The sequence below is a fragment of the Flavobacterium sp. ACN2 genome, from assembly GCF_002303885.1.
Lineage (GTDB): Bacteria > Bacteroidota > Bacteroidia > Flavobacteriales > Flavobacteriaceae > Flavobacterium.
The window spans coordinates 115,343-173,013 of record NZ_MRCM01000010.1; the positions used below are offsets into that span (position 1 = coordinate 115,343).

Here is a 57,671-nt window from a genome sequence, read left to right on the forward strand (position 1 = left end):
AAAAACGCATTTTCTTTTGCAAAACGAGCATTGACTTCGGCAATTTCTCCTTTGTAGATGACAATCTTCACATCCCATGTTGAATCAATAGGAATTCCTGAATAGTTGAATTGATTTTTTATTTTATTAATTTCATGGTAGTTGGTTATTATTTCTCCATTATCTATTGTTACAAGTGTATTTTTTCCATCTGTAGTTTTCCATTCATAATGGCCTTTAAGAGTATTGTGTTCAAGATTTTTATTGCTTTCTAAATCATATTGATCAGCTTTGTTTCCTAATTCAACTGTTGATAAATCCAGTGTGTTATTACAGCTATATAATATAATAAGTGCTAAAAAAAGAATTGTTTTTTTCATAATGTGATTTTAAATAATGCTTAATCCTTTTTCAGCATTTCGGACGTGTAATTTAATTTCTAATTCTATGTTGCTCTGTTCTTTAGGATTTGGACTTTTAAATTGAAGAGGTTGAGAGCCGTCTAGTTTCATTAATCTCACTAGTTTTCCATATCCTAAAAACTCTAATTTTAGTTCGTTTTCATTCAAAGGCTCCAATTCAAGGTTTTGATTAAATAATGCTGTAAGCCCTTCTTTAAAACTTTGTCTTCTTTCTTCATTAAAGTAAAAAGCTTGTTCCTGTAATTTCTGTTTTTCTCTTGATAATTCTAAAAACTTACCAGCATTATGCTCTTTAAGCACAGCATGAATTTGTCTGTAGTATTCCAGAACTTTTTCTTTTAAAACATTTTTGTCCAATTTAGATAAATCGACAGAATTTTGCCATCCATCTAAAACAAAAGGTAATTCAACTTCTATTTCTGTAGCTATTTCAAAGTAAGGATAATTAATGTTTTCACTTAAGCCACTCCATGGAGATTCTATTTTAGGATGGAATTTGTATATAGAGGATTTCCATATTTTTGGATCTGCATCAGCGCAATAAAAATCTATAAGCATTGCCTCTTCTTCTGTCAATGTTTTTTGCCCTTTTCTTGGAAACATTTTGCCAACGACTCTGCATTGGCCACTTTGTAATAGAACATGATTTATATCTAATGCACCAAGATAACCTCCATCTTCTGTTTGATTTCCATACCAGTCTATAACTGGAATGTCGTTTACCAAAATTGTACCTGAACAATATATATGAGGGTCAATGGTATATAAGGGTCTTTCTAATTTATTCATTATCTCTTAGTTTATATATTTTTTATCTAATTTTTTGGTTTCGTCAGAAATTATTTTTTCTTCAACTTTGAAACTACTTTTCCACCATGCTACTTCTCCTTCAATTTCAGCAATGAACATGATACCTGAAAATTTTACTACCGGTTCTATGAAAACTCCCTTTTCATCACTATCTATAACAACGTCTCCTCCAAAGTATCCATCTAATTTAGCTTCTGCTTTGAATTTGGCAATTGGTTTTGATTTTTTCCCTTTTATTTTTCCAATTTCAAGTTTCATTTCAAATTTAATTGTTACACCAAATTTGCCTCCAATAACTAACTTTCCAGGACTTCCAATTCCATAAAGGGCACTAATTTTTAAATCTTCAACCATTACAGATAATTCTCCATAAAAAGTTGCTGTAAGAGTGACTTTGCCTCCAAGTTCTTCTATTCGATCTCTAAAACGTTCTATTATTTTTGCGGCTGCAGGATTTCCTGTTCCAACATTTGACGCAAGTGCAATTGCCGAACCTATAATATCAATGATAACTTCTGCACCGATTAAAGGACTGAAACCAAAACCAACTTCCCCTTTTACATCAACAATTGTTGAGTTTTCAGGTCTTTCGAGATACCATTTGGCTACGATAGCAAATTTTGGGTATCTTACATCGAAGGCTACGGGTATTCCAGTTCCTTTAGCTGCGCTTTGTGCAAAATTGACGGCGTTTTGCAACAGATCTGTTGATTTCGCAATAACTTTTGCAATATCTTCTACTTTTTTTTCAAATAATTGAGTGTAGCTTCTTTTATGACGACTATCATCCCATTCGGCAGATAAGCCAACTCCAATTTCAATTGGAATCTCGCCCTGCTTATTCATTAGCCATCTTTTATAGCCTGCCTCTCTTGCTTTTTCTTGATGTTTTGCAAAAATATTACCAGCGGGCATATTTGCGGCTTTATAATTTGAAACATTTACTAAAAACTCTAAAGCTAATTCCCATTTAATATCAGGATAGGCCATAATCTTAACCGTAGAATTTGTATCATTAGAAAAATAACGGCAAGAGTGTACATCAATATTATATTCATTGGCAAAAACTTTCGGCCAAATATATTTTAAAGGAAAAAGATTGAATTGGCTTAAATTGGACTTTATAGGAAAGTCTAATTTATTGGTAACCTGATCGATTGCTTTGTTGTATTCAGGAGAGCTAACTTTAATGTTCTTTGTGTGTTTTCCTTTTTCTCTAAAACAGGCTTTGTTTTGATATTCGGTAATATCAATGGTAATGTTTTTGTCTTGGCTTGGCGCAATAGTTTCATAAACTATCGTTTGGGCATCATGTCCATAATAATCAAACGAAATATCTACACGTCGGTTTTCTTTGTATTCTTTTTCGTCTCTATATTTTAAATTGTCACGGCCTTGTTTATCGTCTGTTGGGTTTACTTCGCCGTGACCAATAGAGGTGATGCGTTTAGCATCTAAACCGCCATCGACAAATAATTTTTTAACAGCATCGCTTCGTTGCTGTGATAATTTTTGGTTATAATTTTCTTTTCCTATTACACAGGCGTGCCCATCGATTTTTATGCTTGAAAATTGGTGTTCCAGTAAAAATTGTAGTGTGTTGTTAAGTACTGTTTTTGCTTCTGCTGTAATGTCATATTTATCGAATTCAAAGAGAATTGACTTTTTGATGGGTTCTCTTTTAGGAACTTTATTTATTAGGTTTTTACCATTGTCGAAGACTAAGGCTTTGACTTTTGTCGTTTTTCCATCTTCTTTTTTGTCTTCAATAATAGTAATGGTTTCAAACTTGCAAGGTTCAAATCGTGTGGCATTTTTATCTGGTTCTCCAGTTTTTAAAGGAGATAAGTTTGTTGGTGGTTTTGCAGTTTGCGAAACAATTTTTTTATTGATTTTTAAAAAACTGGCATGTTTGGTCTCGTTTTGACCATTTGGAATATAATGCTTGATAGCTGGATCAAATATTTTTACATAAAATTCCTCTGTTTCTTTTATACCTTTTATAAGCGGAAACCAAGAAAAAGTATTTTTAATTTCGAGATTTATTTCGCCATCAATTACATCGACACTTGTATATCTGAATAAAGCTGTTTTGCCATCGCCAGAATTTCTAAAAACGTCAACACTTAAATTTAAATTACCATTGAGCCCTTCAGTTTTTAGATTTAAATAAACCGTTTCGCCATAGCTAAATACGTGTTCTTTTCGAACATCTTTTCCATCGTTTGTAGTGCACCATTTGCTGCTTACTATTTTTGCTGGGCAAGAGCCGCTAATCAATAAACCAGTTTGGTTAATCACATCTCTTTTACCAGAAAGACTAGCTTCAAGATAATATTCAAACGGACCGCATAAAGCTTTTGGAAGCTTTATGCCATATCGATTATTGGAAGGTAAAGTTTTTTGCAAAACAATAGTTTTTACTTTACGATCCTGAAAAATCCAAGTTATACTCTTTTTTTTTATCTGTTTCAGGAGTTCCATCGTACCATTGATCAACTTCAAAAAACACATGCTGATCTGGCGCAATAACTACTTTTTTATTCGGAATTGATGAATCTTTTTTTACAATTCCCTGCCCTGTCCACTTTATTCTTTTTATACCCTTTGCCATTATAAAAATATTTTTAATCAATTATGCATCGCTTATTCCTTCATGCTTCGCTTCCTTTGTATACATTTCTCTCACATCCACCATTGGGTTTATAAGATTGTGTACCATAGGATCTGCATTTTTAAAATTCTGTTCGCCAGGTTCTGCAGTTTGTCCGTGATCTGTAATTTCGATACAATCGGGCGCTCCCATCGGGCAGGTTGCTTTGCTGTCTTCCAATAATATTTTGCCTTCATTGCTAAGGGTCACTTTTTCATAAAAACCACTCCATTTGGTGATTGTGGCTTGGCAGACCATAAAACTGTTTCCTACAGGTTGTTTTTTGCATTTGCCAAAGGTATTTTTTTCTAAAGTCTGACCAATTTCTTTCGAGGTAGCCAAAAGCTTTTCTGAACCTTCTTTATCATTTCCAAAATGTTTATTTTGCGATTTGACTTTAATTTTATCTGTTTTAGAAGGATCTTCGCTAAACTTGCATTTGCAAGTGGCGCCTTGTACTACAAAATGTTTTTCGCTCATAGTTTGATTTTTAAAATTGCCACCACTTCTTTTTAGGTTCGACTTCTTCAACAAATAATTGTGGTTCAGGTTTTGCGCTCATTTCTTTTTGATCGTCTTTGTTGGATATGGTGACCGAAAATTTTTGAGGTGTTTCGAATGCTAGATCACAGCTTATAAAAATCACTTCGGGCATATGCTTTTGTGGATTTAGAAAATATTTTGCTCTATAATTTCCTGTAGCTTTTTCTTCGGAATATTCTTTTACGGGCAGGCCTAATTCTTTTTCAAGATCAGTCTTAGTACGCTGGTCATTTAATTGTCCATTAATGTCAATCACTAAAAAATTATCTATGTCTAAGTATTCATCTACTTTTTGCTCAACCTTAAAATTAAGATTGTCGCTTTTAGCCATGAATGGAAATTCTTGCTCTTTTTGAATGCTCAAAGAGGCAGGATATTCAATATGAATTTCGTTGAAAAAGGCATTAAGAAACCAGTCTTTTGAAAGTGAAATATACAAGGAATCGCTGTCTTCTAAATTTCGGTCATAAATAGAGATATATTTTTCGACCAGCTCGCCTTTGTAATATTTTTTGATCTGTTTTTTGGCTTCAATCCAACGTTCTTCAATTTGATTAAAGTTATTAATGTAAACCCATTTTCCAGATTGATCAACGACCACCAATAGTGGATATAAGGCCGCAGAAGCTTTTTCTGCAATTTCATCGGCCATTGTTGAAGTTTGTGTGTCATTTATATAAAGATCTCCAATTCGATCTACTTCAAAAAAAGAATAGCCATCTTCATTTCTAGCTCTCCATCTTACATTGAATTCTTGTTTTATATGATATACATTTGGTCCCTTTTCAATAGAGTAAAGAACGGAGTATGAATTGTTGATGTGCGAATTGTCAAGAGAAAGTTTAAAGGAACCTGAAGTATTGGTTTTTGTTCGGTTTTGTTCTTTTTCTTCATCACTAAATGCAACCTTTTGAGGTTCCAGAATAAGATATTCTAGATGATGAGGAAAATCTGCTTCGATTAAGTCTTTTGTAGATGGAACATATCGGTTATGATAACTTCTGAGAAGATAAGGTTCAACGCCCAAATCTTGAGCGACACTAAGTAGAGTATCTCCTTTTTTAATCTTGTAGGTTAAATAATCTTCATACGAAGATTCTGGAATATAAAGCATTAGGCTGGTAAAATAGTTGGATTCAAATATATGTTTTTTCCTGCAAAATAAATATACTAATAAGAAAAAGTATGAAAATTCCCAATGCCTTGGCATAGAATATATTATAGGAAAAAACCGATTTATTTTTTAATTTAAATATATTTTGAAGACAGGAAAGAGGCAGAAGAATAGTCTTTTCAATATCAATATTAGAAAAAAAAAGCTGTCAATTTTGACAGCCCTTTTATTTTAAAACATAGTATTATCCCGATTTGGATCAAAACTTCCTTTATCTGGATATTTAATGCTATCCTTTAATTCTTCTACTCGTTTTGGATCAAACTTAGGCAATTGCAGTTCGTTATTTTCTTTCCACTTTTTAACGGTTTCGGAAATTTCATCTGCCTTTTCTTTAGAAAAAGGAGTATCACGCGCCATGTATAATGTTTGTGACGGATAAGCTAGAGAAGTACCGCTTTTTTCTATAATATCCATCATTCGCAATAAAAGATCTTCTTGAACTTCTTGTGATGTCTCCACATTTATAGCTTCAATATAAGCTGTAATTTCAACTTTTAAAGCATCGGCTGTAATTCCAGTAAAACGAACTATTGGCGGCGTATTTAAAACCGCTGGATGTGCGTAAAGCAAAGATCTTAATTCAACAAGCAGATATCGCATCTGGTCTGGAGTAGTTTCCATCCTAAAGCCAAAAATCGGATTAAATATAAAACGGTCACGATGGGCATAATTTTCTATTTTACTAGCCGACAACTGCCCATTTGGGATTGTAACAATAGTGCGAGCTGCGGTACGAAGTGTAGTAGAACGCATTCCGATTGCTTCTACAGTTCCTTTTATATCATCAACTCGACAATAATCACCAACACGTAATGGCTGATCGGCAATAAGGCTAACACTACCTACAAAATTTTCTATTGTTTTTTGCGCTCCTAAAGCTAATGCGATCCCTCCGATACCCAGTGCAGCAAGTCCAGCTGTAACATCAACTCCAATAATTCCTAAGATTGCAATAATTCCAATGACCACAATTGCAGCTTTCATGGTACGGCTTAAAAACAATACCGCAGATACCGCAGAAGCTCTACCACTACTGTTCATTCTGCTTCTCGTATACATACTCACGAAGTCGGTCATTCTCCAAAGCAGGATTAGAAAAGCTAAAATCCCGATTGTGATTATGATAATGCTAAATCGCTGGCGAACTATTATCGAAATTCCCATTCGTTGTGTTGATGCGATGAATAAAATCACCGTAAGATACATTTGAACTGGAAGCGTAAAGGCATCTATAATCGCAGTTCCTTTTTCACTATCTGCTTTTTTCCATATCTTTTGAATCAGAAAAATGAGTACGAAAATAAGAAGTCTCGACAATAAATAAGTAACCACTGCCATCACCACTACTACTCCCCAATGACCAATTGGAACATTTCCTAATTTTCTTTCTTTCAGAAACTTGGGTAAAACCCTATCTAAAAAAGTTTTTTCTCCACTAATATCCGCTGCAAGAATTGCTTCTATGGTCTCAGCAGAAAAAAGCCATAAAGCGGGCTCGCTATCATCTGCCTGATTTTCTAAGTAAAGCGGTATATTTATTTTATCTGTAGAAATATTTCCAACCAAATCTATGCCCGTTGTCAAATTATCGTCTAGACGTCCTAATTCTTTATTGCTTAGAATTGATGACGGAGAGAAATTACCTCCCTGATCCAACAGCTGCTGAAAAGTTTTTGCTATTCGTATTCTTTCGGCCGTTTTACGATAAGAACGTTTACTTAACACAAGATACTGGCTCGCACGCAGATAATTCTGATCGCCGATTGCTTTTATGAATCCGTTGACCGTTCCTTGAGGGGTTCTTCTTCCTAAAGAATCGTCAGGAGTTTTTACAGGTTCTTCAGTCGTAGTTTTTGCTCCGCCTAAAAGCTGTGCTTCTAGTTTACAAGGAGTTATAATTAATACTGAAATCACCAGTAAAAAATGAAATAAACGTTTAGTACCTAAAATCATATTTTTTAGCTTTAGTAACTTAGACTATTAAAAATAAGAAATATAGCAGAATAACAACTTGTTTATGTTGCTTTTTTTAAATTTCCACACAAAAACCTTCACTAGATTTCAAAAGGGCTATTCTAGAACTCATTACAAATTCAATTAATCCAAATCCTTTTAATTTTTCAGTCAATTGCTTCATTTCTTCATCTCTTCCAACAGTTTGAAGTATAACATACTCTCTTTCAATTTCAGAAACTTTGAGATCGTTTTCACGAAGCAAACTTTCCATATTCGCGTTAGTAAGAAATACTTCTGTTGCCATTTTAAACAATACCATCTGTTTAGAAACAATTTCATCATTTGAAGAATAATAACATTTAAAAACTTCTATAATCTTCTCTATCTGTGCCGCTAAATTTATAACTGTATCTAAACTTTCATTTACTACAATGGTGTGTCTGTAGATATTCTCTATTTCGCAAATAGATATATTAAGACTCAAAATCTGTATTTGCTTTCTTAAAAACATGCTAGATAATTTAGTGATTAATCGTATCTGATCTTCAGAGTAGATGGTTAGAGTAAATTCGTTTTTCATTTTTAAATTTTTATTTGTACTTCTTTTTTGAATGGGTTACTGAGAAATAAAAAAGCCTTTCACATTTGACTGAGAAAGGCTTTATGAATAGACAATAGAATCCTAACTCGTCATGGAATACGAATAATGATAATTGAAATACTAATGCTATTCTGAATTGAATTTTTCATAATTGCTGTAAACAAAAAAACCTCCCGTTGCGGGGAGGTTTTCTAAATTGTATCTTTTACTTATTTATATAACATCCCTGCACCACTATCTAATGATAATCGCGATAATTGCAGTAATGTTAATTGTGTTTTTCATTTGTTTGATTTGATGAGCAAATATATCGATATTTTTTAATCTGCAAACATTATTATCACAAACAAAAAATCCGTCTCTATTGTGACGGATTTCTCTATTTTGATTTTTAAGGTATTAAAACGGCTCTACCTTTTATTTTTCCTTGTCTCATTCTTTCGTATACTTCGTTGGCATCGTCTAGTTTATGCTTTTCGATTTCTATATGAATTTTCTTTTGCCTTGCCAAACCTACAACTTCCATCAGTTCTGTTCTTGATCCCCAATACGGATTGGTCATACTCACCCCAAAAGGCAATCCGTTCATGCTGTACTGATAATGTCCGCCTCCAAGTCCGACAATGGTAAGATCTCCATCAAGGCTCACTATTTTTGTTCCTAAATCTATTGTAGAAGTTGCTCCAACAAAATCAAGCACTACTTTTGCTTTCTTGATTCCTGTAATTTTCTGAATCTGTTCTGCGGCATCAGCATCTTTAGAATTAATTGTAAAAGCTGCACCTAATTCTTTTGCAAAAGCCAATTTATCTTCGGTAACATCGCAAGCAATAATTTCGGCTCCGCTTATTTCTCTTAATATCTGTAACGCAACGTGGCCTAATCCTCCAACTCCAATTACCACTACATATTCGTCGGCCATTAATTTAGGAAGCGAACGTTTTATAGCAGAATAAGGTGTAAGTGCTGCATCTGTCAATGGAGCAGCAATAACAGGATCTAAGTCAAATATTGGCACTAAAAGTCTAGATGATGGCACCAGCATGTATTCGGACATTCCGCCGTCTAATCCTAATCCGCCGCCATACGCTTGCTCAGATTGATGATCACAATAATTTTCTTTCGATTGCTGACAGGGTTTGCAATGACCGCAACCCCACGGACCATAAACTAAAACGGCATCACCTTTTTTATATCCTTCTACATTTTCGCCAATTTCTTCGATCCATCCAGCATTTTCGTGTCCTAGAGTAAAAACTGTTCCCACAACAGTTCCCTCGTCTATAATATGCAGGTCTGAGTGACAAACACCAGCACCGCCAATTTTTAATAAAACTTCATCACCTTTAGGAACCGGTTTTTCAAGATCATTAACAACACGGACATCTTTGTGTCCAAAAAAACGTACTGCTTTCATAAAATAAACTTTTGATTACTATTTTACTAATTTACGACTTGTATTTCCTATCTACTTTATTAAACGAGTTAAGTTTATCCTAATTTATTGCTAATAATGGGGATTTAAGAGAAAATGCTTCTAATTTGGAAAAGGTGATAATTGATTTAATTTTTAGATTGACGGCATAAAAAAAGAGAGCGTAGGCTCTCTTTTTAATTTATATTTTAATCTCATTTATTTAGTAATAAACAGACAATAAGATTTTAGAATTTGTAGTTTCTATATATTTTGAAAGTCTTGTTAAGAATTCTTGACTAACCATTGGACAGCCGTGGCTATTGATGATATAATATTCTTTTTCATCACATGGTACTTCTTTGTAAGAATGCAATACAATAGCACGTTTCATAGCATTATTATTGGTTTCGTCTAATCCAGCAAGTCTGAAAGCTTTACCAAATATACCTTTATATGGTTTTTCTACTGAGTATCTTCCTAGCGAAGTGCAGTTAGATTCTGGAGAATTGCTAAATTGTAAAATATCTCCTTTTATTCCAGTTTCAGAACCTTTTCCATGGGCTACTAAACCTTGATCCAAAATTTGATTGTTTTCTAGATCGTAAACAAAGAAACGATTTCTTCCTGATTTGATTTTCATATCAACAAGGAAAGCGATTTTATTGCTATACTTGCGATTTGACGCTGTAAAAGACTTAATCTCATTTACATGCTCATTGAGCCTTGCAAATTCGACTTCGTTTAAAATTTCATCTTCGTCCCACATACTTAATGAGGTAAACGAGCTTAAGGAAAATAGCAGTGCCAATAAAAATACTCTCATATCCGGCAAATGTTAAGTTAATAGTTATGACTTGGGGTCAATTGTTAATTTTCAGTTGCAAAATTATACACAAATCTTATACAATTCCCATATCATAAGTTAAAGATATTATAAATATCTGAAAACAACAACATTATATGTTAATTTTCGATTAAAATACCTGATTTAATGTTGAAACGCTACATCTAGTGTTAATATTATTTCTTTTCTGACTTTTATTTTTTTTTTTATTAATAATAGTCCAATAAAATAATTGCTGCCAAGTGAAAAAACTCACTTGACAAAAATTATAGGAAACCGAAAAGCAATAATAAATTAAACTTATTTGCCCGCTTTTAATTAAGCCATTTTGTTAAGGTATCCATAATCAATTTCTGGTCATTTTCGGCAAAATCCTTAACTCTCGTGGAATGGCTTCCTTGTGGAAGTACCATTTTAAGAGCATCAACACCAGGATTAGGAGTTGGTGAACAAGAGAACCAAGTATCATAACCTCCGTAGATATATAAAATATGATCTCCCCTATTTTCCACATATTTGCGTACTTTTTTTATGTATTTTGGATTGTATTTAATGACCACATCTTTCGGTGCAAATCGTGCATTAGAACTACTTTTTACTATTGTCAGCAAATCAGCAACAGGCTCAAGATCAAATCCGTAATAACCTAACTCGCTTAAATGCTGATAATAAGAAGGCAAATAGACAAAAAACATTTTATCATTATAAGTTCTTACTCCAACAATCTTATTCAAATAATCGAATAGATCTTTTGCAGAGGCATTTAAAGATGGTATTTCTTCGCATTTTCCTCCCCACTGCCAAAATGAAAACGGAAATTCCAAAACGGCATATTCTAAGGCTTCGTTCAAAGGAACTTCTGTAAATTGCATTTTTTTCTCTGTAGCATATTCTTGAAAAACAGCTAAAACTGCTTCTCTATTTTTTAAAACAGCTCTCTGAAATGCCGTTATCTTTTCTCTGCATTCTAATGTTCCAACTGTTCTAGTATGATATATTGTTCTTGGATCTTCGCAAGTATTAATTAAAGGAGCGACATAAGGCATGGCAACATCTACATCATTTGGATATTTAGATTTATAAATCAGAGCTGTTTCTCCGCCTTTACTTATTCCGGTTGAAATCCATTTTCCCGAATATATCTTTTTTAATTTCATTACAATATTATGATAATCTTCAATCGCTTGATCGTTAGTTAAATATTTCCATTGAATCGGATTTGGTCTTGATTTTCCATAAAAACGATACTCAACTGCAACTTGATTTGCTTGCAACAAACTACTTACTTCGCTTTTTACATTTTCAGTATTATAACCATGCGTTTCTATTACAGTTGGCCTGTCAAAACCGAGATGAGAAAGATAAATATAATGCTGAAACGTGCCCTCTTCTGGGTGTTTGTGATCTAAAGGCTCATCTAAAATAAGCTGATAGGTTTCGGTATAGTGCTCTAAATTTTCAATTCGAGTTATAATGGCTTTTGGGAATAATTCATTCAGTCTTTGTTGCAGATTTGATGATGTTTCTTGAAGTTCTTGTGCAGCTACTGCAAAATAATTCAAACAAAAAAAGAGCAACGCAGTAAAAAAGGTTTTTGAATTCATTTTAATCTTGTTATTTTGAGTTTCTAAAAGTAAGTGCCCTATTAAGTATAAACCGATACTATATTACCTCGAAAATATAATATTTTATCTAGTTTGCATCAACATAGGATAAAATCGAAATAATACTTTTAATTTTATTGAAAAATTGAACTTTGCTAGAGTTTAACCCATTTAAATAATAACTAAAAAATAAAAAAATGACAATTGGAGTTGGCGGATCAACTATAGATATTGAATTAGGCAAAATACAAAATATGACACTAGATGTCGTACCAATCGCTTTATCGGAGTACCAACAGCGTGTAAAAAAAGCAGCTGTTTTAATGAAAGAGCATAATTGTAAAGCATTATATGTGAATGCTGGAACTAATCTGTATTATTTTACAGGAACAAAATGGAATGCTTCTGAACGTATGGTTGGCGCAATCATTTTTGAAGACGAAACTATTGAATATATTGTTCCGAAATTTGAAGAAGGCACTTTCAAGACTTTTATGAAAGTTGAAGGAAATCTAAAATTCTGGGAAGAACATGAAAGTCCGTATGAGTTATTTGGAAATATCCTAAAAAGTAAAAACATCATTGATGGCATTATTTCGCTAGATGAATCAGCTTCTTTTTTTCTTATTGATGGCGTTTCAAAAGCAAATTCGAACTTTAGTTTTGTAAATGCACAGCCCATAACAGCAGGTTGTAGAATGCATAAATCGGCTAATGAAATTGCTATTATTCAAAAAGCAAAAAATATTACAATGACTGTTCAAAAAGCAGCAGCGAGTATTTTATATCCCGGAATTGAAGTAAGCACTGTTGTTGATTTTATACACAAAGCGCACATTAAGGCAGGTATTGCATCTGGCTCTTATTTCTGTATTGTTCTATTTGGAGAAGATTCGCAATATCCGCATGGTGTTACTGCCCCTCAAAATTTAGTGGACAATGATGTTGTGTTGATTGATACTGGATGCCGATTGGAAGGTTATTTGTCTGACATTACTAGAACCTATGTTTACGGAACTCCAAATGAGGAACACATAAAAATCTGGAACCTTGAAAAAGCAACTCAAAAAGCAGCCTTTGATGCGGCACAAATTGGAGCTACATGTGGTTCTGTTGATGATGCCGCGCGAAAAGTCTTAGCGCAAGCGGGATTAAGCGGTGATTATGAAATTCCAGGCTTGCCACATCGCGTTGGACACGGCACAGGATTAGACATTCATGAATATCCTTATTTGGTTAGAGGCAATCAAACCGTTTTAAAAGAAGGAATGGTAGTGAGTAACGAACCTATGATTTGTATGCCTGGACAATTTGGTATTCGTCATGAAGATCATTTTTATATGACTGCAGATGGGCCTAAATGGTTTACTGAACCAATGCAGAGTATTGATAATCCTTTTGGGTTATAGGTTTAAAATACTATGGAATTTAAATTTAGAAAAGAGCTGTCTATTTTGAAGATGGCTCTTTTTTTATAGATATGTTGCTCCGCTTGAGCTTTTTTAATCTTTGAGAATTGAATTTTCTATAAATATTCAGCTCTCCGGAGCTTTTTGATCTTTGGTAAACTGGATTTCCTATACATACAAAGCTCTTCCAAAGCTTTAATACCATTTTGAAAAATCCCGGAGGGATGAAATATTTATAGCAATATAGTATGTCCCCAAAAGAAAAAGCTCCGCAGGAGCCAAATAGTACATCAAGTAATAAACAGTAAAAAAATAGGGCTGTCTCTTTGTAGACAGCCCTATTCATTTAACTAAATCAACTTATTATTCAACCAATAATTTTTTCTTCTCTGTAAAATTTCCATCTGTTGCCACCACGATGTAAATTCCTTTATTTAAATATGTAAGAGCATACACAGTGGTACCCTGTAACGTATCTACTAGCATACCCACGCTGTTGTAAATCGATATTTTGACTTTGCTTGCATCTAAATTTTCAAAATTAAAATTCACGACATCTGTAGCGGGATTTGGATACATGGTAAAAGATTTCGCGTTATCAGATCCTGACAAACCTAAATTTCCAGATTGTAGGTTTATTGTATGAGAAACGCTCCATTCGCTAGAAGCAGTTCCGTTTTTTGCTCTGACTCTAAATTCATATATGGTTTGAGTTCCTTGTTTCGGAATCCATAAATAATAAGTGGTAGAAGTTCCAGCAGTTACCCATCCAGATGAAGAATTTAATTGCACTTCATAAGATGTTGCCTCAGGAAATGTTGCCCACGAAGCATAAAATCCAGATGCATAAACTCCTGCATTTGAAATATTTGTTGGTGCTGGCAAAGTTGTTGGATTTGTTGTTTGTGCTCCAGCTAGAATTGGCTCATTGGGTTTGGTATTATAAGCAAAATCCAAAACGGTATAACCTACTCCACCCGCTTCTACTTTTATCTGCATCCATCCGTAACAAGTACGTCCTCTACTAGTATATTCAAAACCAACATATCCTGTTTTATTATCCCATGTTGTATACGTAGCTGTTCGTAAATCTAGCTGATTAGGATAGTTTCCTGGAGTCGCAAAATTACTTGAAGCTCCAATAGAAGTGCCTTGCGATAAAAAGGATATATTTCTGGTTCCAGATTGGGCCACTAGTCTTTTTCCATACGTTTCCATTTTTAAAGCTGCGGCTGCATATTGCCATGCGCCATACTCTGTATTGTCTCCAATACCTAAATTGAAATATTGCCAAGTCGATGCCGCATTGGCTGTATAATCTGGATTATTTACATAAACGATTCCATAAGGCGAGTCGAACTTCAAATTAATGGTTTTCGAAGCCATATCTAATGTGCCAACACCTCCTGTAATGGCTGCATCTTTAAAAGTAATTACAACAGTAGCATCATCTGCCACATTATGTGCGGTAGCTTTTCCTGTAAAAGTTACGACCGTTTTTTTATTGCTTTCTAATGTCAAAATCGCCGTTAAACCAGTTGGAACGCCTGTAATTGTATAATCCGTTCCTGCTGTAAAAGTTCCGCTGCTTTTTGTAAATGTTCCATTATTGGTAGATAATGAAATTACGGTATTTGTTGTAATACTTCCATCATTTACTTCAGCTTCATATAAAGTATCGGCAGATAAAACCATAGCGGTTTTATCGCTCATTCCAGTATAAATTGGAGTATTGGGTTTGGTATTATAAGCATATTCCAAAATAGTGTAACCATCTCCATCTGCATTCACTTTCACTTTAAACCATCCATAACAGGTAAGACCGTCTATTAAATAATCAAATCCTACATAAGCTGTTTTTCCATCCCATGCTGTGTAACTGGACGTTCGCAAATCAAGCTGATTTGGATAGGCGCTTGGAGCGGTCAAATTGCTAGATGGCCCAATGGCTGTATTTGCATTTAAGAGCAAAATATTTCTAGTGCCTGCTTCGCAAACCAATCTTTTAGAATAAGTCTCGATTTTTAAAGCATTTGCAGCATAACGCCAACCTCCAAAAGCAGGATCATCTCCTTTAGCAATTTCAAAATATTTCCAAGTTAATGCCGACGAAACTGTTACATCTGGCATATCTACAAAAAAGATTCCGTACGGATCTGAAAATTTAAAATTGAAAAATAAAGAAGTACAAGACAAATCAGCTGTTCCTCCTGTAAAAGCTGCGGATAAAAAATTAATGCCGCCTGATGCATTATTACTTAATGCATGATTCGTTGCTTTTCCAGTTAACGTAATCGTGATTTGATTGTTGGAGTTTACAGTAAGTACTGGCGTAATTCCAGCTGGGAAAGTATGCGTGAAATGGGTTCCTGCTACTAAAGTTCCAGAAGACAAAGCAAAGGTTTTACCTCCGTTTAATTTTATGATGGAAGAAGTATCAAAAGAACCATCGTTGATAACCGCTTCTTTGAAAGTTACTGCTGAAGCAACCAGAGCACTTCCTGTAGCATTAACGCCTGTATCAATTAAGTTTTGCGGTTGCCATAAAGATTTTCGGGCTGGATGCTCCAAGGCAGCCAACATTCTATCAATCTGACCCTGTGTGTACATTTTATAACAGCCTTGCGCGCCATTATAGCCCATGTAGTTTTCAAAATTTACCTTGTCTCCACTACAATTTGTTCCCGGGGTGCAACCTAAGGTATGATTTCCGTCTTCTGCTGGTGTATCAGCAACTTCATCAGTTCCTGTGCATCCTCCTTCAAAAGTATGAATCAAGTTAAGGAAGTGGCCAAATTCATGCGTTAAGGTGGCAGAGAATTCTTTACTATAGGAGTTGTCATATAAATAAGCTCCATTAAAAACAACACGAGCAGTATTATTTGCCGTCATATCTGAATTGGGATACCAAGCAACTCCAGAATTATTGGTAGCTCCGTCGTTGTACAAATCATTCTGAATATAAACATTCATATATTTGGTATTATCCCAAGCGTCGGCAGCAATTTGATCATCATATCCTCCACCATTTCCAAATCCGTTTTTGGTTGGATGGAATATAACTCCCGTTGTACAACCGCCATTTGGATCTTTTTTTGCTAACTTAAATTCAATATTCATCGTTCCGCGTCGAGGCTGAAAAAAGGGCTCAACCGTTAGGTAGTCTGCATTACGTCCATTAAAATCATCATTGAGCTGCGCGAGATGGTTTACAATTTTTTCGTAAGTAACCGTTTTTCCTCCCTGTACATCTCCATAAATATGAAACACTACTGGAATTGTATAGGTAACAACTGCCGTTTTTGAAGTTTTAGATTTACGTTGTGCTGCAAAATTTTTACTAAAAACATCAAAGTTCTTTTTCTCTTCTAGTGCATTTGGATTATTCCGATACACTTTAGCATTTTCTTCGCTTGTTCTACAGGGTAAAACTTGAGCACTAACTTTCAATCCACTGAAAATCAGAAAGCAGATTAGTAATTTTAATTTCATCTATTTAGGTTTTTTAATTAGTATATATCAAAATTACCTTACATACTTTTACCTTTCTGATAGTATTTTACTCAGAATTAATACATAATTATCATATTTTAACTTAAAAAAATCAAATTTTAAAATTCCAAATCCCAATATTTTTTAACGCAAAAAAAAGGAGAATTTCAAATGAATGAAATTCTCCTTTTTCTATAAATGCACTATTTTCTATTTTGCTCCTGGCGGACAATTTTTTTCTATGTATCGAATAAAAGTATCCGTTAAATGTTTCACTGTTCCTTCCCCTTCAGAAATATCATGAGAACGATTTGGATAAATCATTAAATCGAACATTTTATCATACTTAACTAATTCATTTATTAAAACCTCAGCATTTTTATAATGCACATTATCATCGCCTGTTCCATGAATATACAATAAATTTCCTTTTAGATTTTTTGCATGAGTAACCGGCGAAGCTTTACTGTAATTCGCTTCATTTCCTTCTGGCAATCCCATGTAACGTTCTGTGTAGATGTTGTCATAAAAATGTTGGTCTGTTACCGCTGCAATCGCGATTCCGGTTTTGTATATATCTGGATATTGAAACATTAAATTTAAAGTTACAGCACCACCACCACTCCATCCATGAATGGCTACACGATCAGAATCAATAAAATTCCATTTTAAAACTTCTTTGGCAGCCATTGCCTGATCGCGAGTATTGATAATTCCGATGTTTTTATAAATAGATTTTCTCCATTCTGTTCCCTTCATTACAGGAGTTCCTCTATTATCCATCGCAATTCCGATGTATCCTTTTGGAATTAATTTTGCAATAAAATAATTAAAATAAGGCTCATCGTTTGCTACTGAAGCCATCGGCTCTCCATATACATAAAAGAACACAGGGTATTTTTTTGAAGGATCAAAATCTAATGGTTTTGCCATAATTCCATCAATATCAATACCGTCGCTAGTTTTTACTTTAAATTTTTCTAACGAATAATTAAGTTTCGGATTATCAAAAACATCTGCTTCTTTCGGCAATATTTTTTTATGTCCCGAAAGCGCCACTAATCTTGTATTGTAGTCTCTTTTAATGTTTGAATTAGTATGTTTGGCATATGATGCATCTGTCGAAAAAACGTAAGCATTTGTACCTTCAAAAGCTTCTGGAGTTACTCTTTTTGTTTTCTTTGAACTTAAATTCGTTTCATATAAATAGCGCTGTGTAGCATCTGTAGGACTTGCAATAAAATATATTGTTTTTGTCTTTTCATTGTAGGCTTTAAAATAAGCATCAAAATTAGTTTTGGTCACCAATTCTTTTGATTTTCCGTCAAGGCTTATTTTATAAATATGCATCCATCCGTCTGCATCAGAACTCCATAAAAAGGCTTTTCCATTATCAACAAACTGGCAAGGAAAAGTATCATATTCTCCTGCAGAAATATCAAAAACATCGATCCACGAAGTCGATTCTTCTTTGTAAATAACTCTAGCAGATCCCGATTTTGCATTGCAATCATACATAGTAACTTGGTTCTGATTTCGGTTCAACTGAATCACCATAACAGACTCGTTGTTAAGCCATTTCATACGAACTAAGTAATTATTATCAGGCTCTCCTGGAATATTTAGCCAATTGGTTTGCACCGAATCAATATTTACAATTCCGATTTTTACCGAAGAAGGTTTTTCTCCTGCCTTTGGATACTCAACTGGAACAATAACTGGATAAAGCGAATCGGTATTATTGATCATGAAATGAAATTTAGTAGAAGTGGCATCTACTCTCCAAAAAGCAATACTTTTTCCGTCTGGGCTCCATCTGAATCCGTCACGGGCAGCCAACTCTTCTTCATAAACCCAATCAAAAGTTCCGTTGATGATTTTATCTGTACCGTCTGTGGTTAAAGGAGTAATTTTTCCTGTATTTAGATTTTCCACATAAATATTATGTTTGGAAACATAGGCAACATTTTCATTATCGCTCGAAAATTTAGCAAACATTAATGATGATGCATCAAGGTTTTTACCTAATTTTTTTCCTTTTCCTGTAGTCAAATCAAAAAACCAATAATCGCCTTTGGTATTTTCTCTCCATACTTTTTTTGAATTGGTATAGACCAAAACTTTTGTTTTTGAGTCATTCCACACCAACTTCTCGATTTCTCCCGTAAATCCCGCTGTTGCTAATTGCGATTTAGACAAAATTGTACTTTGCTTATCTAGTTTATCAACATCATAAACCACCACGCTATTGTCTTTGTTTACCCAAAACGAATGAGAATTTGGCAGCCAATTTAGATCGTTAATATCAATATCCTGCTGTGCGAAAACAGATGTACATACAAACAGAAAAAACAACAAACACTTTTTCATCTTATTTTTTATTTTTAATTAAATTTTCAATTTCTGCAATTTCGATTGGCATGGCTTCACTCAAATTAATGTTTCCATTTTCTGTTATCAGATAATCATTTTCTAAACGACAGCCTATTCCTTCTTCTCTAATGTAAATTCCAGGTTCGCAAGTCAGCACCATTCCTTTTTCAAAAGGTCTAGAATACAATCCCACATCATGAACATCCAATCCTAAGTGATGTGCTGTTCCATGCATAAAGTATTTCTTGTAAGCAGGTTTATCTGGATCTTGATTCTTAATTTCGTCTTCTGTAATCAAACCTACTTTGACCAATTCAGTTTCAATTAATTTTGCCATTTGAAGTTCGTAATCTTTCGATAAAACTCCTGGTTTCAATAATTTTGAACCTTCTTTCAAGCAATGTAAAACCGATTCGTAAACCTCTTTTTGTCTCGCACTAAAAGTTCCGTCAACCGGAATGCATCTTGTTGTATCTGAATTATAATTGCCATAACAGCTTCCAAAATCAAGCAACACCATGTCGTTTTCTTTACAAACATCATCATTGGAATTATAATGAAGTGAGCACGCATTTCCTCCAGATGCTATAATTGATTTAAATGCTTGTCTCGTTCCGCCATTTTTAACGGTAGCGTACAGCAATTCGGCTTCCAATTCGTATTCTTTTATATTGGGGCGAATTGCACCTAAAACTCTATGAAAACCTTCAACACTTAGTGCCGTTGCTTTTTTGATTAAATCAATTTCTTCGTCTGATTTAATTGGACGCAATTCACGCGTTATTTTTGCCACACGTTCGTATTGATGCAATGGATATTTTTCTTTGCACCATTTTATCATACGATCTTGTCGGGTTTCCATTTCAGCAGTGACTCTTTTGATATGCTCGTTATGCCCTAAATAAAAAGTATCGGCCTCAAAAGCAAAAAGCTGTAAAGTCTTTTCAAACTCATGAATCCATTTGATATTCTGTATTCCAGAAATTGCCGTAGCTTGTTCTTTAGTTAAAAAATTACCATCCCAAATTAGCGTATGTTCATTTGCTTCTTTTACAAAAAGTATGGCTTTGTTTTCCTCTTTAAAAGCATCTGGATAAAGCACTAGAATGGTTTCGTCCTGATCAATTCCAGACAGATAAAACAAATCATTGTTTTGTGAAAAGCCCATAACATCATCTGCGTTATTTGGCATTACGTCGTTTGAAGTTAAAATAGCCAAACTATTCGGCTTCATTTTTTCGGTAAATCTTTTTCGGTTTTCTACAAACAAAGAAACCGGAATCGCATTGTATCTCATAATTTATATTTGGAATCGGTCAATAGCCACAGAAGCAGGTTTGCCAGAAATAATCTCTGTCACGATTTTTCCTGTCGCCGGTGCCAGACTTAATCCCATCATGGCATGTCCTGTTGCTAAGGTCAAATTTACGATTTTTTTGTCTCTGGCAATAATCGGCATACCGCTTGGCGTACAGGGTCTAAACCCAAACCAAGTATCTTCATTCTTTGGCATTTCGACTTTCAAATCGGGATAAAAACCATTAATGCTATTTATAATTCCCTGAAGCCTGTTTGCATTTATTTTATTGTCTTTTGTATGTGTAATTTCCATAGTGCCTCCAAATCTTATATCATTGGCCATTGGAGTTACGGCTACTTTTCCTTCGCATAAAATAGAAGGAATACTAGGCTTTTGGTTTTTATCCTTTAAAGTAAAACTGTATCCTTTTCCAGGTAAAATAGAAATAGAAATGTTTAATTTTTTAGCCAAAGAAGGACTCCAAGATCCTGATGCCAAAACTACTTCGTCAGCTTTAAAAAGCCCTTTATTGGTTACAATTTTTTCTATTTTATTTCTTTCTAAAACAAAATCTTTAACGCTAGTTTGCGAATAAATTTCGACTTTTAAACGAGACAATTCTTCTTTTATAAAGGCCATAAATTTTTGCGGATACAAATGCGCATCACTCTTATAATGAACTCCACCAATAACATTTGTAGTGATTCCTTTTTCTAAAAGCGCTACTTCTGCTTTTGAGAGATAATCTACTTCAAGTCCCAAACGTTCTGCTTCTTTACCTTCATGATGCATTTCTTCTGCCACTTTATCACTTTTATAAAGCATCAAAAGTCCTTTTTCTTCATAAAAAAAAGAATTATTCTCCTTGGCAAAATCCTGATACAATTCTTTACTTAACAAAGAAAGATCTCGTAAAGCGGGCATTGCTTTTTCAACATGATTCAAATTGGCATGTTTATAGAACTGCATTCCCCATTTTATTAAATCTCTGTTTAAGCGCGGTTTTACATAAAATGGACTACGGCTGTCAAACATCCATTTTATTCCTTGTGCAATCATACCAGGCTGCGCGAGCGGAATAATATGCGATGGCACAATCATACCTGCATTTCCGTATGAACAGCCATTGTTCATATCAGATTCATCAAATACGTTCACCTCGTACCCTTCCTTTGCGAGATAATAAGCAGAACATAGGCCGATGATTCCACCGCCAATAACAGCAACTTTTTTCATAAATTTTAATTCGTTTTTTTTGAGACTACTACTAATTGATTTTCTTAAATAACCTGAAATCCAAAAGCATAAGGATCGTCACTTTCGTCAATTATAATAGTATTGTATCCATATACTTTTGCCCAGCCTTGTATACTTGGAACAATAGCGGGAATATCTCCTATAGAAGTTTCTTCTACCACTTTTCCAATAAACTTACTTCCGATATAACTTTCGTGAATAAACTCCTCTCCTTTTTTCAGTTTTCCTTTAGCATGCAATTGTGCCATTCGGGCTGATGTTCCTGTTCCGCATGGTGAACGGTCAATTGCTTTATCGCCATAAAAAACAGCATTTCTTCCAGACGAAGTCGAATCTATAGGTGTTCCTGTCCATAACAGATGTGACACATCTCGAATAGTATCATTTTCTGGATGAATGAAACGATCTGGATATTTTTCATTAATCTTTTTGCGAAGTTCCTGACTATACTGAATAATTTTGCTTGCTGTAAAATTCTGAACACCAGAAAAATTCTTTTGCGGATCTACAATAGCATAATAATTTCCTCCATAAGCCACATCAAAAACAATCTCACCCAATTCTTCACAATCAATTGTAAGACCTTCCGCTGCCAGATACGATTTTACGTTGGTCAGACGTACCAAATCTACCTTTTTGCCCGTTTGCTGATATTCGATATGCACTAAACCTGCAGGAGCTTCCATTTTGATAATTCCGGGAACTTTTGGAGTGACCAAACCTTCTTCGACAGCAATTGTAATAGTTCCTATTGTTCCGTGTCCACACATTGGCAAACAGCCCGAAGTTTCTATAAATAAGATACCAACATCGTTTTTAGAATCGCTTGGCGGATACAAAATACTGCCACTCATCATATCATGTCCTCTTGGTTCAAACATTAAGCCTTTACGAATCCAGTCGTATTCTTTTAAAAAATGCTGCCGTTTTTCACTCATTGAATCACCTTGCAGATTTGGTCCGCCCCCAGCAACAACCCGAACTGGATTCCCGCAGGTGTGAGCATCTACGCAAAAAAAAGTTTTCTTTACCATTTTATATTTGAGATAGTGTTAGTTTATTATTTACTGTACGAACAATTTGCAGTGGATTCTCGTTTTGCAATTCAGCAGGCAATAATTCATTTGGCCAATTCTGATAGCTTAGGGGTCTAACCCACCTGTAAACTGCGTGTATACCAACGGCTGTAAAACGTGAATCTGACGATGCCGGATAAGGTCCGCCGTGAATCATCGAAGCGCAAACCTCAACTCCCGTAGGCACACCATTAAAAATCAAGCGCCCCACACGATTTTGTAGAGCAGAAATGATCTCTTTATGCGTTTCTATTTCGTTCTCTTCGCTTATGATTGTTCCTGTTAATTGCCCTTCTAGCTTAGAGATCACTTCTATTAGTTCAGACTCCTTTTCGCATTCAATTAAAATAGAAAATGGTCCAAACACTTCGCTATGCAATATTTTATTCTCTAAGAATTCTTTTCCGTCAACCTTTAAAACTGTTGGAGTACCATGATTTGGAATTGTTTCTCCTTTAAACTGAGCAATTTTAGAGACTCCGTTCTGTGCTTCAATTTTTGCAATTCCGCTATTGAAATCAGCATAAATAGAAGGATGCAGCATACAGCTTGGCTGAATTTTTTCGATAGCCTGATTAAGCTTTTCTTCAAACGCATTTAATTCTTCGCCTTTTAAGGCTAATAATAATCCTGGATTGGTACAAAACTGTCCTGCTCCTAAAGTGATAGACCCTGCATAAGCTGTCGCCCATTTTTGACTATTTTTTTTCAACGCTTGAGGCAAAAGCACCACAGGATTAATGCTTCCCATTTCGGCAAATACCGGAATTGGTTCTGGACGTTGAGCCGCTAAATCACATAAAGCACGACCTCCTTTAATGCTTCCCGTAAAACCTACCCCTTTTACCAACGGATGCTTTACCAAACTTGTTCCAAGAGTTCTACCGTCGCCTACAAGATTAGAAAAGACACCTTCTGGCATATTAGTTTTCTCAGCTGCTTTTATAATAGCTGAAGCTACCATTTCGCCTGTTCCGATATGCATCGAATGACTTTTTACAATAACCGGACATCCCGACGCCAAAGCCGAAGCTGTGTCTCCACCGCTTGTAGAGAATGCAAAAGGAAAGTTGCTTGATCCAAAAACCACTATGGGCCCTAGAGGAACTAACATTTTGCGCAAATCTTCTTTTGGTGCAGGTTGTCTGTCGACTATTGCAGTGTCAATTGTTGCTTGAACCCAGCTACCTTCAGTTAGCATTTCGGAGAAAGCTCGCAACTGACCTATCATTCGTCCGCGTTCTCCTTCTGCTCTGCCCTTCGGATAACCCGATTCAATGCAGTACTGCTCTAAGAGCACATCTCCTAAAGCTAAAATTTCATCAGCAATTGTGTTTAAGAATTTAGCTTTTTCAAGACCTGATTTTTTTCTATAAATCGTAAATGCTTGATTGGCCAAAGTAACCGCCTCTTCAATTTCATCCTGAGTTGCCTCTATAAAATCCCAAGGATTTTCTTTGTTCAATATCGGGTTGAACGTTTTTAAAACTTTTGAACCGCTGGCTTTAAGCTGGCTTCCTATATAATTTTTTCCTGTAATCATGTTTTTATCTTATAAGTAAATATATTTCGGTCGCAGTCTCAGTAAAAATTCCCCCTAAGAATATGACTGAGACTGGCGCTGGGACCGAGATTGATAACTAAAAGCCAATCTGCAAAATGCTTTTATAAATTTTTATACTCTGGCAAAGTTGGTCTTTTACGTATTCCTTCAGCGATAATCGCTAGAACTCTTTCTTTTTCTGCTCCTTGCAATGGCAATCTCGGTGCACGAACATGTTCTGAACCAATTCCTGTTGCAACTTCAGCCAATTTGATATTCTGAACCAAGAATGAATTAATATCCAATTCTAATAAAGGCAAAAACCATCTGTAGATTTTCAAAGCTTCTTCTATTTTTCCTGCTTTGGCTAATTTGTAAATGGCTACCGTTTCAGCAGGGAAAGCACAGCCCAATCCAGAAACCCAACCGTCTGACCCCATTAATAGACTTTCTAAAGCCAATGTGTCAACTCCCGATAATATTTTTAAACGATCTCCAAAACGATTAATCATTCGGGTCACGTTCGAAATATCTCTTGTAGATTCTTTTACAGCCTGAATATTATCGAATTTCAATAACTCTTCGAACATGTCTAAAGTAACATCGATTTTATAATCAATAGGATTGTTGTAAACCATGATAGGAAGTGTTGTATTCTTAGCTACTTCGCTATAAAAAGCCACCGTTTCAAAATCTGACGCTTTGTAACGCATTGGAGGCAGCATCATTAATCCTTTTGCTCCATCTTGTTCTGCTTTATTGGCTGCCAAAATGGCTCCTTTTGTAGTTTGCTCTGCAATATTCATAATTACAGGCACTTTATTTTCTGTAAGCAAAACAGTATGTTTTACTAATTCTCTTTTTTCTTCTTCTAAAAGTGTGCTGGCTTCACCTAAAGTGCCTCCTAAAATAATTCCTGACACTCCAGCATCTAATTGCGCTTTCATATTAACTTCAAACATTTTGAAGTCTAATTTATCATCTGCAGTAAATTTTGTAGTTACCGCTGGCATAACGCCATTCCATTGAATACTCATAATTTTATTTTTTTATATAAGCCAAAATTATCTAGAAACAAGAGAGTTAGCCTTTCAAAAATTACCACAAAACAATACTATATTACCCTATATAGTTACAAAACTTAAAAAATAGAGCATTATAGCATCATTTTTTTGATCAAATGCAATATATTTGATAGTAACTAACTAACCACTATATGAAAGTTTTCCCCTTTAAAATTCCAAAATCTGGAGAGGATCCCCTTATTTATCAGGAAGATATAGAAGTATCGTTTTATGATAAATTACATCAGCACGAAGAAATTCAGATTAGTTTTATCGAAAAAGGAGAAGGTGACGTTTTTGCTGGCGATACAATCTCGCAATATCGTGAGGGCGATATACTCGTAATTGGAAGTAATTTGCCTCATGTTTTTAGAAGCGATGTTCAGGAAAATGAGGTTTCGGTAATGCGGACTTTATTCTTTACTTTCAATTCTTTTGGGAAAGATTTTTTTGAATTGTCTACTTTTCGAAATATCCAACCCATTCTAGAAAGCAGCAAGAATGGATTTATTATTCATAACGCACCAAAAAAAGTGGTCAAGTATTTTAAGAAATTGAAGAATGCTGATAACTACACGCGCTTTATACTATTTCTAGATATTCTAAAATGGCTTTCAACATCAGAAACTACTCCGCTTTCTAATTATTTGTATCAAAAGAAAATAACGGATAATGAAGGCAAAAGAATGCAGATTGTGTTTGAGTATGTAATGACGAATTTCCACAAAAATATAACACTAAATGAAATAGCTTCGATCGCCAGCATGACTAAAAATGCTTTCTGTCGGTATTTTAAAGTTCGTACCAACAAATCTTTTTTTCAATTTCTTATCGAAGTGCGTATTGAAAGAGCTGCAAAATTATTATCGAACAATCAAGAACTTTCCGTTTTGGAAATTGCAGAATTATGCGGTTTTAATAATATCTCTAATTTCAATCGAAAGTTTAAAGAACTAAAACAGATTTCTCCTTTGCAATACAGAAAGCTTAATCTGTAATATTTGTTATCGTTGTTCTTACAGTTGTTTTTATTTCCTTTTAATAATGTATCAACAATATATTTAGTTTTTATGAATAATTAAGCACTGCGATTCTAAACGCTTCGAACTTGCACTTATAAACCGGACTACTCAAAATATAAAAAGTGGTACATTTTGATGATACAGCAAAACAATACTTTTGGCTAAAAATCATAAAGCATCAAAAGAAAAAATGAACGGACAAATAAGAAACGACTGGAGCAGAGAAGAAATTCAAGCTATATACGATAAGCCTTTATTAGAATTAGTTTATGAGGCTGCAACTGTACACCGCAATTGGCATAAACCTTCAGAAATACAGGTTTGCACCTTGCTTTCTGTAAAAACAGGCGGCTGTCCTGAAGATTGTTCTTACTGCGGACAAGCAGCACGTTACCACACCGATATTAAAGTTCAAGCTTTATTGCCAACCGAGAAAGTATTGCAGCACGCAAAAAAAGCAAAAGATGGTGGTTCCTCTCGTTTTTGTATGGCTGCCGCTTGGCGTGAAGTTCGTGATAACAAAGATTTTGATCGTGTTATTGAAATGGTAAAAGGCGTTAACGACCTCGGACTCGAAGTTTGCTGTACGCTAGGAATGCTTACCGAAGAACAAGCTATACGTCTACAAGAAGCGGGTTTGTATGCTTATAATCATAATTTGGACACTTCTGAAAGTTATTATGACGAAATCATCAGTACACGTAAGTTTGATCAGCGTCTTGATACCATTAATAATGTCAGAAAAGCAGGAATCACAGTTTGTTCTGGTGGAATAATCGGTTTAGGAGAAACTCCTGCAGATCGCGTTTCTATGCTGGCAACTTTGGCTACTATGCCCGTTCATCCAGAATCTGTTCCTGTAAATGCTTTGGCAAGAGTAAAAGGAACACCTTTAGAAAACAACCCAAAAGTGCCTCTTTGGGATATGGTTCGAATGATTGCGACTGCGCGTATCATTATGCCTGCTGCTGTTGTACGCTTAAGTGCAGGACGCATCGAAATGACCGAAGAAGAACAAGCTTGGTGTTTTATGGCTGGAGCCAATTCTATTTTTACAGGAGAACGCGAAACTTTATTGGTAACACCAAACCCAGGACTTTCTGAAGACATGCAGATGTTTCAAAATCTTGGACTTAAACCTTTGGTTAAAGAGAATAAAAGTGCTTGTTCTGTGGTTTAAAAAGCTGATGTATTTCTAAGATAAAAAAAATAGCGTAAAAGTCTTAAAAGAGACATTTGCGTTATTTTTTTAAATACTTGGAGCAGTCGAGTAATCAAACTTATACTAGTTTAAAATAACAAAACCTCGAAAGTACATTCGAGGTTTGAATCTTATGAATCAATATTTATCCTATCTTTTCTTTTGCTGTTTTATAAAAATAAATAACACCTCCAATTATCAAGAGAACAAGTATTGGGTAAAAATAATTTATAACATAATAAGTGTCACCAATATTTAAATTAAAATAGTAATCAGAGAAGTAAAAAAAGATAAAGAGCATAATACCAATTATTAAAAACACTAAAAATTTATTGTTCATTTTCTGTCATTATTAAATTATTAAAAAAAGCATTGAACATAGTAAAATAGCCAAAATCGGCTTCTTGGAAACTCACATCTTCTATAACAAAATTAAATAATTCTTTAGGAAATTTACTATAGAATAGTTTACTCTCAACAACAGATTCTATTTCAGAAATAATTTCTTTTAGTTTTCGTCGCTCCAAATTAGCTTCCTGCAATTCATCAATTCTAGATTTAGAGAAAAATAGTTCTATTATATTCTTCTGACATTTAATAGCATAATATGGTGCTATAACACTAATCAACAATGATACTGTATATAGTTGTCTATCTTCAATAATACTAAAATTAAAAGTCAGACATTTATCACCATACTCAAATAATGTAAAATCTTGAAAGTTTTTTAAAGTATAATCTTTTTCAAATTCCTTAAGAATATTCTTTGAGCAAAGTTCTTTCGAATTCAATTGAAAAGTTTTTAATGTCTTATCCAATCTAAGATATTCCTGAGTTTCAAAATACTTTTCTCGTTCCTTCTCAAATGAGATGTTTTTCGGGTAAAAAATGTAAATCAAATTCTTTAAAACTTTATCAATCATAATATATTTTTTATTCACAATTATCTGGAAGCATAAAAGTTGTTTCGTAATCCGTTACAGGTAAATTTTCTGTTGCAGTCCAATTTACTCGTCCACCTGAGGTAATCAAAGGATAATTATATAGCAATCTTTCTTTAAAATACTGTTCAACAATCATTTCCGAAACTTTCACTCTTCCATATTTTGCAACTACTTCTCTAATTGTCGTCTGAAGCGCCTTTGCTGATAGCTCTGCGGCCATTCCAGCACTTATAGGAGCACCACCTACGCTGTGTTTTTTTGGCATTCCAAAAGATATCGGTTGTCTAAACTTAGCTGAATGAATAAAGGTAACACCTTTTTCACTTAGCAATATTATATTGAAACTGATATTTTTCACTAAAGCTGTCTGCCACAGAGAAGCTGTTTCTGAAAAATTAAAACTTTGGCAACTTGGTGGAGTGTAAACAACATCTGGCAATGGTGGAGTTGTACCACTTCCACCACCACTACGACCAATAATCTCATACCTGTATGCACGAGCAACTTCAGGTGGTGCCGCATCGCAAGGATATGAAGTTTCTACAACTATAGTTTCTGTAGTTACATTTGAAAGAACGTATGAAATAACTTTATTATCAACTATAACTTCAGTGTGCCAATAAATAGTAAACTGCATCGGCTGATAATATGGTGTATTACAAGGCGGGATACGATTAGTCGTATTAGAGCTAAATGAAAACAAATTTATTGCTTTTGTCAGAATATCCAACTCTTGTTTTTCTGAAATGTTTTTAGCTTCACCTTTAGTAACTGCAACTGAGCCCAAATTTTTGCCTTCAAATGAATAGACATTCAATGTCCCTGAAAAATCATTTAACTTAGTGATAGTCTCAGGGTAAACGGTACTTTTTTCAATTCCGTAAACCTCTAAAAAAATAAGAATGCGTTTTGCCATCATTTTCAATTGTAACACCTTGATATTTCAATTGATTTTGCAGCAGATCAGACTCAAAATAATTTACAACTTTTTCTTTGGCTGAAAATTCAGAAATTTTAAAATTATCTTTTTCAATTTCGTTGGCATTTTCAAAATCGGCTTCAACATTTTGGGCAATATTGGGATTTGAAAATTTTGCTAATTCTAATTTAGACTTAACATCTTTTACTGTTTCTTGATTTGTTTCTAATTCATCATTGCTACACGACAATAAAAAAAGTGCAACAAAAAAACAGACGGAATACTTACTAATTTTTCTCATAATCATTTACATTGGTTGGTTAATAATTCATTTAAATATGGTAAAAATCCTACAATTAGGATTTACGAATATAAAAGAATTATTTACAATATTGCAATATAAATACTATAAAATATGTTAAATAAACATTTTACTACAAATAGAAAGTTTGAAAAAGCTCAGAAATAATTGAATTCTTAAAGGATTTTTATCTTGTTTATACTTTATTAAATAATCGGTAATTTTGCAAAAAAACAAACAAATGCTAAAAAAAGCCCTTGATCCCTTAATTGACCATTCTACAATTATTCTAATTATGGGTACAATGGCGGGCGAGCAATCTATTGCCAAGCAAGAATACTATGCAAATCGAGGAAATCTTTTCTGGAAAATTTTGTTTGTTATTTTTGAGGAAGAATTTAGTGCCTCTTATGAAGATCGAAAAGCACTAGTAAAAAAGTACAACATTGGTCTTTGGAATGTTTTACAAAGCTGTAAAAGAGAAGGAAGTAGCGATGCTTCTATTACCGAAGAAACAATTAATGATTTTGAAGGTTTGCATATACAGTATCCTAATATAAAATATGTCTTTTTTGAAAGCAAAGCCGCTGCAAAGTATTTTGTAAAACATACAGCACCGCAAGAAGGAATCACTTATACAACCCAGCCTTCAACTAGCGGTTTAAATGCAGGTTTAACGAAAGAGGAAAAAATAGCACAATGGAAAACGGTATCTGAAATAGCGCTTTCAAAATAGACTAAAATATAGTTATCTGTTTCTCATAATGTAAAACAGTATTTCTTCTTCCAATTCCCTAGAAAGATTTTCAAACTTCATCTTACGACGGTAGTTTTTTTCACTTCTATCCTTATAAAGCTCCGTTTTAGCTGTACTTGCACAGTAAGCATCACAGATTACTTTAAATTTTTGATCGAGAATATACAATTCTTTCATCGAATCAAAATACGCTGCAAATTTAACATTGTACAATTCGTCAGGAATAGCGGCCATAGGTCTAGTTGTATTTAAATTAATACTTTATTTTACCTTATAAGTTCATTACATATTCAATCAAAATCAGCTCTTCTTCTATCATTTAAAAAACTGGATTGAAACAATACTTAAAGTTAAAATGAAAAATTTTAATCTTTCTGTTTGAACCGCTTGAAATGGTTTCAGATTATAATCTGAAACCAGAAATAGTAAAATGAACCTTGAACCGTTAAAATGCAACAATGGTAAAATCAGATGTTTTTTACATCATGCACCTCTATCCACACCTCATCATCATGGTTAGAAATTCTGCGGTTAGCGATGCATTGTTGCCAATATCAAAAAGTTGCTTGTCGCCTTATCACAAACTTCTATGATAATTTAGATAGAATAAGAATACTTCAGATACTTTTGAAAGGCCATTTTGTAGATTTTTTGAAACTTAAAGTCATAAAATTGTTAATTAACACAAATAGATACAAAAACACGTAATAGTACTTATAGTAATATTCCTATATATTAAATAAATTTACATCCCTTTAATTTACAAGCCACAAATCATCAAAATATCTATTCTATTTTATTAAATCAAGTTATTAATGTTGGTGGGAGATCTGAGTTTAGGTATTGTTTAAACTCGATCTGATGGTTAGAGCCGTTTATAACGACGAAAATGTTATTATCTATTTTTCATTTAATATACAGTATTAGCAATTAGTACTGCATACAAAAGCAATAAACTACCCCAAAAAATGCTCGAAAAAAAATCTATAGTAATTGGATGTGACGATGTCACGATACTGACTATGATATTAAATGCTATATCAATAGTATCTGCATATACATTTTCTACCGTTTCTGTATCAACAGGATTAGATTTGAAAAATGCCATAAACTCTTTAAATCCTGATTTAGTGATTTTAGGATTCAGACAAAACCAGCTCGTTTTAAATGATACCAATTTCAATTCTGATAAAAGAAATATTCCCATTTTGTACTTGACACAAAATTACGAATGCGAATCATTATGCTGGACTAAACAAAACATTGTTTTTACTTATCCGTACAATCAGATTAAGAATACCGATTTTTTAATTTATCGAATTCAATCTATCTTTCTTCTCAAAAAAACAGAACCGCAAATTAAACCGGCAGCGACGTTTGCAGAAGCCGCTTTTCAAAAAAACAACTCCGATAAACTAAGCCATTATGTAATGGAATTGGATCAAAAGGTTGAAGTGCTTTTAAAAGTAAAAGAACGTATCTCTTACCTTTATCCAAACGTAGATGATGCCACTAGAATTGAGCTAATGTCTATTGTAAATTCGATAAAGACAGTCGCAAATGATAATAAACTCTGGGACGATTTTAAAATCTATTTTGAACAATCAAATCCAAATTTTCTTCTGGCTCTTGCCAAAAAACATCCGTCTTTAAGTTCTCGAGATTTAAAATACTGCTGCTATATTAAAATGAATATGAGCAACAATGATATTACCAATCTTCTTGGCATTAATCAAGAAAGTGTTCGAACTCATAAATATCGTCTTAAAAAGAAACTAACGCTTAAAAAAGAAGATGATATCATTTCGTACCTCAGAACAGTTTCGTAAATTATCTTTTCTCTTATTTATATCTCCTGCCATTGTAATGCTTACTCTATTCTAGCAGTACAAAAGAAAGTTTTATGCTATCCATTTTATGATTTTCTTTGTTTGTATTACACTCTTTTAAATTTTCCATAAAACATTTTAATCAGTACTTTTTTTAAAGGTGCTTTTTCCATATTGCTAAAACTTTTCTCTACATTTCAACCGTTTATGCCTCTATTTGAGACAAAGCGTAGACAAAGTTTTTTCTGTCTATATTTTGTCTACAAAAATGCCAAACATCTTTTGTCCCTGTCTATGAAAAGTATATTGCAAAATTCTCGTACAAATCTAATTGTCAGTTACTTTTACAAATACAAATAGCCAATCGATGCGCTATTAGCACTGAATTAATTTAAGAGTTAAATACGATGATACATCAATCGCTTCAATTTACGAATAAATTATTGGGACAGTTTTTAAAAAATCGTTTTGCTTTAACTGAAGACAAAACCGTTGTGAACTATCTTATTGAACCAAGTGGAACTTTACCTAAAGCAAACCAGAACAAAGTCGTTTTATCTCTAATAAATATTGAAAAAGAAACCAATCAGCCTTTTTATATTAGAAACCAGAAATTAGAAAGCGGAAACTATTCTAATTTCAATCCGACAGAAAGATACAACATTGACTTATTGATTAGCAGCAACTTTGATGATTATTCCGAATCTTTAAAGTTTTTAGACGCCATAATCGCCTTCTTTCAGATTAATAATTATATCGATGCGTCGTCCTCTTCTTCTATTCCAGATGGCTTAAGCCGATTAGAATTTGAGTACGAAAAGATCTCTTACCATCAAATGCACAGTTTGTGGACAGCGATGGCAGCAAAATATCAGCCTTCTATTATTTACAAAATGAAGCTGATAAAAGTTCAGAGTCATGAAATTATGGAGATCATACCTTCTGTAAAAAACACGAATAACACCATTTCCAAATGATACAGAGCAATTACATAAAAACCTTTGGTATTGCGGCCTATCATACTTTTTTTGATAACGGAAAATGTAATTGTCTTCACTTTGTTCCCAATCATACTACAGATAAGATATTCAAAAAATTTGGCTTTAAAATAAATCATATTTCTAACGGACTCGATTTATATTCGAATACAAAATCATCATTATCAGACTTATTCAATTATATAGCACAAACCACACAGCAAAACTATTTTGAGTTTGATATAAAATGCACTAATCCTAATTTTATTCTCTTTACTACATTACCCATTAATTGGATCGGAGTGGTTACTTACTCTAGTCAAGATCCTAAAAACCTTAACAATGAGGGTAAAATAGTCCTTAACCAAACTTTAGAAAATAAACCTGTATCGACTCATTTTGGTCATTTAAAAATTTATTTTGAAGATATATTAAAAGAAAAGCCTTCTGATAATGCTGCGCTTTTTGAAATCAATTTTACTGCAAGAGCTACGCAATGGCAATACTATTTTATCAATAGAAATGCGGTGCAGTTAAACGATCCTTCGATTACAGAAAAAGAAAACATACAATTTGACGGACCTCAAAATGTAACGATCCAAACAGGAGAATCGGCATTACTGTTTACCTCAAACAAAACCTATATCACGCTCAGCGAAAAGCCTAAATATAAATTTGATTTAATAAGCAATTCATCATCTGCAAATCAAAACAATACCAAGCCCAAAGTAATTATAAAAGGACTGCCTAATCCAGATGTCTCTAGAATAGGAATAATCGAGAATAGCGACCCAAATCATGTCGCATCGCCAATGTATATCTATTTATAAAAAACTATTAAAAATGAACATTAAAAACTAAAATCAATGAATTTATCTACCATTCAAACTCCTGGTGTTTACATTCAAGAACTAAATGCTTTTCCCAATTCTGTTGTTGGAGTAGCTACAGCTATACCAGCATTTATAGGGTACACACCACAGGCCTCTTACGAAGGAAAATCGTATACGAATGTGCCAGTAAAAATCACATCTTTTGCTGATTTTCAGGCTTTTTTCTGTTTGCCAGATCCACCTGCTCCTGCAAGTCCGTCTAAACAGTACAAACCTGAATACTACTTAGTAGCAGAAAAAAGTCAACCTTTAAAAGGAGACTACATGCTAATTGCAGGAACGTATTACTCGATAGTTCCAGATCCGAACACGGTTTATTATTTATACAATAGCGTAAAGCTTTTTTATGAAAATGGCGGTGGAGATGCTTATATTGTTTCTGTTGGTTCTTATGGACCTGCGTCGCAAAAACCAGGAACTCCGGGAATTCCAGTTGTAAACCCGAATGTGCAATTGAATGATTTGACAAAGGGTCTTTCTCTATTGCTAAACGAGCAGGAACCAACTATGTATATTTGTCCCGAAGCTACTTTATTAAGCGTAGAAAACAACGGGACTCTAATGCAGGCTATGCTTCTTCAGTCGACGCAAATGCAAACGGCAATGTGCTTATTTGACATTATTGGTGGCGACGCCCCAGATCCTATTTTGTATACGGAAGACATTACAAACTTCAGAATGAACACCGGTTCTGTTGGATTAAACTACGGAATGGCGTATTACCCGTTTATAGGAACTACAATAATGCAAAATTCTGATATTGATTACACTAATTTATTTGGTGGAGATGTAAAACAACTAGAAGCCGTTCTTAATCCGCCTAGTGCTCCTAACCCAGCCGTTGCCGCTATTATTGCCAATATTCAGAATCCATCGAGCACTTTGACTGTAACCCAAAATCACAATGCTTTGCTTATTGCAAGTCAGACGTATTCCTTAATGATAAAACACATTGTGGCAGATGCTAATATTCTTCCTCCAAGCGGTGCTATGGCAGGCGTTATTACAACGGTAGACAATGCTGTTGGCCCTTGGGAAGCTCCTGCTAATACTTCTATTGTAGGTGCGGCATCATTGCCAATTTCCATTTCTGAAAGTCAGCAAGCCAATTTAAACGTTGATGCCGTTTCGGGTAAATCGATCAATGCCATTAGAACATTTAATGGTTTAGGAATTTTAATCTGGGGATCTAGAACATTAGACGGAAACAGTCAAGATTGGAGATATATTCCAGTACGCAGAACTATGATATTCTTGGAGCAATCTTGTAAACTGGCCGCTCAAGCTTATGTTTTCCAGCCTAATGATAAAAATACTTGGGAAGCTGTAATTTCTATGATCAGCAGTTTTCTTAGTTCGATCTGGAAACAAGGCGGTTTACAGGGAGCCAGTGCTTCTGATGCCTTTTCTGTAGCCTGCGGATTGGGTTCTACAATGACAGCAGATGATCTTTTAAATGGTTTCATGAATGTAACGGTAAAAGTTGCAGTTGTTCATCCTGCTGAATTCATTGTCTTGACATTTCAACAGCAAATGGCAACTTCTAGTTAATCAAACAAAAACTCACTTAAGTAAATTTTTAATTTAAATATAAAATAATATGGCAACAGATGACGGAAGCGCACAAGGCGCAACATGGCCCATGCCAAAGTTTAGATTCGAAGTAGATCTTGGAACAGAATTAACCAAAGTAGCTTTTCAGGAAGTTACCGGAATGGATGTCGAAAATCAAATTATAGAATATCGCAAAAGTAACAGTCCACTTTTTTCTGTGGAGAAAATGCCTGGTATTACCAAATACGGAAACGTAACTATGAAACGTGGCATTTTTGTAAATGATAATACTTTTTGGGATTGGCATCAGCAAGTCGTAATGAACACGATTAAAAGAAGAACCGTTCTGATCAAATTATTGGACGAAAAAGGCGGCGTAACCATGCAATGGACGCTAAACAATGCTTGGCCAACCAAAATTACGAGCACCGATTTGAAGTCAGACGGTAACGAAGTTGCAGTAGACACGATAGAAATTGCACACGAACAACTGATCATTAAAAATGGCGGTAAGTAACGATTATCCCGTTAGCTTTTATTTTACACTGTCATTTGCAGGTGTAGATGCGGCTTTCAAAGAGGTATCTGGAATTTCTAAAGAATTAAGCGTAGAAGAAATTGTTTGCGGAGGCGAAAATAGATTTAAATATCGCCTCCCAACCATTTCTAACAGTCAAAACTTAGTGCTTAAAAGAGCCATGGTGCCTGCAGGATCTCAGTTGGTCAATTGGTGTTCCAACTGCATCGATCAAGGATTATCAAACCCAATACAGCCCAAAAATGTGATCTTAAAACTGCTTAATGCTTCGGGCGTAGTCTGCATGCAATGGACGTTTAACAATGCCTACCCAGTAAAATATGCCGTTTCTGACTTAAACTCTCAGGAAAGCAATATTGCGATAGAATCTATTGAGCTGGCCTACACCTATTTTGACATTTCTAAGGATACCAAATTTGATAAACTTTTTACCTAAACCATTATGCCAATCGAAATAAGAGAACTTGTCATTAAAACAGAAATCGTAACAAACAACACTAAAAATTCGGCGCTAACCAAAGAACGAGAAATGTCTATTCTGAGAAAACAGCTGCTGGAAGAATGTAAAAGATTAATTGCAGAAAAAAATCAGGAGAATAGTTATAAACGTTAAACCACTCCCGACATCTATCGCATAAAGTATTAAAAAATCCGCACGATCTGCAAAATCTGCGAGAGAAAATATTTCAAAGACCAACCAGGATTTAAAAAAATTTAAACTTAAAATAAGACACAAATGGCAAGTTTAGAATTAATGAAAATTACGGGATATACAGACGAGGAATTTCAGAATAGATTCTCCGGAAATCCATATGCTTTCATGATTAATCCTGATAATATCAAAATACAAAAAAGCATCGAATACAACGAACAGCAGGCTCCAGCAACAAGTTCGGCTTCGCAAAAATACAAAAGCACTCCAAGCGATAAACTGAGTTTTGAAATGGTAATAGACTGTACGGGAATCATAGATGCCAAACGTACCGATATGTCTAAAGAAATAACCGCTTTAGAAACGATTATTTATACTTATAACGGTAAAATACATCGCCCTAATTTTGTAAAAGTGCAATGGGGACAGAATATTACATTCAACGGAGTTCTCGATTCTATTGACATCTCTTACACTCTTTTTAAACCAGATGGAAGTCCGCTTAGAGCCAAGATATCATTATCGTTCAGTCGCTATATTTCTCCGAAAACGGTAACCAGAGCAGATGCTCCAGAATCTCCAGACCTTACTCATATTGTAAGCGTTTCTGAAGGCATGTCTTTACCGCAATTGTGCCAGAAAATCTGGAATGACGATTCCTTTTATATACAAGTTGCAGAACATAATAAACTTAACAAATTCAGAAATCTCAACGGTGTCGACAAATTAATTTTTCCACCCATAATCCCTTCAAACTAATGAGTGCTTCAACCGAAATAAAAAGTGGCGGAATCGCAACATTCGCAGTTAAAGTTAACGGATCGGCAATAGCCGATGAACTTAGCGTGCTTTCTATTCACATCGAAAAAAAAGTAAACCGAATTGCATCTGCAAAAATCATAATCCTAGACGGAGAACCAAACACGGGTAAATTTGATGCCAGCTCCTCTTCTACTTTTGTGCCTGGCGCAACAATTAGCATAGAAGCAGGATATGACAATAATAACGCTGTTATTTTTTCTGGTTTAATCATGAGCCAGACCATTCGCATTGATAATTTAGTAGGATCTGCTCTAGAAATTGAATGTCGTGATAATGCCATAAAAATGATTGTAGGCAGAAAAAGTCTCACGTTTTCTAAACAGAAAGACAGCGATATTATATCTTCTATAATTGGAAGCTATTCCGGTTTAAGCGCAGATGTTACTGCCACAACTACGGTTTGGCCAGAACAAGTGCAATTTTATGCTACCGATTGGGATTATATTTTGGCTCTAGCCGAGGCAAATGGTTTAATCGTAACCACTTTAAACGGGAAAGTTTCTGTTTTTCCTCCTGATAAAAGCACCACATCTGTGCTTACGGTAACTTATGGCGATAATCTTCTTGAATTTAATGCCAAATTAAATGCTGTGACACAATTAGGAAACGTAGCTGCCAATAGCTGGGATTTTAAAACTCAAGCGGTTGTAAACGGTAATGCAGCGCCAAACGTTAGCGGAGCTGGAAATTTGACCACAAAAAAATTATCGGAAGCTATTGGACTCTCGACGTATCAATTGCAGACTTCTGCCCCGCTAGAAAGTGCTGATTTAACCAATTGGTCTAAAGCGCAAATTATTAAAAGCGAATATGCTAAAATAATGGGCGAAGCTAAATTTCAAGGAACCAATTTAATTGATCCTGGAAAGTACATGACTTTTGCCGGTATTGGAGATCGTTTTAATGGCGACTACCTCATTGGCGGAGTTGTGCATGATTTGTCTCAAGGAAATTGGGTTTCAGAAGTTACACTCGGACTTTCTCCATTTTGGTTTACCGAAGAACCAGATGTTATGGCACCACCCGCTTCGGGGCTTGTTCCAGGTGCAAAGGGGCTTTTTAACGCAACCGTAAAAAAGATGGATGAAGATCCCGATTCTCAATACCGAGTTTTAGTCGATGTTCCTTTGCTAGACCCAAAAGGCGAAGGAATCTGGGCAAGGCTAACCAATTTCTATTCAACAAGCGGAGCCGGAGCTTTCTTTATGCCCGAAGTTGGAGATGAAGTTATTTTGGGTTTTATAAATGAAGATCCACGATATCCCATAATTCTCGGAAGTATCTACAGCAGTACAAGCATAAAACCTTTTACGGGTTTGGACCCCAATCAGAAAAATTCGGTAAAAGCCATTGTTTCTAAATCGGGAATTTCGGTACAGTTTGATGATGAAAACAAAGTTTGGACTGTTGCAACACCCAACAAAAACACGATCATTATTAGCGATAAAGACAAGAAAATTACGATTCAGGACGAAAACAATAATAGCATCGTAATGTCAAGCAGTGGTATCGATTTATCGAGTCAGAAAAACATCAATATCTCAGCCAATCAAAATGTGACCATCAAAGGAAATCAAGGTGTTAACATACAGTCAAGTGGCGGAGATGTCTCAATAAAAGGTCTCAACATCAAAGAAAATGCAGATATGCAATACAGCGCCCAAGGCGGTCAAATGGCACAAGTCTCCGGAGGAATGCAATTGACGCTGAAAGGCGCAATGGTAATGATTAACTAATGATTAATTATAAATGGTTAATTGTTAATTGATAATTACTGCGATTTAAACTTTGACAAAGCTGTCTACAGCATCGATTAACCAACCAAACTATTGACAATTAAAATTTCACAATTCACAATTCACAACTAACAATTCACAACTAACAATTAAAAATTATGCCACCAGCAGCAAGACTTACAGATTTTCATCAATGTCCGATGGTTACTCCGGGAGTGCCACCAATTCCTCATGTAGGAGGACCAATAGTTGGGCCGGGCGCGCCAACAGTTTTAATAGCAGGATTACCAGCTGCCAGAGTTGGCGACATGCTAGTTTGTGTAGGGCCTCCAGATTCTATTGTAAAAGGATCTGCAACGGTTATGATATGTGGTATGCCCGCCGCAAGAATGGGAGATTCAACCGCTCATGGAGGATCAATTGTTCTTGGAGCATTTAATGTTATGATCGGTGGATAATATAGCACATAATGATACCGCTTTTTTAGGTTCAGGATGGGCATTTCCTGTTTCATTCTCAGCAGACAATCACCAGCTGAATTTGTCTGCTAATGAAACCAACATTAATGAATCTATCAATGTCATTCTAAACACACGCAAAGGCGAGCGTACACTTGAAGCCGAATTTGGTTCTGGAATACAGCAATTTATGTTTAAAAAAATTGATAGTACGCTTAAAGGCGAAATCATAGAAACTATCAAGTTTGCTTTATTAAGATATGAACCCAGAATATTGGTTCAAGACGTGAGAGTCGCATCAACAGATATCGTAAACGGAACAATAGAAATACTGATTAGTTACATCTATTCTAAAACCAATACAAGACACAATTATGTGTTCCCATTTTATTTAAAAGAAGGAACAAACTTAGACAAGAAAAAATGATTTTAATTGATCAAAATAGCGCTATAAATTCTCTCAACGAAGCACTCGTTCCGAATCCGTATTTAATAGACGGAAGAACCGAGCAGGATTGGCTGTACTTTTTGACAGAATTTAGCAAATTGATCAATTTCTATAATGACAGTAATACTATAGAAGGAAACTGGAGTCCGTTTTTACTGAAAGATCCTGTTTTTCTGATGGCTTCCATTTCGAAAACAAATTACAAAAAACTGTTCGCTGATTATAAAAATGGCTGTTTAGAAATTCAACGATTGCTTGAAAACAAAAACAGCATAATATCCAACACGCGAGCTTTAAACAACTTGTTTGATCGCATTACGGCTATTTATCAAATTATAGAGCGCTGGACGCATCATATGCTAAAAAACAGCGAGGTATATGATCTCAAAACGTATATACTTCAAGAAGTAAAAAACAAACTAAGCATAGATTTTTGGGCTATTCAGTCTTACAGACAATATCTGTTAAAACTATCTGTCGAGAATATAATTCTCACTTCTGTTCCTTGGGACGAGTTTAAATCTTTTGATAAGAATGTTTGGTATATCAATAAAGATAAAATCCCATTTTGGCAGGTTTTTGGTTTTGAAAAAGAACATCCTATTTTGGATGAAGTAAGGGCTGTACTAAAGGCAAGCTTAGCTATTCTAACCAAAATTGGCGATAAATTATTTCAGTTTTTAGAAACTATCATTCATCACGCCGCAAAAGAATACCAGAAATTAAACCTCAAAAAAGGACATTTTCCAGATACTGTTTTGTTGCGCTCGTTTGTAAATATCCTCAAAATTCAGCAAGATCAATTAAACGGACTTTCTGAGAAGCATCTTGATTTTTATTATAAAAATATCCTGAAACAAACCAAATTGCCAGCAGTTGCAGATCAGGCGTTTTTGTGTGCAACACTAACAAAACCAACATCTGTTTATACTCTGCCTGCGGGGACTTTATTTAATGCGGGAGTCGATGCCCAGAAGAATCCTATTTTATTTGCTTGTAAAAAAAATGTAAATCTCAATCCAGCTACAATTGCAAGTGTTCATAAGCTTTCGTATCAGGATAAAAACAATGCGTCTTACAATTTGCAAACCATTGTAAAACCAACCGAAATTCAATTAGATCCAGAAAATAAAGCCATCAGTTGGGAGACTTTTGGCTCAGACGACGATTCTCTAAATCCGTCTTTAATTGGAGTTGCCTTTGCTTCGCCCATGCTATTATTGCGCGAAGGGACAAGAACCCTAACGGTAACATTAGAATTTGCTTCTCAGATCGATTTAAAAATCCTCCAAGAAGCCAATTATTTTTTGAGCACACAAAAGAATTGGCTACAACTGAATTTAGCTCCTTCCAATTTTACAATCGATGCTACGAAACAAAACGCAATTGCAATTGCTATAATCCTTGATCCAAGTGTAGTTGCAATCGAGCCGTTTCTGGTTAATCCAGACGGATTAAAAAGCGATTGGCCTATGATGAAAGTGTTGTTTCAAAATGTTCCTAATCCGCAGGATCCTCCTAAAGTGACATCGATCACTATTGCCTTAAAAGTAGAAGGAGTCAAAACTTTTCAATTGTATAATGATTATGGGGAATTAAGCACGAAAAGTCCCTTCCCTCCTTTTGGACCAATTCCGTTGGTTAATGCCAACTTTATCATCGGAAATAATGAAATCTTGAGCAAACCTTTGGACAGTTTCACAATACAGATCGATTGGGATAAAAGACCTGCCAATTTTGAAATTTATTACAAAGAATATAATGATTATTTACATCCTCCAAAAAAAGGAGACAATTCGGTTGTAAAAGCGTATCGAATCGCTTTTCCTCGTAAACATCAAAATATTGCATTCGTTAAAGAATTCTCCAATGCCAATTTTATGGTATGCTTCAACATTATGCAAGACAAATCATGGCAAGGCATAAAAATGACTAAAATTTTGAGAACCAAAAATGACCAAGTTTTCATTCCAACTGATGAAGTTTCGCAACCGGTTAATTTATTCGACACTTTGCCCGTAGTTCCTCCTAATAATGTTCTTAGCACCTCTAACAGTGATTATATATATTCTAAACCTGTTTCGACTAAACCTGATGTAAAATTATGGCATCCCAATCCAAACATTCAAAAAGAGCCTTTAAAATATTCTGAAGAAAGCACATCAGGATTTATAAAAATGACTTTAAAAAGTCCACAATATGGTTTTGGTTCCGAATTGTATGCCAATGTTGTCGCTAGCATCGCCTTGCAAAACGGGTATAAAGTTGCACACAAACAAGATGATTTTATTCCTGCAGCCAATCTTCCATTTGTTCCAAAAATACAGACTTTTTCTGCTCAATATGATGCAAGCGTAACCTACAATCTTGATGGTACAGCGGGAGATTATCCGTTTCAATATTTTATTTATGCTCCATTTTCAAACTATACCGTTTTTGATAGTGAAACGGCAGACAAAACTGAAACGAATGTATTCAACACCGAAATCATTGGAAGTTCTGAAAGCGATGCAGTAAAAGGTTTTCCGCTTTATCCGTCTTTTGACCATAACGGAGCCTTATTTATAGAACTCGATAATTTGATTTGCAACAGCACTTTAAACCTCTATTTTGAATTGGCTAGAAATTCAACCGCCCTTACCGATCAAAATGAGATTATGTATTACTATTTAAGCGATTCGGGCTGGAAAAATATAAAACCATTATCGGATCAAACCAGCCAATTTAGATGTTCTGGAATTGTAGAAATTCCGATTCCAGCAGATTGCAATAACAATAGCAGTATCATGCCTGGAAACAAAAACTGGATTTCTATCGCGGCTGTTGGCAACCTTAAATCATTTTCTAAAACCATCTTTATGCAGACCAACGGTTTTAGTGTGCAAAGAACCGGAACGACGTTTCTAACCGATACGCAAAGTCCGCAAATTGACGCCAATGTAATTACTAAACCAGAAATTAAGATTCCAGAAATAGGCACTATCATACAGCCTTTTGCTTCTTTTGGAGGAAAAGCTGCCGAAGACAAAATAGATCGAAATAAAAGAGTAAGCAATAGCATAAAAACCAAAAATAGAGCCAGCACAGCATCCGATTATTATACGCTCATTGCCGAAAAGTTTGATACCGTCTATTATTCAAAAGTAGTGACTGACGAAAGCAATAACATCACCAATGTTTATTTGGTAAAAAAAATAGCATCAGATAGCGATTCAAATGCCTTTACACCTTTGGTAACAAATGCTCTCGAAATTGAGGTGCAAAAGTTTTTAAGCGCCAATTCATCGCCATTTACCCAACTAAACGTTTCCAATTTTGATCTGGAATACGTGATCATTAACATCACAATTCAAGTCGATCCAAACTACCAGAGCACCTTGGTAACAAAGAATGTAAATCTTGCTCTAAAAAAGTATTTATCGCCTTGGATTACGAACTGTCCTTCTAAAATAGAAATTGGCAAACCGCTTATAGACGCCAAAGTGAAAACATTTGTGCAAAATATAAAAGGAGTTCTTACGGTAGAGAAAGTAACATTTTCGAGCTACAACATCGATCCGGTTACGGGCTTGCAAATTGTTTTAAAAAGCGAAGAGGAAAACTTAATGCCTAACGATTCGATGACACTTTTAGTTTCGGCACCCCATCATAATATTACATAACCAAATAGAAATGGATACTAATAATCAAATAACAAAAATTCAGCTTCCGCCGCATCAGGACTTTAATTTCCTGAAAGACGAAGCTATTGATTATATCCAAAATCACATTGGCAATGAATGGACCAACTTTAACCCGAGCGATCCTGGAATGACAATTCTAGATCAGGTTTGTTATGCCATGACCGAATTAGGCTATTGCACCGATTTTTCGATTCCAGATATTTTAACCGATTCTACAGGAAAAATGGAAATTGAAAATCAGTTTTATATGCCTTATAAAATTCTGACTACGGCGCCATACACCATTAACGATTACAAAAAATACATTATAGACGGCATCGAAGAGGTTTACAATGTTGTAATCGCACCTTACAATCAGAATCTTTTGGCATTTAGCAGAGTGTATCAAATTTATCTTTATATCAATCCAGATATTACCGATGATATTAAATGCAATAACATTTGCAAGTCGGTTTATTACTACCTCAATCAGAGTCGAAATATTGGCGAACTTTTTAATATGCCAATTGCATTGCAACTGCAAAATTGCAAGATTGGCGGAAATATAGAACTTGAGAAAAGTGCAGATGAAAATGCTGTTTTATTAGAACTTCAAAATAAAATTCGCAATTATATTTTTCCGAAAATAGATCAGGCGAATTATGAGACGATGAAAGAAGACGGATATGATGCTGCTACAATATATGATGGCCCGTATCTTAAAAACGGTTGGATTTCTGACGATTCTTTATACGATAAAAAAGATACCATAAAAGCTATTGATTTAATTCCTGTAATGGAGTCTGTAACCGGTGTCATTTCGGTTTCGGGGATACAGCTTTATCAGAACACGAATAATGTTCAAGCATTGCAAGCAACACAAAGCCAATTATTTTTTGTTGATATTATAAATTCTTATAAAGAGAAAAAACTAACATTAAATTCTAATGGAAAACAAATAGTCGCAGATGTCTTTGATCCGTTGCAAATCAATATTGGCCAATATCAGGATAATGTAACGAGCTTAAACAACAAACCGACTATAAAATTGCCAAAAAGCAGTTTTAGAGACATCAATAGTTATTACTCCATTCAAAATACATTTCCGCAGCAATATGGCATTGGCGACGATAAAATCGAAGACGATTCTTTGCCCGTTCAAGTGGCACAATCGCGTCAGTTAAAAGGCTATTTGACTTTATTTGATCAGGTTTTGGCCAATCAGTTTTCGCAATTAGCCAATGTTCCCAAACTGTTTTCTTTCACCAATTCGGTATGCGGAGCGCCATCAGACAACGATGCTTTTTATGCACTAAAAGATACATACGAGAAAAAGCATTTGGAATATCCTGTTCCGTACAAAATGTTTTCTCCTAGCTATTTCTATCAATCTCTGTATAGTATTCCTCACATCAAACCTTTATTGAAAAATAATGCCATTTTTGAATACAGCAATGGCGGCGAAACTAAAAAGGAATTGAAAGAAAAAAGTTGGCGAGAATATCAGCAAGATCCTTATAATGCCTACATCTTTGGAATGATGAAAATCATGGAAGAAGAAGAAGATGTTAACTTCGAAAGACGAAACAAAATACTAGATCATTTGCTTGCCAGACACGGCGAATCGCCAAAAGTAATTGATGCTATCATTCATGATACCATCTATACTGGAAACAAGAAAAAAGATCAGATTATTATAAAGAGTTTGTATTTGCAGAATCTCGATTTATTATCCTACAACCGTTTTAAAGGTTATAATATTCTAACGGCTTCAAAAATTAATCAAACCTCAGAGGCTCATTTGCTAAACATTAAAAAGGAGCATTTTGACCATATTAGCGAAAACACGTCTGATTTTGTTTTTCAATCTAATAAAATCAATAAAAAAGAAAAACTAAGCAAAACAGATTTCAATAATTTTTCTGTTTTAGAATTAAAACTGAATTTACTTTTCGGATTAAAAAACATATATACCAATTTTATTACAACACAATTTGAAGCTTCACAAAATTCTATCGAAGATCAATTGAACAGCAATAAAACCATACAAAAAATATATTGGCTTAAAGAAAATAGAAAAGGTAGTTTTTTTATTGAAACCTCTATTCTCTTAAGTCAATTAAAATATAATCTTGAAATTGTAAAACAAAGTGATAATTCTTTTTACGAAATACAAAATACAGATTTCCAAACCATTGCCAATATAAATTATCTTTTAAATACGGAAAGTCAAACCGTTTTGGATTCTCAGTTTTTAAAAGGTCAGTTGGAATTTTCTAATGAAAAATATGCTTTTAGTACTGATAATTCTCAAACTGGAACATCTATAGATTATACCAAAAGTAAATTCTCTGATTATTCATTTCGTATTACCGTTTCTTCTGGAAACGGAACCATTACAATTAACGATGCACTTTTTAAGAAAAATGCGATTTTGATATTTCCAGATTTTATTCCCGAATTCCAAACTCCTCAATTCGAAAGACGTTTAGAACAATTTCTTGCGGTTAGTCTTCCGACGAATATACAATCTGAATATCTGTTTGTTCAGTTTCAAGAACTTGAAAGTTTTACATCGAATTACTATAGTTTGCATGAGAGTTTACGTTTCAAAAATACACTGGATGCACACCACACCAAAACAGAAGCAACTTCAAACCCAGAGCAATATGCTGTCAATTTAATCCATAGTCTAACCTCAATTTTAGAAGCAAAAAATGGAAGAAATAAATAGCCATATTGTATCGAGTCTAAAATGGGACACCACTTTTGATCAAAAGAAAGAAGGTTACAGACTTCAGGAGCGTTTAAGTGCTTGGAGCAAAATTTCGTTGCCTAGAGAGGTTACCTCTATTTTTGACGAATTATGCCCGCAAGAACAAAGTTGGCGAATTGAATTGCTTGAACTTGATCTTGGCGCCTGCGATTATAGTGATCTTGAGTTTGATCTTAGTCGAAAAATACGCAATCTGTTAAGAGAAAAAATAGCCGAATTAATTCTGTATCAAAACAATCAGAAGCAAAACGGAATTGCGGTTTACAATAAAGAAAAATCAATTCTAGAAAATCTTACGGTCTTTTTGCTAGAAGGTTATTTACCATGGAATTATCAGAACAAAGAAGGTTCTGTCAACCAGATTATGGCAGAATTGCTTCAGGATAATCTCGCTGAGGTTATTGCGATTATTAAAAAAACAGGAATGTCTCACGAGGAAGTGAGAAAACGAATTGCATGGCAGTTTGACGAAAAAAACATCACTAAAATAATCGCCGCGCTCGAACCTAACAATAGTAGTTCTATTATTGAATTTAGCGCAACAATGGTTAACATCCAGGTTAAAGAAACGATTATCCAAACGAGTACGGCAAGTTTCAAAAAGAATCTATGGTTCTTTATTCTGAACTTTTTGCTGCTCGAACGTGGAACGCTTTTTAATAAACTGGCTTTCATGAAAAGCAGTATTCTGCAAATGGCCAATCATTACAATATTGCTTATGCCGACCTTATTATTCTAATCGAAAATACGATTGTAAAACTCTCTGATAAAACATCGCAGAACAACGATTTTATCGCTTGTCTTAAAATACTAACGCAGGAATATGAAACGCAAAAAAGCGAGAATTATAAGCTTGAAACTGCTACAAATTATTGGAGTCTATTAGAGCCATTATTAAAAAATAAAAACAATAGAAGATTTAAAGCCGACAAAGACAATTTAAACGAATTGATAATCGTATTGAACAGCGAGAATAAAACAAAATTTAATACGCTGCTTCAGCCCATTTTTCAGGACGAGAGTTTGCTTGTTTCACTGCTTCAGGATTTAAATGAAACTTCGATAAAAATATTATATTCAAAACTAGATACTACACCATCGCAGCTTCATACAGAATCTATCATTTATCTAAACAAGCTGAGTCAGACTTTTAAACTAAAAACAAACTATAAGGCTTTATGGCAAATTGGAATTCTCTTTCTCATCAAAAATAAAAATACCGACAATACTGCTTTTCTCCTATTTTGCATTAAAGAATTAAGCAAAAAAAACAATCTTAGCCATGAGCATTTATTGGCTCTTTTTACCAATGCTAAAATTCCTGCGGCGATAAAAAGCAATAATGCCGCGGTTATTTTTACGAATCTAAATGCTATTTATTGCAAAGAAATAAGCCGTAATAATTCTAATTATCCTGCTATTCATTTCAAAAATCTTGTAGCGAAACTTGAACTAGAATTGCAGAAAAACAGTACCAAAAGTATCTTTTTTATTGATTTACAAAGATCGCTGACTAGAACTATTTTATTGCATCCTAAAATGGCTTTCGAAGCCATGCTTTCATACGGAAATAAAGAGATTCTTAAGAAAATACTTCCATTGGTTTTGAATCGAGAAATGCTTCAATTGTTGCTAAAAACAGCCAATTACAAAAAAACAAAACTTGTACAAACGATACAAGTTGTGTATGAGATTCTAAATGAAAAAGATCAATATGATTTTCCTGAAGAATTAATGACCGATGATTTATTGCTTCTCGGAATGCAGGAAATATTGTTACATCCGGAGCATAACTCCTCTTCGTTTCTGGAAACTATTATTGTGCAGTTATCCAAAAAAGTGACCGAGACGAGACGCGATGATTATTTTCAGTTTATCGCAAAACTAATTCAGTCCAAACGAATTAAATCTTTTGGAGTGGCTATTAAAAAGACCTTTTTAAACCAGTTAAAAAACACAAGATCTATTGATACCGTTGCGCTTGCGTTGCTCATTCAAAATACATCAAAGCAAGATCAGCAGGAATTAGCGCAATTATTGAGTGCCAATTTTAATGATGCAGGATTTGCTTTACTCCGAAAACAAGACAAAAAAGAAAGTGAAAACATATTGCTTTATTTCTTGACAAATGCAGTTGCGCTGAAAAAGAACTGGATTCAGAAAACGGCTTCTATCCTAATTCGAAATGTAAAATCGGTTTCGGAAACTAAAATTAGTGCAGCATTAAATGAACTTTTTTGGAATGCGATTTTAAAGTATTCTGCTTACAAAGGCAATGAAGTTTTATTTGACAAACTGCTTCAGAAAGAACTCAAATTGTATTTAAAAAAGAATATGCCAAATGAAAAAATACAGCTTCAAAACAAAACAAAATCTTTTGAATATGCCAATTCAGTACCAGATTTTATGCCTTTTTTAGAAAACAATGGCATTTCTGATTCTATACTTTCTAATGAAACTGCAGAATCAATTAGTACAGATTTGCTTTTTGAAATCGAGAGTTTATCCGAGAAAGAGAAATACAAATGGATTTCATCAATCCTTATAGAAAGGCAAGTTTCATCTGCTTTCAGCATTTCTAAAACCATTGAGATTAAAGACATTCTGAACGCCATTATGGTAAAAGAGCCAAAGATTTTCTTTAGAATAATAAAAAAAGAATTTATTCCTGAAGCTCAAATAGATTGGCTTTGCCGCAATATAAACTTTCATCATTTATGCAATGCGGTTAGTCAATTGGATAAAAACAAGGAATTGTCTTTACGGATTTTGGAAAAATTCAATCATGTATTGGGCAATGTCAAAATAAAAGGATTGGCTGCTAAAGAAATGCAGCATCTCTTATTGCGAAAGCTCTTAAAGGCTGTAACCAACGACAATTGGAGACTTATTGCAATAGACAAAATCTGGAACGAATTAATCTGGGAAGTTGTAACAAAAAAAGGAATCTCAAAAAAAAGCTTTTTGGCCGATATGGAAAAATATATCTATCAATTTCCTCCCGCTTTACAGCTTGGTTTCAAAGAAATTCTAAGAGCCGAAAAGCAAACCTCAACCGTCTTAAAACAAACTGAAATAATTTCGAAAATGGAATATAATAAAACTAAAGAAAACCCAAAAAACAGCCCTAAACAAGGAATTCCTGTTAGAAACGCCGGAATTGTACTCTTAAACGATTATATCGCGATGCTGTTTGAACGATTGAGCCTAACTTCTGAAAGCAAATTTAGAAGCAACGAACATCAAATTCGAGCTGTACAATACTTGCAATATCTAATTACAGGAATGCAGGAAACGGAAGAGGTTTATTTGCCGCTAAACAAGGTTTTGTGCGGTTTGCCTTTAACCGATACTGTGCCTGATTTTATTGATATCCCTGATCAGGAAAAACAATTAATAAACGGTTTGATACAAGCGGCGATTTCGCATTGGCCAGAAATTGGAGATTGCTCCGTAGACGGTTTTCGCGGCAACTGGCTTGTACGCGACGGAATTCTGGTAGAACTGGAAGATAAATGGGAACTCACGGTAGAGAAAAGGGCTTATGATATATTGATTAACAGATCTCCTTTTGCTTTTTCGATTATGAAATACCATTGGATGGATAAGCCTTTGCATGTCATTTGGCCTTATTAAAAAAGTATTCTAAAAACCAATTATCCAAATAAGAACCTTGAATACAATATTGAAATATAAATTAATCAACTAAAAAAACTATTATGAACAGTTACAATGAAAATCTGCATTCTAGTGTATTGTCTTCATTAGAAAGTCAGGAAATGACCAAAAAACAATTGAGTTCACAATTGAGCACTTCAATGTTTACTCTTTATTATGCTGAAGGAGCTGAAATTGTTGCGCAGGAAAAACTCGATGCAACAGCAAAATTGTACAAAGAACAGCAACACATAAATAATGTTGTAGTTACGAATAAGAATATGGCAGACAACTTATTACTATCTGCCAATCAGCAAAAAACGTATGTAACACAAGCCGTTACCAATATGGCGGTTTGCGCTTCGAATATACAAATTGCTTCAAATTCTATTGTGCGTTTGGCTAGCGATATTGGAAGTATTTACAGTATTGTAAATGCTGCCGATTATGGAACTCAAATTTATCAGCAAACGCTTGAAGCTTATAATCTGATTAATAAAACGGCTTATATTGCAGAGCTCACTTCGCAATATGCGATGGAAGCTACAGCATCGATTTCTGAAGTTTCAACTTCTGTTGTGGCAGATGGGGCTAAACTGACTAACTCTTCTGTAAACAATTTATTGCAGGTAACTACTTCAGATTTAACCGCAACTACTGCGGTACTAACAGTAGATAACGATACGAGAGCAAAAGCAAGTATTGCTACAAGAGCTGCAGAAGGAGCTATAAAATGTTGTGAGGTAGAATATAACGCTTCAAAGAAAGCCTATACGTATAACAACGAACAATTTAATCAGGCCTTGATTGTTGAGGTTCCTACAACTTTTGATCCTTCAGCAGGCAGTTTTAGTCTTTCATTTGATGCTTACAAAAGTCCTTTTACTCCCGAAGATAGAGATCCTGCAACGCAAAATAAAGGATTAGCAAATCCAGTTTTAAGCTACAATATCATTTTGGTAAAAGACAGTAAGAAATCATTCTTTAATGCTTCTACGGCAGAAGATTTGGTGGGCAATCCCGAGCAATGCAAAAGTATTCCTGCGACGCAAAAACCAGATGATAAAGGAAAATACAGCACCTCTATCGCTTATAAATCTTTGAGAGATGCAGATAATGAACCTCTAGTGCTTGGCGAAAATTATGTTGCTTTTCTTTTAATAATGTTTACTGAATCTTACAAGAAAGAAATCAATACGTTTGATGAATATCTATCTGCTCCTTCTGAAATATTTTCGTTAGTCTATACTTTAAAAAGTGCGAAAGATATTGGCACTTCTAGAAAACATTCTGAAGATTTATCTAAAATTACTTTTAATGTTGAGAAAGAAGAATTAAAAGCAAGTGAAATTGATTACAGATGTTTCTTCTTGCCTTACACCGATAATCTTTCTACAAATGAGGATTTACAGACTTTGGAATCCAAAATTGAAACCATGGAGTTAGATGAGGAAATTAAAACTGTTGATGCTGAAGTTAAAGCGCTTACCGAAGAGATAGAAATCTTAAATAGTTCTGCTCAAGCAAATGCTGAAACCGCTAAAAACAGTAAAGATCCTGATCAAGACAAACAGAAAAATAATAGTCTGAAAAGTACATTGGCTGATACTAAAGAGAAATTACGCCTTGCAAAAGCGCAATTGACAGATTTGAACGCTAAACTGAAAGAAGTGAAAGAGAAATCGCCTAAACCGGTTAAAAACACCAATGCCTTTTTCTTCAACTTAAATTTAGCAGAAAACATTCCGGCGGGAAACTTTACAAGTGCCAAACAGAAAACAACTTCAAGTCCAGAATTTGAAGTGCATATTGATGGCACCACTACAGATAATTTTGGAAATCCGCTAATTGAAGATAAAAATTACATTCCTGTTATTTTGTCTTATTACAAAGGCAGTGAGATTTTAAAAACCAGATATAAAAATAGTCTTTCTGATTGGCAAAACACACCGCCAATACCTTATTCTACAAAACCAAAATCTGAAATCACAAACTAATTAATACCGCAACTATATGGATACTATATCATTAACTCCGTTAAGACCAAGTTTACAGAAATACGGAATTACAGAAAAGAAAAAAGCTGAATTAGACTTGCTAAAAAATCAAGTAGTTGATGCAACAGCAATTGTACAGCAACAACAAACAATTGTAAATTCGCTGAATGAAAAAGCAACCCGATATCAAGGTTATTTATTAGTTTCTGAAAGCAATCGTACGCATGCATTAAGCAACAAAAACTTGATCGATCAAGTTATTCAAAATGCTTACGACTTAGCTCTCAATTCAAGAGTTGCTTTTTCAAAAACAGCCTATGCAACAGAAGACTCAACAACAGTTAGCAAAAGCATCAGTGACTTGATCAGCAAATTAATTTATTCTGTAGAAATAATTAATAAACTGTCTATTCTAGTTATTCGCAAAAAAGCACTTAATCCGTTAATTTCTGATGATTTAATCGCTAGAATAAACAGCGCGGGTACAGACGCCAATAATGCGGTTGCTCTTACGCTAGTTGCCTTAAAATCTACATTGGCGGCAGAAGCTTCTGTTCTGGAATCTGAAGCGGCAATTACTTTAGAAAGCAAACAAGCAACAAAATTGTATCTGACTTTAACAGATGAAAAATCTTTAGACGCGCCTTTATCAGTACAGCCTTCAGACAAGACTTCTATAAGAGCCTTAATATACAATGCGTATAAAAACGCTCAGATTTCTTATGATAAAGCCAATACTGCAAATGACGAAACGGGAAGACAATTGAGCATTGCAACTGCCAATTTAAACAAAGCGCAAATCAAACTGCAATCGCTTCAATCTAGCTTAGCTGCGGCAACTGCTGCTGCTTATGCCTCTTAAGATCAATTAAATTGTCCACTGTTTGCTTATGGCATTCAGTGGACTTTAATCAATAATTTTTAAGGTTATGGATCATACTAATAAGAATTTTTATAGGCATTTTTATCTCAAAACTGGAGGATTTCTGCCTACCAAACCGTTAAATAAAAGTCTTTTTCCTGGCGATTATTTTCAGATTAAAAACGGCGAAATTATTCTTCTTGGAAACATTTATCGCAATGGCATTATATCGCGTCACGATGCTGATATAAGCGGAATAATTGCCTTAAATGATGCCAATTGGAATTTTAGTGATGGTATCTCAAAACCTTATTCAGGACGATCACACGCACATGGTTCCATTGAAGGCAATTTTGAATTTAGCAAACAAATATTGGCTTTTGCTAATAAAGGAAGCTTCATTTTTAAAGCCGATGAACCTGAATCTGTAAAAATTAATAATTGGAATGAAATCCAACAACAATTAATTATAAAGCTCACACAAACCTTATATTCATTTAGGGAACTTTATGTGGTAACAGAAAGTGCAACTGCAAAAAACACTACTCTAGCCATAGCTGGCGAAGCAAATGCCGAACTAGAACTGGCTTGTGAGGCCGAAAATTTTGGATTGTCTGATATTTTCGGACATCCAAACACCAAAACAATTCAGTCGAAAGATATCGAATATTACCACCGAGAAACCAAAAGAAAACCTGCTTATTTCAAAGCTAAAAAATTAGTCGTGCAAGACGAAAAATTGGCTTATTTCATCACTGATTTTATCTCCAAAGAGAACAATACAAGCGAATGGGCAGATTCTTTTTTTGATTCAAATTTTCATAATGATGCAGATTATAACACGCAAATGATTATGCAAAATGCTCAAGGTTTTTATTTGGATATGCTGCAATGCAATGAGCTGAATCCTAACACGGCTTTGCTTTATTTTAAATGGGCTGATGCAAATCTAGACGATTTAGAAAAATTATTTGGAGCTTATGGAAACTAATCCCAATATTGTCTCTTTGTATAATGAAATGGATTGGCTGCAAAAGGTAATCGATCAGGTTATTTGCAGTTATCTGCTTCAGGATGGACATGAAAACCGCTGGCAGGATATTCCGCTACCAGAAACTGATGCAGAAACTGAAAATTGTGTTTATTACAAAAAAATAACCGAATGGGATTTGAATCTTTACGAAAGGCTTTGTCTTGCCTTAATTCTTGCACCTCAGATTAAACCCGAAGTTCTGGATATTTTCTTTAGTAAAAATGCGATGTACGATCGTGGATTTACTGAATTTGGCGGAGTTATCAATAAAAATCATAGCGGTTTTTTGCCTACAGGTCAAACCTTATCTTTTTTAATTACCGCTGTAAATCCTGAATTAAGAATAGAAGTGCTTCAAATTCTGAATACTTCAAATATACTTTCAAAAGAACAGGTTTTGATTTTAGAAAATAACGAATCTAATGTTCCTATTTTGAATCACGTGCTTTCGATTAACGAGCGTTGGCTGAACTTTTTTATAACAGGCACTTTACCCAAACTTGAACATAGCGTTTCGTTTCCTGCACAACAAATTTCTACCAAATTAAATTGGGACGATTTGGTTCTCGAAGAACATGTCATGAATCAGGTTATGGAGATTAACGCTTGGCTAAATCATGGTGAAACTCTTATGACAGAATGGGGTCTAGAAAACAAACTAAAACCCGGATATCGAACCCTTTTTTACGGACCTCCAGGCACTGGTAAAACACTTACTGCAACTTTACTTGGAAAAAGCACCAATAGAGAAGTTTTTAGGGTTGATCTCTCTATGATTGTCTCTAAATATATTGGGGAAACCGAAAAAAATCTTTCGAAAATATTTGATGTTGCACAACATAAGGATTGGATTTTATTTTTTGACGAAGCCGATGCGCTTTTTGGAAAAAGAACAAATGCTTCTTCTTCAAACGATCGGCACGCCAATCAGCAAACGGGATATTTACTGCAAAGAATTGAAGATTTTCCAGGAGTGGTTATTCTAGCATCCAATTTAAAAGAAAATATGGATGAAGCTTTCTCCAGAAGATTTCAGTCCATGATTCATTTTACGATGCCAACCGCAGAGGAAAGGATTCTTTTATGGGAAAAAGCATTCTCAGGAAAATGCAAGCTTAGTTCAGATATTGATATAGAAAGCATTGCCGAAGAGTATGAACTTGCTGGTGGAGCAATTATTAATGTATTACGATTTTGCGCTCTGGCTGCCATTCAGAAAAATGAAACAGCTGTCAGTCAGCACGATTTATTGGAAGGAATTAGACGTGAATTTAAAAAAGAGAACAAAACACTTGTGGTTACTCAAATGAATTGACGTGATGAAAAAGAACGAAAACATAAAAAAAGTTGCCATTGCCGCACCTCAGCTACACCGTCATAAAGTGAAACTAAAAATTGGGAACTGGAAAAAACATTTTGATTTGAATTATGTGAATACCATAATTGCATTGGCTTTGAATGATTTCGACGACAAGATTTTCTTTTATATAAACGGATATCTTATTACAAGTCACAATCTTTATTTGGTTGTACAAACTACCGAAAAAAGTGTAGAAGAAATGGTTACTAAAATTGAAAATCAGATCGTTAACTTATTAAAAACGAATCCTCAAAAACTAAAAGAAAACCGTGGCGAGGTTTCTATTATAGCTGATGACGAAAATCTTTTCTATGCCGCGAGAAAACCTTTATTTAAAATTTATCCTTTAGAAAATGATCATCTGGTAAAGCTAATTACCGGAGAAAAAGTGGAGCTACCCTACTTTGATCGAGATTTAGAGCATTTTAAAAATAGGATTCACAACCATCCCTTTTGTTCAGCGATTAATTATTTGGGCGGTGTTGGCCCTGTTGAGGTTACGCCTTTTCGAGGTTAGAAATTTTGCTTTTTTGCGAAAGATTATAAAGGCTATTTAATAGAAAGCATAAACGTATAAAAAAAGAATCATGAATACTTATAGCAAAGTTTCGACAGAAAATGATTTTCAGGATGCAGCAAGCCATCTGACAAATAGCAACAGTACCAAAAATACTTATCAGCTAATTGATAATCGCGTTTCAACTTCAACTCTAAGAAATAATAATATTCCAGTTAGACAATTAAAATCTAATCAGGCTATTGCTAATTTCAATTCTAATACAGTACAGCTAATAAAATTTGACAAAAAGCAAAGAGCAAAAAAATTAGCAGCAAATAAAAAGAAAAACGACGGCTTTCATACTTGTGATTACTGCGGATTTCAGCATTCACAGGTACATTATGCAACATTTCAAGGCAGAAGAATGGGCGATGGACAGTTTCACATTGATCATATACAACCCGCTTCAAAAGGAGGAAGAAACAACATGAGAAATGGCAGGGTATTTTGTGGAACCTGTAATACTTCTCGAGGAAACAGAGCACATGTTGGTGCAACTGGTTTTAAAAAATATCATGCTCTGCATAGAAAAACACTTCCAAAAAACTATATGCGCAGACCAAGTAAAAAAAGAAAATAAAGCATTTAGATCTAAAAATAACTAATAATATTTAAAATTAGTATTTATGGAATATTCAACTGATAAAACAAAAACGCAATTTGCTGCAAATAGTTCTGACGAAAAAATTGTTCAAAATAAGGCAAGAGAACTTACGGACAATCGCCCCGTTTCTGTTTTACAAAGAAAAGTAAACAATACTGGTTTGCCTGAAAATTTAAAGTCAGGAATAGAAAACCTTTCTGGTCATTCTATGGATGATGTTAAAGTGCATTATAACTCAGATAAACCCGCACAGCTAAATGCTCATGCTTATGCTCAAGGATCTGATATTCATTTAGCCTCAGGACAAGAAAAACATTTGCCTCACGAAGCTTGGCATGTTGTACAGGAAAAACAAGGGCGAGTAAAGCCAACTATACAAATGAAAGGTAAAGTGAATGTGAATGACGATAAAGGTTTAGAGAAAGAAGCTGATGTTATGGGGGCGAAAGCTTTGCAGAGAAAGCAAATGCCATCACCATTTTTACTCTCTCAAAATCAAACATCTAAGACAACTGTTGCACAGCTCAATGAAGACGAAGAACATGGTTTGGTTCCTCCTTCTACCCACGGTAGATCTCAAAGCTATAAA

47 protein-coding genes (2 of these 47 running past the window's edge) are annotated in these 57,671 nt (G+C 34.5%); 25 read left to right on the forward strand and 22 right to left on the reverse strand.

Translation table 11 applies throughout. The features are described 5' to 3' along the window. The 11 genes from BSF41_RS13860 to BSF41_RS13905 all read right to left on the reverse strand — a co-directional run. Positions 1–359 carry the 5' portion of a hypothetical protein gene (locus BSF41_RS13860; RefSeq protein ID WP_095930093.1) on the reverse strand. Its footprint begins 355 nt before the window's first position, so the window shows 359 of its 714 coding nt (coding positions 1–359); the start codon lies at positions 357–359; its stop codon lies off the left edge, out of view. 9 nt (positions 360–368) lie between these two features. Next, entirely contained in the window at positions 369–1,190 is an 822-nt protein-coding gene (locus BSF41_RS13865; protein ID WP_095930094.1) for a hypothetical protein, read from the reverse strand. A 6-nt stretch (positions 1,191–1,196) separates the two neighbouring features. Beyond that, positions 1,197–3,620, reverse strand: coding sequence for an OmpA family protein (locus BSF41_RS13870; protein ID WP_172426908.1), 2,424 nt, complete (start codon positions 3,618–3,620; stop codon positions 1,197–1,199). A 16-nt stretch (positions 3,621–3,636) separates the two neighbouring features. Next, complete coding sequence (locus BSF41_RS23765; protein WP_172426909.1) at positions 3,637–3,825, reverse strand: hypothetical protein; 189 nt, start codon at positions 3,823–3,825, stop codon at positions 3,637–3,639. Between the two features lie 21 nt (positions 3,826–3,846). Then, the gene (locus BSF41_RS13875) at positions 3,847–4,344 is read right to left on the reverse strand and encodes a DUF4280 domain-containing protein (RefSeq protein ID WP_095930096.1); all 498 of its coding nucleotides are present in this window, start codon (positions 4,342–4,344) and stop codon (positions 3,847–3,849) included. Between the two features lie 10 nt (positions 4,345–4,354). Then, complete coding sequence (locus BSF41_RS13880; protein WP_095930097.1) at positions 4,355–5,521, reverse strand: hypothetical protein; 1,167 nt, start codon at positions 5,519–5,521, stop codon at positions 4,355–4,357. Between the two features lie 231 nt (positions 5,522–5,752). Then, the gene (locus BSF41_RS13885) at positions 5,753–7,537 is read right to left on the reverse strand and encodes a mechanosensitive ion channel family protein (protein ID WP_095930098.1); all 1,785 of its coding nucleotides are present in this window, start codon (positions 7,535–7,537) and stop codon (positions 5,753–5,755) included. Positions 7,538–7,613: 76 nt separating this feature from the next. Beyond that, a complete protein-coding gene (locus BSF41_RS13890) occupies positions 7,614–8,120 on the reverse strand; it encodes a hypothetical protein (RefSeq protein WP_095930099.1) in 507 nt (168 codons plus the stop codon). 412 nt (positions 8,121–8,532) lie between these two features. Then, complete coding sequence (locus BSF41_RS13895; RefSeq protein WP_095930100.1) at positions 8,533–9,558, reverse strand: NAD(P)-dependent alcohol dehydrogenase; 1,026 nt, start codon at positions 9,556–9,558, stop codon at positions 8,533–8,535. A gap of 220 nt (positions 9,559–9,778) precedes the next feature. Beyond that, on the reverse strand, positions 9,779–10,381 hold the full coding sequence (locus tag BSF41_RS13900; protein WP_172426910.1) for a murein L,D-transpeptidase catalytic domain-containing protein: 603 nt from the start codon (positions 10,379–10,381) through the stop codon (positions 9,779–9,781). A gap of 335 nt (positions 10,382–10,716) precedes the next feature. Then, positions 10,717–12,006: a S28 family serine protease gene (locus BSF41_RS13905; RefSeq protein ID WP_095930102.1), complete on the reverse strand. Its 1,290-nt coding sequence runs from the start codon at positions 12,004–12,006 to the stop codon at positions 10,717–10,719. A gap of 197 nt (positions 12,007–12,203) precedes the next feature. Here BSF41_RS13905 and BSF41_RS13910 point away from each other — a divergent pair, with 197 nt between their 5' ends. Continuing rightward, positions 12,204–13,415, forward strand: a complete 1,212-nt coding sequence (locus BSF41_RS13910) for a Xaa-Pro peptidase family protein (protein WP_095930103.1) — start codon at positions 12,204–12,206, stop codon at positions 13,413–13,415. A gap of 363 nt (positions 13,416–13,778) precedes the next feature. Here BSF41_RS13910 and BSF41_RS13915 read toward each other — a convergent pair whose 3' ends face one another. The 7 genes from BSF41_RS13915 to BSF41_RS13945 form a co-directional block, all read right to left on the reverse strand. After that, positions 13,779–16,907, reverse strand: a complete 3,129-nt coding sequence (locus BSF41_RS13915) for a M43 family zinc metalloprotease (protein ID WP_095930104.1) — start codon at positions 16,905–16,907, stop codon at positions 13,779–13,781. 210 nt (positions 16,908–17,117) lie between these two features. Further along, a complete protein-coding gene (locus BSF41_RS13920; protein ID WP_095930105.1) occupies positions 17,118–19,277 on the reverse strand; it encodes a DPP IV N-terminal domain-containing protein in 2,160 nt (719 codons plus the stop codon). A 1-nt stretch (position 19,278) separates the two neighbouring features. After that, positions 19,279–20,577 carry an aminopeptidase P family protein gene (locus tag BSF41_RS13925; protein WP_095930106.1) on the reverse strand — a complete coding sequence of 433 codons (1,299 nt, stop codon included), beginning with the start codon at positions 20,575–20,577 and terminating at the stop codon, positions 19,279–19,281. 3 nt (positions 20,578–20,580) lie between these two features. Next, positions 20,581–21,816, reverse strand: coding sequence for an FAD-binding oxidoreductase (locus BSF41_RS13930; RefSeq protein ID WP_095930107.1), 1,236 nt, complete (start codon positions 21,814–21,816; stop codon positions 20,581–20,583). A gap of 44 nt (positions 21,817–21,860) precedes the next feature. After that, on the reverse strand, positions 21,861–22,871 hold the full coding sequence (locus tag BSF41_RS13935) for a 4-hydroxyproline epimerase (RefSeq protein ID WP_095930108.1): 1,011 nt from the start codon (positions 22,869–22,871) through the stop codon (positions 21,861–21,863). Position 22,872: 1 nt separating this feature from the next. Further along, positions 22,873–24,456 (reverse strand): aldehyde dehydrogenase (NADP(+)), encoded by a 1,584-nt coding sequence (locus BSF41_RS13940; RefSeq protein WP_095930109.1) that lies wholly within the window; start codon positions 24,454–24,456, stop codon positions 22,873–22,875. Between the two features lie 122 nt (positions 24,457–24,578). Beyond that, on the reverse strand, positions 24,579–25,493 hold the full coding sequence (locus tag BSF41_RS13945) for a dihydrodipicolinate synthase family protein (protein ID WP_095930110.1): 915 nt from the start codon (positions 25,491–25,493) through the stop codon (positions 24,579–24,581). A 179-nt stretch (positions 25,494–25,672) separates the two neighbouring features. On the opposite strand from BSF41_RS13945, the gene BSF41_RS13950 reads away from it, so the two are divergent. Together BSF41_RS13950 and bioB are read left to right on the forward strand one after the other, a co-directional pair. Further along, entirely contained in the window at positions 25,673–26,518 is an 846-nt protein-coding gene (locus BSF41_RS13950) for an AraC family transcriptional regulator (RefSeq protein WP_095930111.1), read from the forward strand. A 214-nt stretch (positions 26,519–26,732) separates the two neighbouring features. After that, on the forward strand, positions 26,733–27,722 hold the full coding sequence (bioB, locus tag BSF41_RS13955; protein WP_095930161.1) for a biotin synthase BioB: 990 nt from the start codon (positions 26,733–26,735) through the stop codon (positions 27,720–27,722). 350 nt (positions 27,723–28,072) lie between these two features. Here bioB and BSF41_RS13965 read toward each other — a convergent pair whose 3' ends face one another. Genes BSF41_RS13965 through BSF41_RS13975 form a run of 3 tightly spaced genes read right to left on the reverse strand, consistent with a single transcriptional unit; the run spans position 28,073 to position 29,913 of the window. Then, positions 28,073–28,666: a hypothetical protein gene (locus BSF41_RS13965; RefSeq protein ID WP_095930113.1), complete on the reverse strand. Its 594-nt coding sequence runs from the start codon at positions 28,664–28,666 to the stop codon at positions 28,073–28,075. A 10-nt stretch (positions 28,667–28,676) separates the two neighbouring features. Then, positions 28,677–29,606, reverse strand: a complete 930-nt coding sequence (locus BSF41_RS13970) for a hypothetical protein (RefSeq protein WP_141248150.1) — start codon at positions 29,604–29,606, stop codon at positions 28,677–28,679. Continuing rightward, positions 29,560–29,913, reverse strand: a complete 354-nt coding sequence (locus BSF41_RS13975) for a hypothetical protein (protein WP_095930115.1) — start codon at positions 29,911–29,913, stop codon at positions 29,560–29,562. Before BSF41_RS13975 ends, BSF41_RS13970 begins: the two co-directional genes overlap by 47 nt. Before the next feature lie 235 nt (positions 29,914–30,148). On the opposite strand from BSF41_RS13975, the gene BSF41_RS13980 reads away from it, so the two are divergent. Next, a complete protein-coding gene (locus BSF41_RS13980; protein WP_095930116.1) occupies positions 30,149–30,643 on the forward strand; it encodes a DNA-deoxyinosine glycosylase in 495 nt (164 codons plus the stop codon). Positions 30,644–30,655: 12 nt separating this feature from the next. Here the strand turns inward: BSF41_RS13980 and BSF41_RS13985 are convergent, their stop codons facing one another. After that, the gene (locus BSF41_RS13985) at positions 30,656–30,898 is read right to left on the reverse strand and encodes a hypothetical protein (protein WP_095930117.1); all 243 of its coding nucleotides are present in this window, start codon (positions 30,896–30,898) and stop codon (positions 30,656–30,658) included. 734 nt (positions 30,899–31,632) lie between these two features. Here BSF41_RS13985 and BSF41_RS13990 point away from each other — a divergent pair. From BSF41_RS13990 to BSF41_RS14085, 21 genes are all read left to right on the forward strand, one after another. Next, on the forward strand, positions 31,633–32,493 hold the full coding sequence (locus tag BSF41_RS13990; protein WP_141248152.1) for a LuxR C-terminal-related transcriptional regulator: 861 nt from the start codon (positions 31,633–31,635) through the stop codon (positions 32,491–32,493). Between the two features lie 407 nt (positions 32,494–32,900). Continuing rightward, positions 32,901–33,470 carry a DUF4255 domain-containing protein gene (locus BSF41_RS13995; RefSeq protein WP_095930119.1) on the forward strand — a complete coding sequence of 190 codons (570 nt, stop codon included), beginning with the start codon at positions 32,901–32,903 and terminating at the stop codon, positions 33,468–33,470. After that, positions 33,467–34,300, forward strand: a complete 834-nt coding sequence (locus BSF41_RS14000; RefSeq protein WP_095930120.1) for a hypothetical protein — start codon at positions 33,467–33,469, stop codon at positions 34,298–34,300. Before BSF41_RS13995 ends, BSF41_RS14000 begins: the two co-directional genes overlap by 4 nt. Before the next feature lie 36 nt (positions 34,301–34,336). Continuing rightward, on the forward strand, positions 34,337–35,914 hold the full coding sequence (locus BSF41_RS14005) for a phage tail sheath C-terminal domain-containing protein (RefSeq protein WP_095930121.1): 1,578 nt from the start codon (positions 34,337–34,339) through the stop codon (positions 35,912–35,914). A gap of 49 nt (positions 35,915–35,963) precedes the next feature. Continuing rightward, positions 35,964–36,434, forward strand: coding sequence for a phage tail protein (locus BSF41_RS14010; protein ID WP_095930122.1), 471 nt, complete (start codon positions 35,964–35,966; stop codon positions 36,432–36,434). Further along, complete coding sequence (locus BSF41_RS14015) at positions 36,421–36,891, forward strand: phage tail protein (protein ID WP_095930123.1); 471 nt, start codon at positions 36,421–36,423, stop codon at positions 36,889–36,891. The genes BSF41_RS14010 and BSF41_RS14015 overlap by 14 nt, the downstream gene beginning before the upstream one ends. 6 nt (positions 36,892–36,897) lie before the next feature. Next, positions 36,898–37,068 carry a DUF5908 family protein gene (locus BSF41_RS23770; protein WP_172426911.1) on the forward strand — a complete coding sequence of 57 codons (171 nt, stop codon included), beginning with the start codon at positions 36,898–36,900 and terminating at the stop codon, positions 37,066–37,068. A 123-nt stretch (positions 37,069–37,191) separates the two neighbouring features. After that, a complete protein-coding gene (locus tag BSF41_RS14020; RefSeq protein ID WP_095930124.1) occupies positions 37,192–37,866 on the forward strand; it encodes a hypothetical protein in 675 nt (224 codons plus the stop codon). Next, positions 37,866–39,665 (forward strand): type VI secretion system tip protein VgrG, encoded by a 1,800-nt coding sequence (gene vgrG, locus BSF41_RS14025; RefSeq protein ID WP_095930125.1) that lies wholly within the window; start codon positions 37,866–37,868, stop codon positions 39,663–39,665. The genes BSF41_RS14020 and vgrG overlap by 1 nt, the downstream gene beginning before the upstream one ends. 158 nt (positions 39,666–39,823) lie before the next feature. Beyond that, positions 39,824–40,123 (forward strand): PAAR domain-containing protein, encoded by a 300-nt coding sequence (locus tag BSF41_RS14030; protein WP_095930126.1) that lies wholly within the window; start codon positions 39,824–39,826, stop codon positions 40,121–40,123. Continuing rightward, positions 40,116–40,550, forward strand: coding sequence for a GPW/gp25 family protein (locus tag BSF41_RS14035; RefSeq protein WP_095930127.1), 435 nt, complete (start codon positions 40,116–40,118; stop codon positions 40,548–40,550). Before BSF41_RS14030 ends, BSF41_RS14035 begins: the two co-directional genes overlap by 8 nt. Beyond that, the gene (locus BSF41_RS14040) at positions 40,547–44,233 is read left to right on the forward strand and encodes a hypothetical protein (protein ID WP_095930128.1); all 3,687 of its coding nucleotides are present in this window, start codon (positions 40,547–40,549) and stop codon (positions 44,231–44,233) included. The genes BSF41_RS14035 and BSF41_RS14040 overlap by 4 nt, the downstream gene beginning before the upstream one ends. Before the next feature lie 10 nt (positions 44,234–44,243). Next, entirely contained in the window at positions 44,244–46,967 is a 2,724-nt protein-coding gene (locus BSF41_RS14045) for a hypothetical protein (RefSeq protein ID WP_095930129.1), read from the forward strand. Next, positions 46,951–50,646: a contractile injection system tape measure protein gene (locus tag BSF41_RS14050; protein ID WP_095930130.1), complete on the forward strand. Its 3,696-nt coding sequence runs from the start codon at positions 46,951–46,953 to the stop codon at positions 50,644–50,646. Before BSF41_RS14045 ends, BSF41_RS14050 begins: the two co-directional genes overlap by 17 nt. Positions 50,647–50,729: 83 nt before the next feature. After that, on the forward strand, positions 50,730–52,664 hold the full coding sequence (locus BSF41_RS14055) for a hypothetical protein (RefSeq protein WP_095930131.1): 1,935 nt from the start codon (positions 50,730–50,732) through the stop codon (positions 52,662–52,664). Positions 52,665–52,680: 16 nt separating this feature from the next. Continuing rightward, positions 52,681–53,526 (forward strand): hypothetical protein, encoded by an 846-nt coding sequence (locus tag BSF41_RS14060; RefSeq protein WP_095930132.1) that lies wholly within the window; start codon positions 52,681–52,683, stop codon positions 53,524–53,526. Between the two features lie 67 nt (positions 53,527–53,593). Further along, positions 53,594–54,517 carry a hypothetical protein gene (locus BSF41_RS14065; RefSeq protein WP_095930133.1) on the forward strand — a complete coding sequence of 308 codons (924 nt, stop codon included), beginning with the start codon at positions 53,594–53,596 and terminating at the stop codon, positions 54,515–54,517. Next, complete coding sequence (locus BSF41_RS14070) at positions 54,507–55,874, forward strand: ATP-binding protein (RefSeq protein WP_095930134.1); 1,368 nt, start codon at positions 54,507–54,509, stop codon at positions 55,872–55,874. Before BSF41_RS14065 ends, BSF41_RS14070 begins: the two co-directional genes overlap by 11 nt. A gap of 4 nt (positions 55,875–55,878) precedes the next feature. Beyond that, positions 55,879–56,436 carry a hypothetical protein gene (locus BSF41_RS14075; RefSeq protein ID WP_095930135.1) on the forward strand — a complete coding sequence of 186 codons (558 nt, stop codon included), beginning with the start codon at positions 55,879–55,881 and terminating at the stop codon, positions 56,434–56,436. Positions 56,437–56,506: 70 nt separating this feature from the next. Further along, the gene (locus tag BSF41_RS14080; RefSeq protein ID WP_095930136.1) at positions 56,507–57,058 is read left to right on the forward strand and encodes an HNH endonuclease; all 552 of its coding nucleotides are present in this window, start codon (positions 56,507–56,509) and stop codon (positions 57,056–57,058) included. A 46-nt stretch (positions 57,059–57,104) separates the two neighbouring features. Further along, positions 57,105–57,671, forward strand: partial view of a DUF4157 domain-containing protein gene (locus BSF41_RS14085; RefSeq protein WP_095930137.1) — the start only. 1,707 nt of this gene lie beyond the right edge of the window; 567 of the gene's 2,274 nt are visible here — the first part of the coding sequence; it begins with the start codon at positions 57,105–57,107; the stop codon falls past the right edge of the window.

Coding starts and splice junctions, on each gene's coding strand:
- BSF41_RS14040 (WP_095930128.1), top strand. CDS start 40,547: ATGATTTTAATTGATCAAAATAGCGCTATAAATTCTCTCAACGAAGCA.
- BSF41_RS13950 (WP_095930111.1), top strand. CDS start 25,673: ATGAAAGTTTTCCCCTTTAAAATTCCAAAATCTGGAGAGGATCCCCTT.
- BSF41_RS14015 (WP_095930123.1), top strand. CDS start 36,421: ATGGCGGTAAGTAACGATTATCCCGTTAGCTTTTATTTTACACTGTCA.
- BSF41_RS13895 (WP_095930100.1), bottom strand. CDS start 9,558: ATGAAAGCAGTACGTTTTTTTGGACACAAAGATGTCCGTGTTGTTAAT.
- BSF41_RS14010 (WP_095930122.1), top strand. CDS start 35,964: ATGGCAACAGATGACGGAAGCGCACAAGGCGCAACATGGCCCATGCCA.
- BSF41_RS13915 (WP_095930104.1), bottom strand. CDS start 16,907: ATGAAATTAAAATTACTAATCTGCTTTCTGATTTTCAGTGGATTGAAA.
- BSF41_RS13980 (WP_095930116.1), top strand. CDS start 30,149: ATGCTAAAAAAAGCCCTTGATCCCTTAATTGACCATTCTACAATTATT.
- BSF41_RS13920 (WP_095930105.1), bottom strand. CDS start 19,277: ATGAAAAAGTGTTTGTTGTTTTTTCTGTTTGTATGTACATCTGTTTTC.
- BSF41_RS13930 (WP_095930107.1), bottom strand. CDS start 21,816: ATGAAAAAAGTTGCTGTTATTGGCGGTGGAATCATCGGCCTATGTTCT.
- BSF41_RS14050 (WP_095930130.1), top strand. CDS start 46,951: ATGGAAGAAATAAATAGCCATATTGTATCGAGTCTAAAATGGGACACC.
- BSF41_RS13905 (WP_095930102.1), bottom strand. CDS start 12,006: ATGAATTCAAAAACCTTTTTTACTGCGTTGCTCTTTTTTTGTTTGAAT.
- BSF41_RS14030 (WP_095930126.1), top strand. CDS start 39,824: ATGCCACCAGCAGCAAGACTTACAGATTTTCATCAATGTCCGATGGTT.
- BSF41_RS13990 (WP_141248152.1), top strand. CDS start 31,633: ATGCTCGAAAAAAAATCTATAGTAATTGGATGTGACGATGTCACGATA.
- BSF41_RS13945 (WP_095930110.1), bottom strand. CDS start 25,493: ATGAGTATTCAATGGAATGGCGTTATGCCAGCGGTAACTACAAAATTT.
- bioB (WP_095930161.1), top strand. CDS start 26,733: ATGAACGGACAAATAAGAAACGACTGGAGCAGAGAAGAAATTCAAGCT.
- BSF41_RS13885 (WP_095930098.1), bottom strand. CDS start 7,537: ATGATTTTAGGTACTAAACGTTTATTTCATTTTTTACTGGTGATTTCA.
- BSF41_RS13910 (WP_095930103.1), top strand. CDS start 12,204: ATGACAATTGGAGTTGGCGGATCAACTATAGATATTGAATTAGGCAAA.
- BSF41_RS14020 (WP_095930124.1), top strand. CDS start 37,192: ATGGCAAGTTTAGAATTAATGAAAATTACGGGATATACAGACGAGGAA.
- BSF41_RS14000 (WP_095930120.1), top strand. CDS start 33,467: ATGATACAGAGCAATTACATAAAAACCTTTGGTATTGCGGCCTATCAT.
- BSF41_RS14075 (WP_095930135.1), top strand. CDS start 55,879: ATGAAAAAGAACGAAAACATAAAAAAAGTTGCCATTGCCGCACCTCAG.
- BSF41_RS14080 (WP_095930136.1), top strand. CDS start 56,507: ATGAATACTTATAGCAAAGTTTCGACAGAAAATGATTTTCAGGATGCA.
- BSF41_RS13970 (WP_141248150.1), bottom strand. CDS start 29,606: ATGATGGCAAAACGCATTCTTATTTTTTTAGAGGTTTACGGAATTGAA.
- BSF41_RS13925 (WP_095930106.1), bottom strand. CDS start 20,577: ATGAGATACAATGCGATTCCGGTTTCTTTGTTTGTAGAAAACCGAAAA.
- BSF41_RS13975 (WP_095930115.1), bottom strand. CDS start 29,913: ATGATTATGAGAAAAATTAGTAAGTATTCCGTCTGTTTTTTTGTTGCA.
- BSF41_RS13900 (WP_172426910.1), bottom strand. CDS start 10,381: ATGAGAGTATTTTTATTGGCACTGCTATTTTCCTTAAGCTCGTTTACC.
- BSF41_RS23770 (WP_172426911.1), top strand. CDS start 36,898: ATGCCAATCGAAATAAGAGAACTTGTCATTAAAACAGAAATCGTAACA.
- BSF41_RS13875 (WP_095930096.1), bottom strand. CDS start 4,344: ATGAGCGAAAAACATTTTGTAGTACAAGGCGCCACTTGCAAATGCAAG.
- BSF41_RS13985 (WP_095930117.1), bottom strand. CDS start 30,898: ATGGCCGCTATTCCTGACGAATTGTACAATGTTAAATTTGCAGCGTAT.
- BSF41_RS14065 (WP_095930133.1), top strand. CDS start 53,594: ATGGATCATACTAATAAGAATTTTTATAGGCATTTTTATCTCAAAACT.
- BSF41_RS13965 (WP_095930113.1), bottom strand. CDS start 28,666: ATGATTGATAAAGTTTTAAAGAATTTGATTTACATTTTTTACCCGAAA.
- BSF41_RS14055 (WP_095930131.1), top strand. CDS start 50,730: ATGAACAGTTACAATGAAAATCTGCATTCTAGTGTATTGTCTTCATTA.
- BSF41_RS13935 (WP_095930108.1), bottom strand. CDS start 22,871: ATGGTAAAGAAAACTTTTTTTTGCGTAGATGCTCACACCTGCGGGAAT.
- BSF41_RS13890 (WP_095930099.1), bottom strand. CDS start 8,120: ATGAAAAACGAATTTACTCTAACCATCTACTCTGAAGATCAGATACGA.
- vgrG (WP_095930125.1), top strand. CDS start 37,866: ATGAGTGCTTCAACCGAAATAAAAAGTGGCGGAATCGCAACATTCGCA.
- BSF41_RS14070 (WP_095930134.1), top strand. CDS start 54,507: ATGGAAACTAATCCCAATATTGTCTCTTTGTATAATGAAATGGATTGG.
- BSF41_RS13865 (WP_095930094.1), bottom strand. CDS start 1,190: ATGAATAAATTAGAAAGACCCTTATATACCATTGACCCTCATATATAT.
- BSF41_RS13880 (WP_095930097.1), bottom strand. CDS start 5,521: ATGCTTTATATTCCAGAATCTTCGTATGAAGATTATTTAACCTACAAG.
- BSF41_RS14005 (WP_095930121.1), top strand. CDS start 34,337: ATGAATTTATCTACCATTCAAACTCCTGGTGTTTACATTCAAGAACTA.
- BSF41_RS14045 (WP_095930129.1), top strand. CDS start 44,244: ATGGATACTAATAATCAAATAACAAAAATTCAGCTTCCGCCGCATCAG.
- BSF41_RS14060 (WP_095930132.1), top strand. CDS start 52,681: ATGGATACTATATCATTAACTCCGTTAAGACCAAGTTTACAGAAATAC.
- BSF41_RS23765 (WP_172426909.1), bottom strand. CDS start 3,825: ATGGCAAAGGGTATAAAAAGAATAAAGTGGACAGGGCAGGGAATTGTA.
- BSF41_RS13995 (WP_095930119.1), top strand. CDS start 32,901: ATGATACATCAATCGCTTCAATTTACGAATAAATTATTGGGACAGTTT.
- BSF41_RS13940 (WP_095930109.1), bottom strand. CDS start 24,456: ATGATTACAGGAAAAAATTATATAGGAAGCCAGCTTAAAGCCAGCGGT.